The sequence below is a fragment of the Acidobacteriota bacterium genome (genome assembly GCA_035529075.1).
Taxonomy (GTDB): Bacteria; Zixibacteria; MSB-5A5; order GN15; family FEB-12; genus DATKXK01.
Genome location: DATKXK010000021.1, coordinates 1 through 52,388 on the forward strand (window position 1 = coordinate 1; position 52,388 = coordinate 52,388).

General features: G+C 59.8%; 45 protein-coding genes, 2 tRNA genes and 1 other RNA gene. 37 read left to right on the plus strand and 11 right to left on the minus strand.

Annotated elements, in window-relative coordinates:
• Positions 1-347, minus strand: a 347-nt coding sequence (locus VMY05_12440; GenBank protein HUV31880.1) for a hypothetical protein, incomplete at its 3' end; no start/stop codon positions are given.
• 196 nt (positions 348-543) lie between these two features.
• Entirely contained in the window at positions 544-1,230 is a 687-nt protein-coding gene (locus VMY05_12445) for a GNAT family protein (GenBank protein ID HUV31881.1), read from the minus strand.
• 108 nt (positions 1,231-1,338) lie between these two features.
• On the opposite strand from VMY05_12445, the gene hutU reads away from it, so the two are divergent.
• The 27 genes from hutU (at position 1,339) to mce (ending at position 30,293) form a co-directional block, all read left to right on the plus strand.
• Positions 1,339-2,997 carry a urocanate hydratase gene (gene hutU / locus VMY05_12450; GenBank protein HUV31882.1) on the plus strand — a complete coding sequence of 553 codons (1,659 nt, stop codon included), beginning with the start codon at positions 1,339-1,341 and terminating at the stop codon, positions 2,995-2,997.
• Between the two features lie 24 nt (positions 2,998-3,021).
• A complete protein-coding gene (gene hutI, locus VMY05_12455) occupies positions 3,022-4,290 on the plus strand; it encodes an imidazolonepropionase (GenBank protein ID HUV31883.1) in 1,269 nt (422 codons plus the stop codon).
• Positions 4,291-4,295: 5 nt separating this feature from the next.
• Positions 4,296-4,835: an LptE family protein gene (locus VMY05_12460; GenBank protein ID HUV31884.1), complete on the plus strand. Its 540-nt coding sequence runs from the start codon at positions 4,296-4,298 to the stop codon at positions 4,833-4,835.
• Positions 4,836-4,897: 62 nt separating this feature from the next.
• The gene (locus VMY05_12465; protein ID HUV31885.1) at positions 4,898-5,854 is read left to right on the plus strand and encodes a PorV/PorQ family protein; all 957 of its coding nucleotides are present in this window, start codon (positions 4,898-4,900) and stop codon (positions 5,852-5,854) included.
• A gap of 2 nt (positions 5,855-5,856) precedes the next feature.
• Positions 5,857-6,315 carry a hypothetical protein gene (locus VMY05_12470; GenBank protein ID HUV31886.1) on the plus strand — a complete coding sequence of 153 codons (459 nt, stop codon included), beginning with the start codon at positions 5,857-5,859 and terminating at the stop codon, positions 6,313-6,315.
• Between the two features lie 667 nt (positions 6,316-6,982).
• The gene (locus tag VMY05_12475) at positions 6,983-7,456 is read left to right on the plus strand and encodes a hypothetical protein (protein ID HUV31887.1); all 474 of its coding nucleotides are present in this window, start codon (positions 6,983-6,985) and stop codon (positions 7,454-7,456) included.
• A 288-nt stretch (positions 7,457-7,744) separates the two neighbouring features.
• A complete protein-coding gene (locus VMY05_12480) occupies positions 7,745-9,283 on the plus strand; it encodes a YifB family Mg chelatase-like AAA ATPase (protein ID HUV31888.1) in 1,539 nt (512 codons plus the stop codon).
• A gap of 124 nt (positions 9,284-9,407) precedes the next feature.
• Positions 9,408-11,159 carry a SpoIIE family protein phosphatase gene (locus VMY05_12485; protein HUV31889.1) on the plus strand — a complete coding sequence of 584 codons (1,752 nt, stop codon included), beginning with the start codon at positions 9,408-9,410 and terminating at the stop codon, positions 11,157-11,159.
• A 72-nt stretch (positions 11,160-11,231) separates the two neighbouring features.
• Complete coding sequence (locus tag VMY05_12490) at positions 11,232-12,245, plus strand: hypothetical protein (protein ID HUV31890.1); 1,014 nt, start codon at positions 11,232-11,234, stop codon at positions 12,243-12,245.
• Between the two features lie 154 nt (positions 12,246-12,399).
• The gene (locus tag VMY05_12495; protein HUV31891.1) at positions 12,400-13,863 is read left to right on the plus strand and encodes a 4-hydroxyphenylacetate 3-hydroxylase N-terminal domain-containing protein; all 1,464 of its coding nucleotides are present in this window, start codon (positions 12,400-12,402) and stop codon (positions 13,861-13,863) included.
• A gap of 121 nt (positions 13,864-13,984) precedes the next feature.
• Positions 13,985-14,058 (plus strand) — tRNA-Ile (locus VMY05_12500).
• 33 nt (positions 14,059-14,091) lie between these two features.
• Positions 14,092-14,165: transfer RNA gene (locus VMY05_12505), tRNA-Val, on the plus strand.
• Positions 14,166-14,345: 180 nt separating this feature from the next.
• Complete coding sequence (locus VMY05_12510; protein HUV31892.1) at positions 14,346-15,062, plus strand: C4-type zinc ribbon domain-containing protein; 717 nt, start codon at positions 14,346-14,348, stop codon at positions 15,060-15,062.
• Between the two features lie 58 nt (positions 15,063-15,120).
• Positions 15,121-16,587: an IMP dehydrogenase gene (gene guaB, locus VMY05_12515; protein HUV31893.1), complete on the plus strand. Its 1,467-nt coding sequence runs from the start codon at positions 15,121-15,123 to the stop codon at positions 16,585-16,587.
• Positions 16,588-16,652: 65 nt separating this feature from the next.
• Positions 16,653-17,011, plus strand: an RNA gene (gene rnpB, locus VMY05_12520) — RNase P RNA component class A.
• A 23-nt stretch (positions 17,012-17,034) separates the two neighbouring features.
• Positions 17,035-18,783 (plus strand): single-stranded-DNA-specific exonuclease RecJ, encoded by a 1,749-nt coding sequence (gene recJ / locus VMY05_12525; protein ID HUV31894.1) that lies wholly within the window; start codon positions 17,035-17,037, stop codon positions 18,781-18,783.
• Positions 18,784-18,792: 9 nt separating this feature from the next.
• Entirely contained in the window at positions 18,793-19,731 is a 939-nt protein-coding gene (meaB, locus tag VMY05_12530; GenBank protein HUV31895.1) for a methylmalonyl Co-A mutase-associated GTPase MeaB, read from the plus strand.
• Between the two features lie 143 nt (positions 19,732-19,874).
• Positions 19,875-21,572: a methylmalonyl-CoA mutase family protein gene (locus VMY05_12535; GenBank protein ID HUV31896.1), complete on the plus strand. Its 1,698-nt coding sequence runs from the start codon at positions 19,875-19,877 to the stop codon at positions 21,570-21,572.
• Positions 21,573-21,650: 78 nt separating this feature from the next.
• Positions 21,651-22,070 (plus strand): cobalamin B12-binding domain-containing protein, encoded by a 420-nt coding sequence (locus VMY05_12540; GenBank protein HUV31897.1) that lies wholly within the window; start codon positions 21,651-21,653, stop codon positions 22,068-22,070.
• A 44-nt stretch (positions 22,071-22,114) separates the two neighbouring features.
• The gene (locus VMY05_12545) at positions 22,115-23,257 is read left to right on the plus strand and encodes an acyl-CoA dehydrogenase family protein (protein ID HUV31898.1); all 1,143 of its coding nucleotides are present in this window, start codon (positions 22,115-22,117) and stop codon (positions 23,255-23,257) included.
• Positions 23,257-24,093: an MBL fold metallo-hydrolase gene (locus VMY05_12550; protein ID HUV31899.1), complete on the plus strand. Its 837-nt coding sequence runs from the start codon at positions 23,257-23,259 to the stop codon at positions 24,091-24,093. The genes VMY05_12545 and VMY05_12550 overlap by 1 nt, the downstream gene beginning before the upstream one ends.
• A gap of 59 nt (positions 24,094-24,152) precedes the next feature.
• The gene (locus VMY05_12555; protein HUV31900.1) at positions 24,153-25,667 is read left to right on the plus strand and encodes an acyl-CoA carboxylase subunit beta; all 1,515 of its coding nucleotides are present in this window, start codon (positions 24,153-24,155) and stop codon (positions 25,665-25,667) included.
• 29 nt (positions 25,668-25,696) lie between these two features.
• A complete protein-coding gene (gene accC / locus VMY05_12560; protein HUV31901.1) occupies positions 25,697-27,229 on the plus strand; it encodes an acetyl-CoA carboxylase biotin carboxylase subunit in 1,533 nt (510 codons plus the stop codon).
• Complete coding sequence (locus VMY05_12565) at positions 27,229-27,741, plus strand: biotin/lipoyl-containing protein (GenBank protein ID HUV31902.1); 513 nt, start codon at positions 27,229-27,231, stop codon at positions 27,739-27,741. The genes accC and VMY05_12565 overlap by 1 nt, the downstream gene beginning before the upstream one ends.
• Positions 27,742-29,319 (plus strand): methylmalonyl-CoA mutase family protein, encoded by a 1,578-nt coding sequence (locus VMY05_12570; protein ID HUV31903.1) that lies wholly within the window; start codon positions 27,742-27,744, stop codon positions 29,317-29,319.
• A complete protein-coding gene (locus VMY05_12575) occupies positions 29,306-29,863 on the plus strand; it encodes a hypothetical protein (protein ID HUV31904.1) in 558 nt (185 codons plus the stop codon). The genes VMY05_12570 and VMY05_12575 overlap by 14 nt, the downstream gene beginning before the upstream one ends.
• 4 nt (positions 29,864-29,867) lie before the next feature.
• A complete protein-coding gene (gene mce, locus VMY05_12580) occupies positions 29,868-30,293 on the plus strand; it encodes a methylmalonyl-CoA epimerase (GenBank protein HUV31905.1) in 426 nt (141 codons plus the stop codon).
• A 9-nt stretch (positions 30,294-30,302) separates the two neighbouring features.
• Here mce and VMY05_12585 read toward each other — a convergent pair whose 3' ends face one another.
• From VMY05_12585 to VMY05_12605, 5 genes are all read right to left on the minus strand, one after another.
• The gene (locus VMY05_12585) at positions 30,303-31,082 is read right to left on the minus strand and encodes a hypothetical protein (protein ID HUV31906.1); all 780 of its coding nucleotides are present in this window, start codon (positions 31,080-31,082) and stop codon (positions 30,303-30,305) included.
• Between the two features lie 71 nt (positions 31,083-31,153).
• Complete coding sequence (locus VMY05_12590; GenBank protein HUV31907.1) at positions 31,154-31,489, minus strand: BlaI/MecI/CopY family transcriptional regulator; 336 nt, start codon at positions 31,487-31,489, stop codon at positions 31,154-31,156.
• A gap of 2 nt (positions 31,490-31,491) precedes the next feature.
• Positions 31,492-31,647 (minus strand): DUF5668 domain-containing protein, encoded by a 156-nt coding sequence (locus VMY05_12595; protein HUV31908.1) that lies wholly within the window; start codon positions 31,645-31,647, stop codon positions 31,492-31,494.
• A 119-nt stretch (positions 31,648-31,766) separates the two neighbouring features.
• Entirely contained in the window at positions 31,767-32,234 is a 468-nt protein-coding gene (locus tag VMY05_12600; protein HUV31909.1) for a GAF domain-containing protein, read from the minus strand.
• Positions 32,231-33,223 carry a uroporphyrinogen decarboxylase family protein gene (locus tag VMY05_12605; protein HUV31910.1) on the minus strand — a complete coding sequence of 331 codons (993 nt, stop codon included), beginning with the start codon at positions 33,221-33,223 and terminating at the stop codon, positions 32,231-32,233. The genes VMY05_12600 and VMY05_12605 overlap by 4 nt, the downstream gene beginning before the upstream one ends.
• Before the next feature lie 318 nt (positions 33,224-33,541).
• Here VMY05_12605 and VMY05_12610 point away from each other — a divergent pair, with 318 nt between their 5' ends.
• From VMY05_12610 to VMY05_12640, 7 genes are all read left to right on the plus strand, one after another.
• The gene (locus VMY05_12610) at positions 33,542-34,942 is read left to right on the plus strand and encodes a sigma-54 dependent transcriptional regulator (protein HUV31911.1); all 1,401 of its coding nucleotides are present in this window, start codon (positions 33,542-33,544) and stop codon (positions 34,940-34,942) included.
• A gap of 75 nt (positions 34,943-35,017) precedes the next feature.
• Complete coding sequence (locus VMY05_12615) at positions 35,018-35,452, plus strand: prepilin-type N-terminal cleavage/methylation domain-containing protein (GenBank protein HUV31912.1); 435 nt, start codon at positions 35,018-35,020, stop codon at positions 35,450-35,452.
• Between the two features lie 307 nt (positions 35,453-35,759).
• Positions 35,760-36,191: a prepilin-type N-terminal cleavage/methylation domain-containing protein gene (locus tag VMY05_12620; GenBank protein ID HUV31913.1), complete on the plus strand. Its 432-nt coding sequence runs from the start codon at positions 35,760-35,762 to the stop codon at positions 36,189-36,191.
• Between the two features lie 154 nt (positions 36,192-36,345).
• On the plus strand, positions 36,346-38,280 hold the full coding sequence (locus tag VMY05_12625; protein HUV31914.1) for a hypothetical protein: 1,935 nt from the start codon (positions 36,346-36,348) through the stop codon (positions 38,278-38,280).
• 7 nt (positions 38,281-38,287) lie between these two features.
• Positions 38,288-39,226, plus strand: coding sequence for a HEAT repeat domain-containing protein (locus VMY05_12630; GenBank protein HUV31915.1), 939 nt, complete (start codon positions 38,288-38,290; stop codon positions 39,224-39,226).
• On the plus strand, positions 39,216-40,439 hold the full coding sequence (locus tag VMY05_12635; GenBank protein ID HUV31916.1) for a ribonuclease H-like domain-containing protein: 1,224 nt from the start codon (positions 39,216-39,218) through the stop codon (positions 40,437-40,439). Before VMY05_12630 ends, VMY05_12635 begins: the two co-directional genes overlap by 11 nt.
• 64 nt (positions 40,440-40,503) lie before the next feature.
• Positions 40,504-41,811 carry an HDOD domain-containing protein gene (locus VMY05_12640; GenBank protein ID HUV31917.1) on the plus strand — a complete coding sequence of 436 codons (1,308 nt, stop codon included), beginning with the start codon at positions 40,504-40,506 and terminating at the stop codon, positions 41,809-41,811.
• Between the two features lie 89 nt (positions 41,812-41,900).
• On the opposite strand, the gene VMY05_12645 is transcribed toward VMY05_12640, so the two are convergent.
• Positions 41,901-43,802, minus strand: a complete 1,902-nt coding sequence (locus VMY05_12645) for a hypothetical protein (protein HUV31918.1) — start codon at positions 43,800-43,802, stop codon at positions 41,901-41,903.
• Between the two features lie 487 nt (positions 43,803-44,289).
• Here VMY05_12645 and VMY05_12650 point away from each other — a divergent pair, with 487 nt between their 5' ends.
• Positions 44,290-47,028: a FlgD immunoglobulin-like domain containing protein gene (locus VMY05_12650; GenBank protein ID HUV31919.1), complete on the plus strand. Its 2,739-nt coding sequence runs from the start codon at positions 44,290-44,292 to the stop codon at positions 47,026-47,028.
• 253 nt (positions 47,029-47,281) lie between these two features.
• Here VMY05_12650 and VMY05_12655 read toward each other — a convergent pair whose 3' ends face one another.
• Complete coding sequence (locus VMY05_12655; GenBank protein HUV31920.1) at positions 47,282-48,013, minus strand: type II CAAX endopeptidase family protein; 732 nt, start codon at positions 48,011-48,013, stop codon at positions 47,282-47,284.
• A gap of 591 nt (positions 48,014-48,604) precedes the next feature.
• Between VMY05_12655 and VMY05_12660 the strand changes: the two genes are divergently transcribed.
• Positions 48,605-49,141, plus strand: coding sequence for a hypothetical protein (locus tag VMY05_12660; protein ID HUV31921.1), 537 nt, complete (start codon positions 48,605-48,607; stop codon positions 49,139-49,141).
• Between the two features lie 70 nt (positions 49,142-49,211).
• The gene (locus VMY05_12665) at positions 49,212-49,475 is read left to right on the plus strand and encodes a hypothetical protein (protein HUV31922.1); all 264 of its coding nucleotides are present in this window, start codon (positions 49,212-49,214) and stop codon (positions 49,473-49,475) included.
• Positions 49,476-49,491: 16 nt separating this feature from the next.
• Here the strand turns inward: VMY05_12665 and VMY05_12670 are convergent, their stop codons facing one another.
• Both VMY05_12670 and VMY05_12675 read right to left on the minus strand, forming a co-directional pair.
• Positions 49,492-50,505: a hypothetical protein gene (locus tag VMY05_12670; GenBank protein HUV31923.1), complete on the minus strand. Its 1,014-nt coding sequence runs from the start codon at positions 50,503-50,505 to the stop codon at positions 49,492-49,494.
• 345 nt (positions 50,506-50,850) lie between these two features.
• A partial coding sequence (locus tag VMY05_12675) for a LamG-like jellyroll fold domain-containing protein (GenBank protein HUV31924.1) occupies positions 50,851-52,388 on the minus strand: 1,538 nt, incomplete at its 5' end.

Below are 52,388 nucleotides of genomic sequence, written 5' to 3' on the forward strand. Positions count from 1 at the left end.
GCAAACAGAACTGCCCCGCTGTCGTATCTCAAATCCCGGCCCATGTGTTGAAGGCTGTCCCTGTGCATGTAGAATATTTCTATAGTGAACAGCGTATCAGGAGCAACCGCATCGTCAGGGAAAGGGTCGCAGTATGGTGTCCAACACCTGTCATCCAGTGTCGACGGCTTGACTCTATCTAAGACAAGTACGAATTCCCAACCGGCCCGACTGGCCTCGCAGCCAGCATAATAGTATTTGGTATAGGTGCAACCACTCAGAAACAGAAAACAGGTAGTCACGGTTGCCAGTTTCAACAGCTGCCAAGCTATCAAGCCAGTGTGATCTCCTTTTAAGACACTACCCATAATTCCTTCCTGAACAGACGTTGTTTTCGCATTTCATGACCGGCGTTGACTTTACATATGTCGTAAGCGGCAGAACCACAGGGGTTCTGCCCTACGGGGCTGCAAAGGTGTACGTGTAATTGTGTATGCCCCGCTGTGGAACCCCGGTGTAGTTAAGCCCGAATATAGATAGCCCGGTCGGAATTGGCAAGCAGAATCATGCCCGGCGGCGGGCGGGGACAGAGCGGCGGGCGGTTACGGTACGCCGGGCCGGTGCAGTGCGGCGCGTGGTTACAATGCGGCGCGGGGTTTTGGTGCGAGAGGCCGTGGAACGCCTGGCTTTGGGACGCGTCGGTTTCCCAGTCGGGGGACGCCAGTCCTGCTTGAGAATGGCGTACAGGTGGCTGTCCTGCCACCGGCGGCGGTGGAAGTACGACCTGCGGAGGTATCCCTCGCGTTTGAAGCCGACCCTCCTTAGCACCCGCACCGAGGCATCGTTGCTGACAAAGACGTGCCCGTAGACGCGCTCGAATTTCAATTCCCGGAACGCAAACGCGAGGATGAGGTGCACGGCCTCGGTCATGACGCCGCGTCCCCGGTATCGCTTGTTGAGCCAGTAGCCGAGTTCAGCGTTTTTGTGCAGGAAGTTGATCCTGTGCAGGCCGATGCCGCCGACGACGCGGCCGGTGCGGCGGTCCTCGATGGAGAAAGGGAACGCGGTTTTCTTGCGCCACTGTTCCTGCGACCACGCGATGAACCGTCGGGCATCCTTGCGCCCGTATGGATAGGGTATAAAGGTCTGGCGGCTGATGTCGCGGTCCCCGATATGGCGCACGAGATCATCAGCGTCCGCCGGTGTGATCCGGCGCAGGTTGACCTGGGTGCCTTCGAATCGGGATTTCATAGCGCCCATTATACGTGCAGGCGCCGGCCAACACAAGGGTTTGAGAGATCGTTTGACTGCCGGGTCCTGCGTGCCTATATTCGGGCTGACATTACCAGAGGTGAGGACATGAAACCGAAATCCGTCAAAGCTGCGCGCGGCCTGAAACTGTCATGCCAGGGATGGCACCAGGAAGCCGCCCTGAGAATGCTCAATAACAACCTTGACGCCGAAGTCGCGGAGAAGCCCCAGGAACTGATCGTCTACGGCGGTTCCGGCAAGGCGGCCCGCTCCTGGGAGGCCTACGACGGTATCGTCAAAGCGCTCAAGGTCCTCAAGAACGACGAAACGCTGCTTATCCAGTCGGGCAAGCCGGTGGGCGTTTTTCAAACCCACGAGTACTCGCCGAGGGTGCTGATCGCCAATTCGCACCTGGTGCCGCGCTGGGCGACTTGGGAGAAGTTCCGCGAACTGGAAAAGCTGGGGCTGATCATGTTCGGGCAGATGACGGCGGGAAGCTGGATATATATCGGGACGCAGGGGATAATCCAGGGGACCTACGAGACATTCGCGGCGGCCGGTGACAAGCATTACAACGGCGACCTGGGCGGCAAGTGGATTCTGACCGGCGGCATGGGCGGCATGGGCGGCGCGCAGCCGCTGGCCGGCAAGATGGCCGATGCCTCGGTGCTCTGCGTGGAGGTGGACGAAGCGCGGATCAACCGACGCGTCCAACTCGGTTTCTGCGACGTCAAGGTCAAAACGCTCGACAAGGCCATGAAGCTCATGAAGGAGCACACCAAGGCCTGCAATCCCATCTCGATCGGTCTCGTCGGCAACTGCGCCGAGGTGTTTCCGGAAATCTACCGGCGCGGCCTGGTGCCTGATATCGTCACGGACCAGACCTCGGCCCATGATGAGCTGAACGGATACATTCCGGAGGGGCTGACGGTGACCGAAGCGGCGCGGCTTCGCCGTCGCGATCCCAAGGATTATATCGGGCGGTCGTACGAGTCGATGGTCACGCACTGCGAAGCCATGGTGAGGTTTCAAAAAGCCGGATCGGTGGTGTTTGACTACGGCAACAACCTTCGCGGGCAGGCGGAGACCGGCGGCCTGAAAAGCGCTTTTGAGTATCCCGGCTTCGTGACCGCATACGTGCGTCCGCTGTTCTTCCAGGGCCGGGGGCCGTTCAGGTGGGTGGCGCTGTCCGGCAATCCGCAGGACATCGCGGTCACCGATGAGATCGTCCTGCAGCAGTTCAGCCACAACAAATCACTGGTGCGCTGGATTACCAAGGCGCGTGAGAAAATTCCGTGGCAGGGGCTTCCGGCCCGCGTCTGCTGGCTCGGTTACGGCGAACGGGCGGAGTTCGGCGACATAATCAACACGTACGTCAAGAACGGCAAGATATCGGCGCCGATTGTCATCGGCCGCGACCACCTCGACTGCGGCTCCGTGGCCTCACCATACCGCGAGACAGAGGGGATGATCGACGGTTCGGACGCCATCGCTGACTGGCCCCTGCTCAACGGCCTGCTCAACTGCGCCTCCGGGGCCAGCTGGGTCTCGGTGCACCACGGCGGCGGGGTGGGTATCGGCAACTCCATCCATGCCGGGATGGTGATTGTCGCCGACGGTAGCAAAGAGATGGCCGTCCGTCTGAACCGCGTGTTGACCAATGATCCCGGCACGGGCGTGGCACGGCACGTCGACGCCGGCTACAAGGACGCTGTCGCTTTTGCCCGGAAGCACAAGGTCAATATCCCGGGCATGAAAAACAGGTAGCCGGAAAGCGCGCACATTTTCGCCATGGCTCCAAAGAAGAAAGCGACGCTTCTCATAAAGAACATTGGCCAGCTCATTACCATGAGCGGTCCGGTGCCCCGTCTCGGCGGGCAGATGAGCGATATCGGCCTGATCGAGAACGGCGGGGTCGCGGTGGCGGCCGATGAGATTCTGCTTGTGGGGAAATCCGATGAAGTTGAGGGTCGCGCTACGCTGGCCGAGAGCTGCACGGTGATAGACGCCGGTGGTGCGGTCGTGACTCCGGGACTGATCGATCCTCATACCCATCCCGTGTTCGCCCGGACCCGCGAGAAAGAGTTCGAGATGCGGATTGCCGGCAAATCCTACATGGAAATCGCGCAGGCGGGGGGCGGCATCCGATCATCCGTCCGCGACCTGCGCACGGCTCCCGCCGAGCTTTTGCTCCAGAGCAGCAAACGGCGGCTCGACCGGCTCCTGGCGCACGGCGTCACCACGATCGAGGCCAAGTCCGGTTACGGGCTGTCGACCGAATCGGAGATCAAGTCGCTGGAGGTGATACGGGATCTCGATCAGATGCACGCGGTTGACCTGGTGCCGACCTTTCTCGGCGCTCACGAGATTCCCGACGAATACCGCGACCGGCGCGAGGAGTACATTGGCGTGATCATCAACGAGATGATTCCGGCCGTGGTTGAAAGCAACCTGGCCGAGTACTCCGACGTTTTCTGCGAGAAAGGTGTTTTCGATATCGAGGAATCGCGGCGGATTCAGCAGGCGGCCGTCGATGCGGGATTGAAACTGCGGTTTCATGCCGATGAACTGGAGTCGACCGGCGGGGCCGAACTGGCCGCCTCGATGGGTGCGGTCACGGCTGACCACCTTGTCTATATATCCGACGCCGGTATCAAAGCGTTGGCGGCTTCCGGCACCGTGGCGGTGCTGCTGCCGGGGACGACTTTTTCGCTGGGCGGTGATCGCTACGCGCCCGCCCGGAAGATGATCGAAGAAGGCGTAGCGGTGGCTCTTTCCACTGACTGTAATCCCGGGTCCAGCTATACCGAATCGCTCCCGATGATAATCTCGCTGGCGGCGGTGCAAATGAAACTTACGGCCGCCGAATCTCTGAGCGCCGTGACCGTAAACGCCGCCAAGGCCGTAAACCGGGAGAGCAGGATCGGGCGCCTCGAGCCGGGCATGCAGGGCGATATCGTGATCTGGGAGATGGGCGACTACCGGGAGTTGCCGTATCATTACGGCGTCAACCTGGCCGGCAAAGTCGTCAAGCGCGGCAAGGTGGTCGTTGACAGGTAGACCGGATGGAACGTACGCTGTTGCGGGCTGTTAAAGTGATGATGACGGCGAGACGGACGGGACGGTTCTTGTGCGCGCCGGCGCTGGCGGCGGTTCTGCTGTGTTCGGCGTGCGCTATCTACACGCTTAACCCGAGAGGGGAATCGGAGATAAGCACGATAGCGGTGGAGCCGCTCGAGAATGAAACGGCCGAGTTCGGGCTGGCTGACCGCCTGACGGAAATTATCATCGACGCCCTGATTGCTGACGGCAACCTGAAGGTGGTGTCGCCGGCCGAGGCGGATGCGATTCTGGTCGGAAGTCTGACCTACTATGACCGGGTGGCCGAGGCTTTTGACCAAAACGACCAGGTTCAATCGTATAAAGTGAGAATGGATTTCAATCTTACATTGCGCAATTCCAGGAGTGGAGAGGATTTTTGGACTCTCAAGACACGCCAGGAAGGCATTTACACGGCAGACGAAGGCACCGAAGAGGACGGCCAGCGGGATGCAGGCACCAGGCTGGTCGAGGTTATCATAGACAAGACCACTAAATCGTGGTAGGTCACGGCGGCAGCCGTGACGATAGACAGCATAGAGACGGACTATTATATAAGGCTGGTTCAGTGAAAGACATTGTCAAATACGTGAGTTGTAGCCTCGTCCTGGCGGGCGCGGTCATGCCGACCGGCCTGCTGACGGCCGGAGGAATCAACGGCGGCGCCGGGACCTCGGCCTTTTCTTTTCTGAAGATCAATGTCGGGGCAAGGCCGGTGGCCCTGGGCGGAGCCTTTACCGGCGTGGCCGATGATGAGAACTCTCTGTATTACAACCCGGCCGGGATCGCGTCTCTGGAGCGCCACGGAATTATTGCGGGTTATCACAACTACTTCGTTGACCTTCAATCCGGGCTGGTCGGATACGTCCACCAGTCCCGTGAGAAACATTTCCTGGCCGGCTATATCAGCTACCTTAACTACGGTGAATTCACCCAGACCGACAACCTCGGCACCATCACCGGCGAGTTCGGAGGCGGAGACGTGCTGTTCGGGGTCACCTTTGCCACGCGCTACCGGGAGAACATTTACGCCGGAGCGACGGGTAAGCTGATTTACGAGAAGATTCAGGGTTTTTCGGCCTCCGGAATGGCGCTGGATGTAGGGCTCAAGTATCGAAGCAACCGGGGCCGGTACACGGCCGGCCTGATGCTGCAGAACCTGGGCATACAGCTTTCAAACTTCACGGACGCCGACCATGAGCCCCTTCCGCTGATGCTGAGGGTTGGCGGCGGGATTCGTCCGCGCGGTCTGCCCATGCTGTTCTCGGCCGATGTCATGGTGCCGCGTGACAATGATGTCGATGTCGCCGTGGGTGGGGAATACTATGAGTTGAAGCCGCTGTATCTTCGTATCGGCTGGAACAGCTTTGGCTCGAACTACCGGGCCACAAGCTCGGACGACAGCATGGCCGGGGTGTCGCTCGGCTTCGGTCTGGACTGGAAGGAACTTCATATCGCCTATGCTTTTTCGCCCGGGGCCGAACTGGGTGAAAGTCATCGCATAACCATAACCGGGGGAGTATGAGTATGGCCCGTCGATACTTTAAAGGAGCCGCACTGCTTCTTGCGCTGCTGATCTTCGTGCTGGCCAGTGCCTGTTCCACGTCCGATACGGACGACCCCAGGCAGGTAGTGATAGCGTTGTTCGGCGCCATGGAGAAAAACGATCAGGCCGCGCTGGCGCATTTGCTGGATCTCGCAGAACTCATGAAGAGCACCGGTGGCGACTATGCCCTGCAGGGAGGCGAACCGCGCGTCTTTACCAATCCCCAGCAGATCCTTGACGACCTGACGAACGATGGCGAGACGAAACGCCGCTGGTTCTCGCTCCAGCGAATCGTCAACACGGCTGAGGTCATAGGTGAGTCCGCCACTGTCGAGGTGACTTTTGTGGACAAGGATTCATCCCGCGGGTACCGTACCAAGTTCGGGCTTACGAGAACAAACGGTAAGTGGCGGATTTACAGTTTCAACACAATGCGGTAGGCGACCTGCCGGCCCGGAGGCTCGGTGTTCCACACGCCGGCCGTCGGCGAAATTACGAGGCTGGGCGAGCCGACGGCGGTTTTGGGACGCCCCGTTGCCCGTAAAAAAGAAGTTTACCACCGGCATCGGAAGGGGTAGAGGGGGAACCCCCAGGTCGACGCAAATGATAAACTTCTTTCTGCTTCCATTTTAATTTACCTAATCCGAGTCGATTTGTCAATTATCTTCGGCGGCTTATTCCGGGAGGCTGCCGGCGACCTGGCCTCGGTCGATCCGGCCAACCCAGCAGGTTGTCCTGAATCGCCCGCTCGGCGCCCTTAAGTTGTTGTCTTTCATGGCGAAGCGCGCGCGCCGCCGGCCGGGACTCTCGATAACGCAGTCCTCCCGGGACCTCACGCGAAAATTCACTTGCCGGGGGTGCGGGCACGCCGTATATATGAGTAGCGACGATGCCTGATTCACCAGGTGTCTGTTAAGGGATTTTGGGACCGTGTCCGGATTCTAACCCTCGCGCAACGGCGAGGGTTACTTTTTGGCTCTTGCACGGGACCGGCAAGTTACTCGTCTGGTAGTGGAAGCGGCGGCGATTTTTCTGTTGTGCCGGGGCTTCAGGAGCGATATATTGCGAGCCGATTTGTTTGTGAGAGTCACTAGGGAGATTGGCGAGATGAAGAAGGGTGCAGGCTTTTTTTTCATACTGGTGCTTCTGGCGGCTGTTCTCGTGTGGTTGCCAGCGTGTCGAAACGACATCAACGTGCCGTATCCAGACACGTTGGCCAATGACTACGAGGGCATCTATGCGTACATGGAGATCGACGGCATTGACACCGTGGTAGATACCGCCAACTACGTGATTTTCAGGTTTACGAAGGTGGCCTACTTCCTGACCGTCAATCCCAAGCTTGAAAGCGAGGAGTCCAGCTACTTCTGTGACTGTGAGGGACTATACGAGCTGGAAAACGGAGTTCAGTTTCTTGAGGAAGACGGCAACCGAACCAACAAGGTTTGTACGCCGGATAACAATCCCCAGGGCTCCTTCGGCCTTAATCAGAATACGGGGACCGATACCATGCTCATCAAGCAGGACAACACGGAAGGCGGGATTCGCAAGATCAAGGTATTGAAGCTGGTAGTCAAGTAGGTCCCGGATATCCCAGGAAAACGTCACCGGCCGCAAGGCCGGTTTTTTTTTGGGGTGACATCGGGCGGATGAAGCCTCGCGAGTCTGCGCGGCCCGCCTGAATCGAGATTTTGCCTGACGTCGGCTGTCAGTCACCGGGTTAATACTGTGTTTGGGAGCAGCGGCAGCATTGTTGCTCCGGGGGCTGCAGGCGAACCACCTGCTTGCGGTGCAAGAGGGGTCCGTGCGCAGGGCCCCTTTTCGCCTCGGCGAGAAGGCCGGGCAGGGTTGAACGGGAGGATCCGGCGCATGCTTTCAAAAATCGTATCGTCCGCCACCCTTGGGGTTGAGGCCTATGTGGTTGAAGTGGAGGCTGATATTCAGCAGCAACTGCCGGCATTTATCACAGTCGGCCTGCCCGACGGCGCGGTCAGAGAATCCAAGGAACGCGTGACATCGGCGATCAGGAACTCTGATTTCGTGTTCCCGACCAAGAAAGTGACCATCAATCTCGCACCGGCTGACATCCGCAAGGAGGGATCGGCCTTTGACCTGCCGATCGCTATCGGCATTCTGGCGGCCACCGGACAGATCATGCGCGATGGGTTTGGCGATCATGTCATGCTCGGTGAACTTTCGCTCGACGGGGCGGTGCGGCCGGTGCCCGGAGTGCTTCCGATGGTCATGCACTTCAAAGGCAACGACGGGATAAAGGGCATCCTGGTGCCGAAGGAGAACGCCCGCGAGGCGGCCATGGCCGGGACAGTCCCGGTCTATCCGGTGAGATCGCTAAAAGAGGCCGTGCACTTCCTCGAGGATGAGTCTACCATCCACCGTTACAATATCAGCATCGAGACTGTTTTTAGCGAGGCTCGCAAGTACAGTGTTGACTTTTCCGACGTGAAGGGTCAGGAGTCGGCGAAGCGGGCGTTGGAGATCGCGGCGGCCGGCGGGCATAACATCATCATGATCGGTCCGCCGGGGTCCGGCAAGACGATGCTCGCCCGTCGTATGTCGACTATCCTGCCCGACATAAGCCTTGACGAGGCGCTGGAGACAACCAAGATCCACTCGGTCGCGGGTCGGCTGCCGTCGGGGTCGGCCCTGGTGGCCACCCGTCCGTATCGTTCACCCCACCACACTATCTCTTACGCCGGGTTGATCGGCGGCGGGACGATTCCCAAACCGGGTGAAGTGTCGTTAGCCCATCACGGCGTCCTGTTTCTGGACGAGTTGCCCGAGTTCAAGAAAGACATCCTGGAGATGCTCCGGCAGCCGATGGAAGACAACCAGGTGACAATCTCTCGGGCCTCGACAACGCTGACCTACCCGGCCGGATTTATGCTCGTGGCTGCTATGAATCCGTGTCCCTGCGGCTACCACGGTGACCTCAATCACGAGTGCAAGTGCACCTCCGGTGAGATCCAGCGGTACATGTCAAGAATCTCCGGGCCGCTCTTGGATCGAATCGACATCCACATAACGGTGCCGTCGGTGAAGTTCAAGGAGCTGTCGTCGGATATGCGCGGCGAGGATTCGGCGGCCATTCGCGTGCGCGTGAACCTTGCCCGGGAGCGACAGCTGGCCAGGTTCAAGGGTGAAAAGAAAATCTACTGCAACGCCCATATGGAATCGCGCGACACCCGCAGGTACTGCCATATCGATGACAAGACGCAGTCGCTTCTGGGGGTGGCGATCAAGACGCAGGGTCTGTCGGCCCGTGCTTACGATCGGATTCTCAAGGTGGCTCGCACTATTGCCGACCTGACGGCCAGCGACAATATCGAAATGTCGCACGTCGCCGAAGCAATCCATTACCGCAGCCTTGACCGGCAACTCTGGATGTAGGCGGTTTGCGCCCGGGGCCGCCGGTCGCGGTTGGCGAGGGTCCGCTTTTCAAGGCATGGTCAAGAGCATCTCGGCCATTAAACCGATTGACAATAGTCCAGTTTCATATAGTTTGCATAGGCCTATGCCTGAAAATAACCAGCCAACGCGGATAGAGAAGCTGCTTCTCGAAGCAGCGCATGTCTTTAATTCCACCCTCGAATACGACGAGTTGATTCGGCTTGTTCTCGGCCTGGTCATGAAGGCGGTCAATGCCGAGGCTGCGCTGGTCTTCCGGATCGACCACAACCGGACCGAGATGAGAATTCGTCTCATGAAGGCCGGTGATTCGGAGATGACGGTCTTTAGTCGCGAGCTTGGAGAGAGTGTTGTCGGATGGGTGGCAAAGTACAGGGAGCCCGCTATCGTTGCCGATCCGGCCGGCGATCCACGGGTGGAACCTGAACTAGTCCGCCAGGCGGGAATCGAGATTCGCTCGCTGGTATCGGTGCCCCTGATCGGGAAGGGCCAGATGATAGGCGTTGTCGAAGCGATCAACAAGTCGGACGGCGACTTCACGGAGACGGACCTTGACATTCTGACCGGGTTGAACAACCAGATCGCGGTGGCTATCGATAACGCACACCTTTACCGCGAGGTAAAGAGAGAGGCCTTTGAACGGCACGCGCTTTACGAGATCGGCAAGAAACTGTCCAGTTCGCTGGAGCTTGACGAACTCTTGCGAGAGATACTCGACTCGCTTCGCCAGGTGGTCAGTTTTGACTCCGGTGGTGTGTTCCTCATCGATCCCGAAACGGGCGACATGAAATCCATTTACGCGGTGGGGTATGATCCGACCCGGCAGGACAGCCTGCAACTGAAAATCGGGCAGGGGCTGATCGGTAACGTTGCCACCACCGGTCAACCCGTTATCGTGCCAGACGTTTCCTCCAATGACCAGTATGTCGAGGCCGAGGCCGCCACCCGGAGTGAAATTGTCGTGCCCATCAAGGTGGATGACCGGATGATAGGTGTGCTCAACCTCGAGTCCCGTCAGCTCAACGCCTACGATCATCGATCACTGGTGCTCATGGAAGCGTTTGCCTCGCAGGCGGCGATATCGCTGGAGCGGGCCCGCCTGCACGAGTCGATTCTCCAGGCCAGGAAGCTCGAAGAGCAACTCAATATTGCCCGTGAGATACAGCGCAGTTTCCTGCCGAAGTCCGATCCGGTGTTTCCCGGGTACGACATCTGCGGGACCAACATCTCTTCCGGCCAGGTTGGCGGCGACTATTATGATTTCGTTCGCATTGTCGACGGCCATCTGGGCCTGGTTATCGGTGACGTCTCCGGCAAGGGGATGGCGGCCGCGCTTATCATGGCAGCCTACCGTGCCTCGCTTATCGCGGAGATTCGCAACAACTACTCCATCCGGACTATTTGTACGAAGGTTAACTCGCTCATGTGCGAGTCACTGGAACCCGGCAATTTCGTCACCTCTGTCTACGGTGTCCTTGACTTCAGGAACCACATACTTACGTTTGCCAACTGTGGCCATAATCCGCCGGTGCTGCTGCGGCAGACGGGTGCTATTGAGTACCTCCGCGAGGGCGGCCCGGTGATGGGCGTAGCCCAGTTAAGCACTTACGAGGAACGGGCCTTCCTGGTCAACCCCGGTGATACCTGCGTTCTGTACACTGACGGCGTTACGGAGGTATTCGACGGCGATGGCAACGAATTCGGTCTGGAGCGACTCGTTGACGTAATTCGGTCCAACAGCGCCGGATCCGCCGCTGATATCAAGGCGGCCATCCTCGAGGCGGTGAGACGCTTTGCGTCGCCGGAGCACGTCTTTGATGACCTGACGCTGCTGATATTCAAACGGTTGGTCGTATAAAAGGGCTTTGGAATAATCAGCGGGTGAATTATATTTATAGGATCACGTAATTGTAAATCCAGGAGAGCAAGTATGAGGAAAATTGCGTTTTCGGCATTGCTCTTGTTGCTGACCTTGGCGCTGGCCTGCTCTGACGACGAAGGGGATGACAGTAACGGCCCGGGTCCCACGGGTCCCCCCAGAGTAATCGCCTTCCAGGCTGCGTCATCTCCCACCCTCGACAGTGTCGCCGACCCTCTGTGGGATAGCGCGACCGCGAAAACGATCGAGGTCACCACAAGTGCGCTGGGCCCGCAGCTTCCGCGAGAGGAACGCCAGGCGGCGCTGGCTGTTTCGGACCAGGTGCTGGTCGAGGCCATACGGTATGAAAACGATCTGTACCTCCGGCTGACGTGGGACGATGAATCCCATGATGTCTGGCCCAAGCGCTGGGTAGTGGACAGTCTGGTCAGCGGCTTTCCGGATTTTTCGCAGGGCACTACTGCCTCGGAAGATCAACTTCTGTTCATGTTTGCCGGGCTCGCCGAGGACGGGTGGGATACCTGGCACTGGCGCGCCCTGACGACAGCTATCGAAGAATTCGCCCCGAATGAGGTCAGAGGCTTCGCCGAGGGAGCGACGCTTCGGGGCATCGCTCTGCAGGCGGATTCCGGTAACCTGGAGATCGCCTTACCCAACCTAAATGACGGTTTCAATCAGCCGACATATTTCCATCCCGACTCGTCTGAATTCACGGGCTATATTCTGTACCAGCACATAGCCGTCGATCCCCCGACTCCGACTGCCGGCTGGTCAGCAGGCCAGTATGTGCCGGGTTACCGAATCGACAGCTCGATGGCCACGCCGGCGAAGGCGGAGGCGCGGGCCAGCCGCTGGGATATTCGTGCGGTCTCGCGATGGAGCGGCGGAGCGCAGTACCAGGTGGTCCTCAGCCGTCCCATGACCAGCGGTTTTTCCGACGATCTGGAAATGGTCGGTCAGGACTCCGTCAAGGTACGAGTGGGCATTGCCAACGACTTTGACTTCAGGTTCGACATCGGAAGCACCAGGCAAGGTTTCACGTCTGAATTCTGGCTGATCCTGTAAAGTCACGCGGACATCGAATGAGCGCAAAAGCCGGCCCGGAGCCGGCTTTTGTCGTAATGTCCGCTTCTGCCGGGCCGTTTCGGCTTGTTATTCTTTTCACGTTCCGTATATTCCGTGTAATGAGGAAAAGATAATCTTTTTTGGAGAGGTTTCTATGGCCCTGAGGACCTGCGAGGAATACCTGGGTTCACTTAAGAAGATGCGCCCCAACATTTTCAAGTTCGACCAGCCCATTGCCGATGTCACGACCCATCCCGCCACTCGCAGGACGGTGAGCGGCCACGGCTGGACCTTTCGGGCGGCGGCCGATGAGCGCTATCGGGATATGGTAACCACGACCTCTCATCTGACGGGCGAGCCGATCAGCCGGTACCTGTCGATCATTCGTGAGCCGGAAGACATGTACGCCAACTCGCAGATGAAGCGGCTGATGTTTCACCTTACCGGCACCTGTACCGGCGGGCGCTGTGCCGGCTGGACCGCTCTCAACGCCATGTTTGTCACTACATGGGAGATGGATAAGGAGATCGGCACTGATTACCACGAACGCTTCCTTGCCTGGTTGAAGCAGGCACAGACCAATGACATCACCATTTCCGGAGCGCTGACCGACGCCAAGGGTGATCGGAGCAAACCGCCGTCGCAGCAGGATGACGAGGATGTGCATCTGCACGTGGTTGAGAGGCGCGATGACGGCATTGTTGTCCGTGGCGCCAAGGTCATGATTTGCGGGGTCGCCGCGGCCAACGAGATCTTTGTCCTGCCCGGCAGCGCTTATCGTGAGGCCGACGCCGATTACTGCATTGCCTTTGTCATCCCCCGCGACACCGAGGGTCTGACCATCGTGGAGACCCGTCACCCGAACGACACGCGTGACGAAGAAGAGGGGTTTGATAATCCGGTGGTGGAAGGTGGGATTACGCAGGCATTTCTCTTTTTCGAGGACGTTTTTGTGCCCAGCGAGCGCGTGTTCATGTGCGGCGAACACCAGTATACCGGCAAGGCGGTCGGCTACTTTATCATGCCGTACCGGTCGGCCATCGGCGGGTGCGTGGCGGGGCAAGGGGATGTCAAGATCGGTGCCGCCGTGCTGACGGCGCGGGCGAACGGCCTGTCGTCGAGGGTGTTCAACGACAAGCTCGTCCAGATGCACATAAACAACGAGACGACTTACGGTCTCGGGATCGCGGCGGCCGCGCTGGGCACCAAGCACCCCTCCGGGGCGTGGTTGTGCGACCCGCTGTTGTCAAACGTCACCAAGGTGCACGTTGCCTCCCTGCCGTACGACACGTCCAGACTGGCCCAGGACATTGGCGGCGGGATAGCCGAGACCGGCTGCATGCCTTCCAGCAAGGACTTTGACTCGAAGAAGTACGGGCACCTGATAAAGAAGTACCTGACGGCGGGCCGCTCCAGTGAGTCCCGAGCCCGTGCCGCCCGCCTCGTTGAGTGGAGCACCATCGGCTCGGGCGTCCCCGGCTGCATGCATGGCGGGGGCTCCCCGGATGGAGCGAAGCTTATGATAAGAGCGCACGGTCGAATCGAGGAAAAGGTTGAGATAGCGCGCCGTCTGGCGCAGATATCTGAGGAAATCCCTGATCCGCCGAGGCAAAAATAGGCCGCGAGGGTTCAGGCGGAAAGACCGGATCGGCCATTCTTTCGGGGCCGTGGCGCAGAAAGTGGAGATTGGGCTTGACGATTATGCTCATAGTGTTTAAGTTGAAAAGTTAAACTGGACCGGGCCCTTAGCTCAGTTGGTTAGAGCAGCTGACTCATAATCAGCGGGTCGCAGGTTCGAGTCCTGCAGGGCCCATAGGCTGAGGGGAGCCTGAGGCATGTAAGTTGCGGGCAATTAGCTCAGTTGGTTAGAGCGTTCGGTTCACATCCGAGAGGTCACTGGTTCGAGCCCAGTATTGCCCATTTGAAATATGAGTTGTTTGAAACGAAAAATAATCTATTACGCTGCCGTTTTTGGTCTTGGACCGGACCGAAAACGGCCGGGTAGTGACACGGTCAAGAGGCGCATTTCCTACGAAATGGTTGGGAATGCGCTTTTTTTCATGCCAGCCGACCAATGCCGGCCCCGCGGAGGTAGTTGATATGCATCCCCATCTCGAAAAGCTGTTGAAACTTCAGGTTATTGACTACGACCTTGGTGAACTCGAGCGATCCAAGGACTACTTGCCCGACATGATGGAAAACCTCCAGCGCGAGATGAAGGAAGTAAAGCAGAAACTTGACGATGCCACCAAGCAGTTGGAAGAGGCGAAAACCAGGCAAAAGAGGCTGGAACTGGAGATCAAGGGCAAAGAGACGGCCTTGCAGAAATACCAGCAGCAGATGATGTCAATCAAGACCAACAAGGAATACGACGCGCTGGTGGCCGAGATTGACGCCATCAAGGAAGCCATCTCCTCGAGGGAGACGGAACTGCTGGAGACGATAGAGCTGGTCTCGACGCTGGAAAAGGACATCGTCCAGTTGACCGAAAAGGATGACCAGACCAATGAGAACAATACGAGGCAACTGGAGATCCTTCAGGAGAAAGTTGACTCGATCGGGTCCAAGGTCTCCGACAAGCAGGACTCGCGTCGTGAGATAGTTGATTCCATACCGAGGGCTGTCCTGTCCACGTACGAGCGGGTTCGGCGGGGCAAGGGAGGCCGAGCGGTAGTCGTGGTCAAGAAAAGGGCCTGCAGTGCCTGTTTCAAGGCACTCACTCCAAAGAAGACACAGGAGATCAAGCGAGCCGACAGGCTGTATAGCTGCGACAGCTGCGGTTCGCTCCTGTACTGGAACAATGAGGAATCCAACTGAGGCACCCGCAGCCGGCTGGTCGGCCGGGCGGCTGGGGTAACGGGAGTACCGGTTCAGAATGGCAGAGATTTATCAGGAGACGGCGCTGACGTTTGACGACGTATTGCTGGTTCCGGGCTACTCCCGGATTCTGCCGCGTGACGTCGACATCAGCACCGAAATCGCGCCCGGAATCGCGCTCAACATACCGCTGGTGTCGGCTGCGATGGACACGGTCACGGAAGCTCGGCTGGCCATCGCGCTGGCCCGCCAGGGGGGGGTCGGCTTCATCCACAAGAATCTGACTCCGCAAGCCCAGGCCGCCGAGGTGGACAAGGTCAAGCGGTCCGAGTCCGGAATGATCGTTGATCCGATCACGCTCAATCCCCAAAAGACCATCGGCGACGCTCTGGAGGTTATGCACAAATTCTCCATCTCCGGGATTCCGATTACTGAAAAGGGGAAGCTGGTAGGAATTCTCACCAACCGGGACCTGCGTTTTCAAAAGGAGACTTCGCTTCCGATCAGCGACGTGATGACCAAGGAGAACCTGGTCACGTTAAAAGAGGGTGCCGAACTGGACACGGCGAAGGAAATTCTGCACAAGCATCGGATCGAGAAAGTCCTGATCGTGGATGACAACTACATGCTCAAGGGAATGATCACGGTCAAGGACATCATGAAGAAGATACAGTATCCGTTGGCCGCCAAGGATGAGCGGGGGCGGTTGCGCGTCGCGGCGGCGGTCGGTGTCGGGCCCGATCTTGAGGAACGGGCCGCCGCCCTGATCGGCGCGGGCGTGGACCTTCTGGCCGTGGATAGTTCGCACGGGCACAGCGAGGGCGTGCTCAAAGCGGTTGCATTACTCAAAAAGAAGTACGGCGGCATACCCGTGATAGCCGGCAACGTGGCCACGGCCGACGGAGCCAAGGCCCTGGTTGATGCCGGCGCCGATTCGGTGAAGGTGGGTATCGGGCCGGGGTCGATCTGTACCACCCGGGTGGTAACCGGCGCCGGCATGCCTCAGGTGACGGCCATTCTAAACGTCGTTGAAGCGCTTGCCGGCACAGGGGTTCGCGTCATCGGCGACGGTGGCATCCGTTTTTCCGGCGACATCACCAAGTCGCTCGCCTGCGGCGCGGACGCGGTGATGATCGGCTCGCTTTTGGCCGGTACCGAGGAATCTCCCGGGGAATCGATTCTCTTTGAAGGTCGTTCGTATAAGGCATACAGGGGGATGGGTTCGGTGGAGGCGATGCAGGCCGGCAGTTCCGACCGATATTTCCAGGAGCACACGGACCGGGCCAGCAAATTTGTCGCCGAGGGGGTCGAAGGCCGGGTTCCGTTCAAAGGCAAGCTGACCGACCTGGTCTACCAGTTGCTCGGGGGAGTGCGGTCAGGAATGGGACTGTGCGGAGCGACATCTCTTGCCGATCTTAAGAGTAAGGCCCGGATGGTTCGGATAACCAGTGCCGGGCTGATTGAGTCGCATCCGCATTCGGTGCCGATTAGCAAGGATGCGCCCAACTACCGGCGAAATATGTGAGGACGTGCCGGAGTGAACCTGGTGTTGAAGATTGTTGTTGTCGTGATATATTAACTTGGCATGTATAAGCAGGAGGAACAGTCGCGCTCTAAGATTCAGTTAGAGTGAGGAAAGTCCGAGCTCCACAGAATCAGGGTGCCCGGTAACGCCGGGGCGGAGCGATCCGACGGAAAGTGCCGCAGAAACGATACCGCCTCAACAGAGGTAAGGGTGAAATCGTGGTGTAAGAGACCACGGCTTTCGGCAGTAATGTCGGAGGCGGGTAAACCCCACCTGGAGCAAGGCCAAATACAGGAAGAGGGTTGATTCGGCCCGTTACTATTCCGGGGTAGGCCGCATGAGCAGCCGGGTAACCGGCGGCCAAGATAAATGACTGTTGGCTCCTCGTGAGCACACAGAACTCGGCTTATCTCCTGCTTTGCATGCCTCCAACAAATGGAGTCTGCTATGAACTGGGCTCAACGGCCAACGTCGGTCCAGTGGGTTCTGGCCCCCGAGCCTGACCGGTCGGTGGTTTCCGGGCTGGCGGAGGAGACGGGTTTAAAGGGGGATATCCTCAGGATACTCATAAATCGTCAGCTTGACACTCCGGACCTTATCCAGAAGTTCCTGCATCCTGAGCTTTCGGACCTGCATGATCCGTTCACGATGTCCGGCATGGCGGAAGGCGTGGAGCGGGCCGTTCGGGCATTGATGGAAAACGAGCGGATCATGATCTACGGCGACTACGACGTGGACGGCATTACGGCCACGGCGCTGCTGTACATGGTCTTCAACAAACTGGGAGCGCAGGTCAGTTTTTACCTGCCGAACCGTCTGACCCACGGCTACGGCCTGTCTGTCGACGGAATCAACGAGGCGAAGTCACAGGGAGTATCACTCGTTATCACTGTTGATACCGGGATCACGGCCGTCGAGGAGGTGGGCTTTGCCGCCTCCCAGGGTATCGACGTCGTTGTCACGGATCACCACGAACCCGGCGAGACCATTCCCAAGGCCTACGCGGTTATCAACCCCAAGCAGCCGGACTGTGAGTACGGCGGTGAACTCTCAGGCGTGGGGGTGGCGTTTAAATTCACTCAGGCGCTGTACCATCGGCTGGCCCAGGATGAGAGCGAACTGTATGAGCACCTCGATCTGGTCGCGCTGGGGACCTCGGCGGATATCGTGCCGCTGGTCGGGGAGAACCGCATTCTGACAAAGTACGGCATCAAGCAAATCCCGCGCACCACCAAGCCGGGCTTGAAATCGCTCGCCTTCGTGTCGGGTCTGATGGGCAAGGAGATCAGTACCGGGCAGATAGTGTTCGTCCTGGCTCCCCGGATCAATGCGCTGGGGCGGCTGGGGGACGCACGGGAGGCGATCCGTTTACTGTCGACGCGCGACGAGCGAGTCGCGTCGGACATCGCCCGTAAGCTCGACAGCGAGAACAAGCGGCGCAAGGAAATCGACGAGCAGACGCTGGAGGAGGCTCTCGAGCAAATGCACGAGTTGGTCGACACGGAGAACGACAAGGCCATCGTGCTGGCCGCCGAAGGCTGGCACCAGGGGGTGATCGGTATCGTGGCCAGCCGCCTCGTCGAGAAGTATCACCTGCCGACGGTCATGATCGCCATATCCGACGGCGAAGGCAAGGGGTCGGCCCGCTCCATCCCCGGGTTTCACCTGTGCGAGGCGCTCAAGGAGTGCGAGGACCTCCTGATTCGCTATGGCGGCCACAAGTATGCCGCCGGCCTGTCTATCAAGCAGGAGCACATACCCGAATTCCGCGAACGGTTCAAGGCCGTTTCACGGCGTGAACTCACTACCGAGGATACCATTCCCAAGCTCAATATCGACCTGGAAATAGAACTGTCTGACATCGATGATGAGTTTGTCAGGTCAATCGAGGCCTTCTCGCCGTTCGGCCCTCAGAACATGCGGCCGATCCTCCTGACGCGTAACTGCGAGTTGGTCCGGCAGCCTTACGTGGTGGGGAAAAACCATCTCAAGATGCGCGTGCGCAAAGGCGAGACGTTATTTGACGTTATCGGGTTCGGGTTCGGCCATATGGCCAAGGTGATTTCCGACAAGGGCTGTCTGGTTGACATTGTATACGCCGTCGAATACAACACCTTCCATGACCGTACCTACATTCAACTTCGCCTGCGCGACATCAAGCTCACCGCCGGCGATATGTCCCCGGGTTACAGGTAGCTCATGACGATGCTCGAGAGGTTTTATGCCGGTGACGTCCGGTCGCTGTCCAGGCTCATCAGCATCGTCGAAAACCGCAGCGACGGTTACCGGGAACTTCTCGCCCGGCTGTACGAGCGGGTCGGCGGCTCGGTTCGCATCGGCCTGACCGGTCCGCCGGGGGCCGGCAAGTCAACGCTGCTCAACAGCCTGGCCCGGCAGTATCTGTCCGATGGCAGGAAGGTCGGTGTCATCGCGGTGGACCCCACGTCGCCATTCAGCGGGGGGGCCCTCCTCGGCGACCGGGTGCGGATGCAGGAGTTTCCGTCCGACGGCAGTTTCTACTTCCGGTCCATGGCGACGCGCGGAGCCACCGGGGGGCTGGCTTCGGCCACCGACAACGTGGGCATTGTGTACGATGCCTTCGGATTCGACATCACCCTCATAGAGACGGTCGGCGTGGGTCAGGTGGAGCTTGACATCATTGACTCCTGCGATACCGTGGTGGTGGTGCTCGTGCCCGAGTCGGGCGACGCCGTGCAGACCATGAAGGCCGGCTTGATGGAGATCGCCGACCTGTTCTGTGTCAACAAGGCAGACCGCCCGGGAGCCGACCGCATCGTCTCGGAGCTGCGGCAGACTCTCGATACGCGGAAAAGACTCGCGGCGGAGTGGGAGGTGCCGATCATCCCGACCCAGGCCGTTACCGGCAAGAACGTCGATGCTCTGTATGCCGCTATTCTCAAGCACGTTGAGGTGATGCAGGCCGCTGGCCAGTTCGAGGCGCACCGCCGGGAACAGGTCAGGAGGAAGATCCTGAATATCCTGAAGAACCGGTTCCAGCGCGAGTTCATCGAGCGGGTTGTCGGTCGCACGGAATTCGACCGCATTATTGACGACGTCCGCAACGGCCGGACCAACCCGTTCCTGATCGGTGACAGGCTGTACGAAGAGTTTTGCCGGGATTGACGCGCTCTTGCCGTTGCGGCTGACGGGTCCGGGGCCAAAGCGTTGCGGCGTGGCCCGGGGATCGGGGCCGGTTGCGCGCTGCTTGATTTTCTTACCCCCCTGTATTATCTTGGAACTCAATTCAGACTCGGAGACAATCGCAAATGTTCAGTAAAGGCTTTCTTAAGTCGTTGAATGACAGGCTGGCCCGGTGGAACAAGGAGGCGGCCAAATCCCGGGCCAGGAGGTCGCTGCCGCGGTTCTTCACCGTCTCGGGCAGCGAGATCGACGAGCTTTATACTCCCGGGTCTGTTCACGGAGCGGACCAGGAGAATTACCACTGGGAGAAGATCGGACTGCCCGGCGAGTACCCGTATACCAGGGGTGTGCATCACACGATGTACCGCACGCGGCTCTGGACGATGCGGCAATTCGCCGGGATGGGCACACCAAAGCAGACTCACGACCGGTTCAAGTACATTCTGGAGCAGGGCGGGACCGGCCTGTCGACGGCGTTCGATCTGCCTACCCTGATGGGCTATGATTCGGATCATCCCCGGTCGTTGGGCGAGGTCGGCAAATGCGGCGTGGCGGTCGATACCCTGGCCGACATGGAGATTATTTTCGGGGATATTGACCTGTCCAAGGTCTCGGTGTCGATGACGATCAACTCGACGGCCTCGATGGCCCTGGCCATGTTGCTGGCGGTGGCCGAGAAGCAGGGCGTGCCGTTTGAGAAGGTTCGCGGGACGCTGCAAAACGACATCCTCAAGGAGTACATTGCGCAGAAGGAATTCATTTTCCCGCCGAAGCCCTCGATCCGACTGATCACCGACATGATGGCGTACTGCACGAAGCACGTGCCCCAGTGGAACACCATATCGATATCCGGCTACCACATACGCGAGGCGGGCGCGACGGCCGCGCAGGAACTGGCCTACACGCTGGCTGACGGTTTCTGTTATATCGAGGCGGCGATACAGGCCGGGCTGAGCATCGATGACTTCGCCCCCCGGCTGTCGTTCTTCTTCAACGCCCACTCGGATTTCTTTGAGGAGATCGCCAAGTACCGGGCCGCCCGGCGCATTTACGCCAGGCGGATGAAGAACAAGTACGGGGCCAAGGACCCGCGAAGCTGGCTGCTGCGGTTTCACACGCAGACGGCCGGGTGTTCGCTGACGGCCCAGCAACCGGAGAACAACATCGTTCGAACGGCCATCCAGGCGCTTTCCGGCGTGCTCGGCGGAACGCAATCCCTGCACACCAACTCCATGGACGAGACGCTCGCCTTGCCGTCGGAAAAGGCAGCCCTGATCGCCCTGCGTACCCAGCAGGTTATTGCCTATGAAACGGGCGTGGCCAATACGATTGATCCGCTGGCCGGGTCGTACTTTGTCGAGTCGCTGACTGACCGAATGGAGGCCGAGGCGGAGGAGATCTTCGAGGAGATCGAGCGCCAGGGCGGGGTCGTGGCCAGCATCGAAGAAGGGTATTTCCAGCGTGAGATAGCCCGCTCCGCCTACAGGTACCAGCGGGAGATCGAGAAGAACGAACGCAAGGTTGTGGGTGTCAACGACTTCGTCCTCGAGGATGAAAAGATCGACATCCCCGTGCTCAGGATCGACCGCCAGGTGGAGCTTGACCAGGTGGCGAACCTGAAGAAGGTCAAGGCGGAGCGCGATCAGGCCGCCGTCCGGGCATCGCTGGAGAAGCTCCGTCAGGCCGCTGAAGGGGACGGCAACACGTTCGAGGCGATTCTGGAATGCAGCCGCGCGTATGTCGCCATGGGTGAGATGTGCGACGTTCTTCGCGGCGTGTGGGGTGAATGGGTGGAGAGCCAGGCGGCGATGCAGGCGTCGTGACCGGCGATGCATCCCGCGAGGAAGCGCCCGAACGATAAAACTGTGCGCTAACACGTATCTATTAGCAGTAAAGCAGCTATGACAAAAAAAATCAGAGTACTCTTAGCCAAGCCGGGGCTTGACGGCCACGATCGCGGCATCAAGGTGATCGCCTCGGCCTTTCGTGACGCCGGGATGGAGGTAATCTATTCCGGGCTTCGGCAGACCCCGCCCATGATCGTCGATGCCGCCATCCAGGAGGACGTCGACGCTATCGGCATCTCTATCCTCTCCGGCGCCCACATGACGCTGTTTCCGGCCATTCTCGAGGAGATGAAGAGACGCGGCGCCGATGACATCATTCTTTTCGGCGGCGGGATCATCCCGGACGACGACAAGGACGAGCTGGAAAAGATGGGTGTGGCCAAGATTTTTACCCCGGGAGCCCCGACCGAGGAGGCGGTGGAGTTCCTTCGCCGGGCGATTGCCGAGAAACCGTCCGACGAGAAAATCATGTAGCTAAATCAAGTCCGTTCACACTATAGGCGCTTCCGGGAGGATTTATGTCGAAGAATATTGATGAAAAACAGCAGGCTGTCAGGGATGAGGTAGCGGCGTTTGCGAAGAAAGAAATTTATCCGGTGTCCGAGAAGTGGGACCGGATGGGAGAGCCGAGGGAGTTCCCCCGCGAGCTGTATCGCAAGATCGGCCAGGCGGGATTCATCGGCTACTGCATGCCGAAAGAGTACGGCGGCCAGGGCAAGAGCCACATTGAGTACATTACCCTGGTCGAGGAGTTGTGCTACCACGACGCCGCGGTGGGGTTGCTGTGCGCCGTCGGTGAGCTGGCCACGTACCCCATCCTGTACTTCGGCAACGAGGCGCAGAAGAAGAAGTACGTGCCGGACTGTGCCAGCGGCAAGCGTATCCCGGCCTTTGTGCTGACCGAACCGAACGCCGGTTCCGATGCGGCCAACCAGTCGACGATAGCGGTCGAGAGCGGCTCGGATTACGTGATAAACGGTGAGAAGATTTTCATCATGCACGGCGACGTGGCCGACGTGGGGGTTGTCTTCTGCAAGATCGAAGGCCAGCCGAAGCTGTCGGCGATTATCGTGGAAACGGATCAGCCCGGCTGGCAGGGCCGGACGCTCAAGCACAAGCTGGGCATGCGGGCGGCGACCACCGGCGGCATCATCCTTAAAGACGTCAAGGCGCCGAAGGAGAACCTGCTGGGCGAGATCGGCAAGAGTTTCCGGTACGCCATGACGACGCTGGACAGCGCCCGGATCGGGGTTGCGGCTCAGGGCGTGGGCATTTCCCAGCGGGCTCTGGACGAGTCGGTGGCGTACGCCAAGAAGCGCCAGGCGTTCGGTCAGCCCATCGCCAAGCTGCAGGCGATTCAGTGGATGATTGCGGACATGGCCACCCGCCTGGAAGCGGCGCGCGGCCTGGCCTACAAGGCGGCCCAGATGCAGGATCGAGGCGAGAAGTTCTCGCTGGAGGCCTCTATGGCCAAGCTGTTCTGTTCGGAGACGGCCAGGTTCTGCGTCGATCGCGCCATGCAGATCCACGCCGGGTACGGCTACATCGGCGAGTTCTCCCCGATAGAAAAGCTGTACCGCGACCAGCGGGTGCTGGAAATCTACGAGGGCACCTCCGAGGTCCAGCGCCTGGTCATTGCCGGCAACATCATTGGTCGTTGATGGTATTCGGGCAGTTTGAGATAGATTCCTTCGTCGAGCAGGAGTTCCGGCTCGACGGAGGAACCATGTTCGGTATTGTGCCGAAATTCCTGTGGCAGCGGTCGGTCGCGGCCGACGAGAATAATCTTATCGCGATGGTCACCAACGTTTTCGTGCTGAGAGCGCATGGCCGTGTCATAATGTTCGACGCCGGGCTCGGTGACACGCTCTCGGATAAGGAAAAGACTGTCTACGGCACGGACGGTGTCTCGGCCCTCGAGAGCGGCCTTTCGGGTCTGGGCCTGGCGTCGGATAAGGTAGACCGGGTCGTGCTGACGCACCTGCACACCGACCATGCCGGTGGGGCGGTGAAGCGGGAAAACGGCCGGTATGTCCCTCGGTTCAAAAATGCCCGGTACGTTGTCAGCCGGGACGAGTGGGCCGTGGCGCTCAGGCCTGACGAGCGAACCGCCGCCGTGTACATCCCGGAGCGGTTGCGGCCGCTCGAGGAGGCCGGCCAGGTGGAATTTATCGAGGGCGACACGGAGTTGTTTCCCGGGGTCAGGACGGTGCGAACGGGGGGGCATACGGACGCGCATTTTGCCCTGGAGCTGGAGTCGGAAGGCCGGCAGGTGTTGTACTATGCCGACATATTCTGCACCTCGGCGCACCTTCGCGTCCCGTTTGTGCCGGCCAGCGACCTGTATCCGGTGCAGACAATGGAAGTTAAGCGTCGGGTCCTGGCACGGGTTGTCGACACCGACGTTGTTCTTGCGTTTGATCATGATCCCCGGATGCCGTTTGCCACTGTCAGGCAGACCGGGATGGCGCTGGTGGCCGAGCCGGTCACAGCATAATACGAGCTTACACGGGTGAACACGTGTCACTTGAAGAAAAACTGAACCGTCTCGAGGAGATGCGCGCGGAAGCGAGACTTGGCGGCGGCCAGGCGCGCATTGACGCCCAGCACAAGAAGGGCAAGCTGACCGCGCGCGAGCGCATCGACCTGCTGGTCGATGCCAACTCGTTCGAGGAATTCGATGCCTTTGTCACGCACCGTTCCACCGATTTCGGCCTTGACAGGTTGAAGTTCCTCGGCGACGGTGTTATCACCGGGTGTGGCAAGATCAGGGGGCGTCCCGTCTACATTTTCTCCCAGGATTTCACCGTTCTCGGCGGGTCGCTCTCGGAGGCCCACGCGGAGAAGATCTGCAAGATCATGGATATGGCCATGAAAGTCGGTGCGCCGGTCATCGGGCTGAACGACTCGGGCGGCGCCCGTATCCAGGAAGGGGTGGTTTCGCTCGGCGGCTACGCGGACATTTTTCTTCGGAACACCCTGGCCTCGGGGGTGGTGCCGCAGATTTCGGTTGTCCTTGGCCCCTGCGCCGGGGGCGCCGTCTACAGCCCGGCCATAACGGATTTCGTTCTGATGACCAAGGGCACCTCCTACATGTTCGTCACCGGGCCGAACGTGGTGAAGACGGTCACGCATGAGGCGGTCTCGTCCGAGGAGCTTGGAGGGGCGCAGGTGCACGCGGCCAAATCCGGCGTGGCCCACTTTGCCTGTGACAACGAAGCCGACGCCGTGGCGAAACTCAAACGGCTGCTGGACTTCATTCCCCAGAACAACTGTGAAGACCCGCCCAGTGCCGACTGCACCGACCCACTTGACCGGGAGGATGAGGCGCTCGATCACATCGTGCCCGAGAACCCCAATCAGCCGTACGACATGAAGGACGTGATAAACCGGGTGGTCGACGCCGGTTCGTTTTTTGAAGTGCACGAGGAATTTGCGCCCAACCTGGTGGTCGGGTTCGCGCATCTTGGCGGCCGCTCGGTCGGTATCATCGCCAACCAGCCTGCCGTGCTGGCCGGGGTGCTGGATATCAACTCGTCGATCAAGGGCGCGAGGTTTATACGGTTCTGCGACGCCTTCAACATCCCCATCGTGACCTTCGAGGACGTTCCGGGTTTCATGCCGGGTGTGGAACAGGAGCACGGCGGCATAATCCGCAACGGCGCCAAGCTCCTGTACGCCTACTGTGAGGCCACCGTGCCGAAGATTACCGTCATCACGCGCAAGGCGTACGGCGGTGCCTACGACGTCATGAATTCCAAGCACGTTCGCGGCGACATGAACTACGCGTGGCCGACGGCCGAGATCGCCGTGATGGGGCCCAAGGGCGCGGTGGAGATCATCTTCAAGAAGGAAATCGCGGCGGCGGTCGACCCGGAGGCCGAGGTCCGAAAGAAGACCGAAGAGTTCCGTGAGAAATTCGCCAACCCGTTCATTGCCGCGGGACGCGGCTACGTCGATGACATTATCGAGCCGAAGACCACCCGCCCCCGCCTGATCCGCGCCTTCGAAATGCTCGAAACGAAGAAGGATACTAACCCGTTGAAGAAACACGGCAACATACCGCTGTAGCGTCGCCGTGAGGTCCGTCGCAGGCTGAGATGAAAGCGAGTATCAAAAAGATTCTTATCGCCAATCGAGGGGAGATCGCCGTGCGCGTGGTGCGGGCCTGCCGTGATCTCGGAATTACCTCGGTGGCCGTATACTCGGAGTGCGACAAAACCGCCTTTCACGTTCGCATGGCGGACGAGGCGGTCTTTATCGGCGACTCACCGTCGTCCGAGAGCTACCTGGCGCAGGATAAGATCATCGCCGCCGCGCAGCAGACCGGGGCGGACGCCATTCATCCCGGCTACGGTTTCCTTGCCGAGAACCCGGATTTTGCCGCGCGTTGTGCCGACGAGGGCATTATTTTCATCGGTCCGAAGGCTCAGACGGTTCGTCTGCTGGGCGACAAACTCCAGGCGCGCCGGATGGCGCTCAAAGCCGGGCTTTCGGTAATCCCCGGGGCTGACATTGAGGGCCGGGATTATGAGACGGCGTTGCGGGAGGCAAAAGCCCTCGGTTTTCCGGTTCTGGTCAAGGCGGCGGCCGGGGGCGGGGGCAAGGGGATGCGGGTCGTAAACTCCGAAGAGTCGTTGAGCGAGGCGCTGCAGTCGGCCGGCAGTGAGGCGCTCTCGGCGTTTGGCGACGGGCGCGTGTTCGTTGAAAAGTACCTCAGCCATCCCCGTCACGTGGAGATTCAGATTCTGAGCGACGAGCACGGCAACTGCGTTCATCTCGGCGAGCGGGAGTGTTCCATCCAGCGGCGCCATCAGAAGGTGATCGAAGAATCACCATCGCCGATCATGACCGAAGATCTGCGCTCCCGCATGGGCGAGGCGGCGGTCAAGGTAGCCCGGCAGTGCGCCTACGTGGGGGCCGGGACGGTTGAGTTCCTTGTCGACGAGGACCGTTCGTTTTACTTCCTCGAGGTCAACACGCGGCTCCAGGTCGAGCATCCGGTCACCGAAATGGTGACGGGTGTGGACATCGTCAAGAAACAAATTGCTATAGCGGAAGGCAAGCCCGTGGGTATCCGTCAGGACGAGGTCAGGCTCAACGGCCACGCCATCGAATGCCGCCTTTACGCCGAAGACCCGCTGCAGGGGTTTGTACCTTCCACCGGGACGCTGAAGAACTACCGTATACCGTCCGGTCCGGGCGTGCGGGTCGACTCGGGGGTCGTCATTTTCATGGAGATACCGATTTACTACGACCCGATAATCGCCAAGCTCATCGTGTGGGGCGCCGACCGCAAGGAGTCAATCGCCCGAATGAAACGTGCGCTCGAGGAGTTCAGGATTTCGGGCATCGAGACGACCCTCGGGTTTCATCGCGTCGTTCTGGACCACCCGCGATTTCTGGCCGGTGATTTCTCGACCAGGTTTCTTGAGGAGGAGTACCCCGAGCACGGCTACCGGTTTTTCAGCGACCAGTTGGCCCTGGAAGCGGCGCTTGCGGCCGCCCTGCACACCTTTGTCAGCGAGCGCCGAATAGCAATGCGCGGCGGGCCGGTGCCCGGGCGGGCAGCGTCGGACTGGAAATCGACTTATCGGAGAAAGAACCTCAGCAGGTTCGGGGGAAGCCGCTGATGCCGCGCTACCAGGTGGTCGTTGAGGGCGAGGAGTTCGACATCGAGATAGAGTACCGCTCGGAGCAATACCTGGTGACAGTCAACGGTCGTTCGCTGCGGATCACGAGCCATAGTCTGGGCGAGAGTCGGGCGCTGCTGTTGATCGGCAACGAGACCCTGGAGGTCGACGTGCGCGCCAACGGCGCCTCGGCCGAGAAGATGGTTTTCATACGCGGGCACGATATCCCCGTGACGGTCGAGGATTACCAGTTGGCGCGAATGCGAAAGACGGCCGGTATCAGCGCGGGACCGGCGCAGGAGACGTCGCTCAGGGCGCCGATGCCCGGCCTGGTGATCGACGTCAGGGTGAAACCGGGCCAGCGCGTGACGAGAGGAGAGCCCCTGATCGTCATCGAGGCAATGAAAATGGAAAACATCATCAAAGCCCGGGCCGAGGCCGTCATAAAAGCCACGCACGTGGCGGCCGGACAGTCGGTTGAGAAGGGCAACGTGCTGCTGGAGTTCGAGTAGATGGCCGACGACAAACGGAGAACATCGTCGGGGATTGACATCCCGGTCAGCCTTGGGCCCGAAGACGTCACTGTCGACCGTCAACGACTGGGGCAGGCCGGCCGGTATCCCTTCACTCGCGGCGTGTACGCCGACATGTATCGGGGTCGGCCGTGGACCATGCGGCAGTATGCCGGGTTCGGGACGGCCGAAGAAACCAACAAGCGATTCAAGTACCTGCTGGAACGCGGGCAGACCGGGCTGTCCGTAGCCTTCGACCTGGCCACCCAGATAGGTTACGATTCGGATCACCCGATGGCCAGGGGCGAAGTCGGCCGCACGGGGGTCGCGGTCTCCTCACTGCGTGACATGGAGACGCTGTTTGCGGGCATACCGCTTGACGAAGTGTCCACCTCGATGACGATCAACTCCACGGCCGTTGTTCTTCTGGCCATGTATGTGATTGTCGGAAAGAAGCAGGGTGTGGCGCCGGCGAAACTTGCCGGCACGTTGCAGAATGACGTTCTGAAGGAGTTCGTCGCGCGGGGGACCTACATTTTCCCGCCGCGGCCTTCGATGAAGATCGTCACGGACATCCTGGCCTATGGATCGACGCATCTGCCGCGTTACAACACCATCTCGATCTCCGGCTATCACATTCGCGAGGCCGGGGCTACGGCCGCCCAGGAGGTGGCTTTCACTCTGGCCAACGCCATCGCGTACGTCACGGCGGCGCTTTCGGCGGGACTGCTGATTGACGATATTGCACCGCGCCTGTCGTTCTTCTTCGCCTGCCACAATGAAATTCTCGAGGAGGTGGCCAGGTTTCGGGCGGCCCGGCGAATCTGGGCCGCCATAGTCAAGGAGCGGTTCAAGGCCGAAGACGAGTGCTCGATGCGGCTTCGGTTTCACACCCAGACCGGCGGGTCAACCCTGACGGCACAGCAACCGGAGAACAACATCGTCCGGACGACGCTGCAGGCGCTGGCCGCCGTGCTGGGAGGAACGCAATCGCTGCACACCAACGCCTACGATGAAGCGCTGGGGCTGCCCACCGAGAAGTCGGCCGAGATCGCCTTGCGAACGCAGCAGATCCTGGCCTGCGAGACCGGCGTGACCAGTACGGTCGATCCTCTGGCCGGGTCGTATTACGTGGAGTACCTCACAGACCGGATGGAGGAGAAAATCCGGGAGATGATGGACAGGATCGAGGAACTGGGCGGCGCGGTCAGGTGCGTGGAAACGGGTTATTTCCGCGACGAAATCGCCCGGTCTGCGTATGCGTTTCAGAGGCGCGTGGAAGACGGGCAACAGACGGTGGTCGGCATCAACAAGTACCGTTCGGACGTGGCCGGGATACCGTCGGTTTTGAAAGTTGACCCGCAATTGGAAAAGAAGCAGGTTGCGGCGCTGCAGGCGCTGAAGGCCGAGCGGGACAACGGCAAAGTGACAGCGTCGCTGGCGGCGCTGGAGGATGCAGCGCGGCGAGACGAGAACGTCGTCTATCCGGTGCTGGATGCAGTGGAGAATTACGCTACAACGGGAGAAATCTCAGATGTTTTCCGTCAAATCTGGGGTGAATACAGTGAAAGAACCTAAGCTACTCTTGACCGGTCTGCGCCTCGGGGTTGTTTTGCTGCTGGCGCTGGCCCTGGCGGCGGGCTGCTCCGGGGACAAGGACGGATCCGGCACGCCGGGGACGGGGGACTCGGCGGGCGGGCCGGACTCGACCGACATAAGGGAAATCGCCGCCATGTTTCGGGAGGCGGCCGTCCGCTGGCACCACGGAGACAAGGCGGTGCTTTACGATCTCGAATTCGAGTACGTGCGGAACAAGTACACTTTCGATGAGTATCTCGAGTTCAAGCAGATAAAGTATCTCGAGGCCGACAGCCTGGAGATGCTGGTGCTCAAGGACATAGAATTCTTCGACTACGACTCGGCCATCGCCGTAGCCGAGGCGGTCTTTGTCGGCCCGTCGGGTGATACATCGTATTACCCGGACCGCTACCGTCTGTACTATCAGAACGACCGGTGGATACATCCGACGTTCGGCACCATCGACTACCAGCTCGAGTACGAGGACCTGCGCCGGGTGGCCGATTCAGCCGCGGCGGCGGAGGCGGAACTGGAGGATTTCTAACCTCGTGGGCGGCCCGTTCATCTCGCACATAGGGATAGCCGTGGCCGATCTGGACGCTGCCGTCAGCCGCTGGGAGAAGTTGCTTGGCTGCCCGCCGTCCCTGGTCACCGAGGTGGCTGACCAGAGCGTGAGGGTGGCGATGTTTGCGCCTCCCGGGGCACGCGACGGTGCCTGCCGCCGCATCGAACTGATCGCGGCCACGGCTCCGGACAGTCCGGTCGGCCGCTTCGTGGAGAAAAGGGGGGAGGGCCTTCACCACCTGTGCCTGTACGTCGACGACATCGAGTCGAAGCTGAGCGAACTGAAGGCGGCGGGTGTGCCGCTCATCGATGAAACGCCGCGTGTCGGCGCGGAAGGTCGCCGGGTGGCGTTTGTGCATCCCCGGGGAACTCACGGAGTTTTGATAGAGTATGAGGAACGGCCCGCCTGACTCCGGCTGTCAGGAGCCGTCCAAGCGGGCAGCATCGCTGCCGGCGCGCGGTCGGCCGCACCGACGGCAGGTCGGCCGGCTGGTCGGGTTGGCCCGTCCGCACGGGCAGTTCCAGTAGCGGCTGCTCCGGGACGCCCCGACGGCAAGGCCCGCCCGGGGACGTCGGCGAAACACCCACAACAATCCGGCCAGCATGAGCACTAGGGGGAAAACATACCAGTAAGAGTAGCTGACACCGGCGAATACCTCGGCATCCCTGGGACCGGTGTACGCGAAACCCTGCTGGATAAGCTCCAGGCTCCCGCCCATCTCCGGGTAGTCGTCGGCAGCGGTTCTTCCCCACAAGGTGAAGAGAACCTGCCGGCCGTCGGGAAGCCGGTAGATGATGCCGGTGAATCGGTGGCGAAGCTGGACGGCGTTGACCGTGTCGGTGGACGTGAACTCAATCGTGAAACTGGACTGGGACGCCTCCGCGTACCCGGTCGAGGTGAGCAACTTCGACTCCGGCAACTGGAGTATCACATCCTGCACAACGCGCTCAACGGACCGTCGAAGATCGTCCCGGTTACGGACGGCTTCCTGAGCGGAGATGACCGACTTGAAGACCAGAAATTGGGCGAGCGGCTCGACGTGGGCTATTTGAAATGGGTAGTCGGCTGCATCAGGGTCGAGCTGCCAGCCGTCCGGTACCGGCACCTGAATCTCCCCGGCCAGGCGGACGAAATCGTCGGCCGCCGCCGGGACGGTGATTATCGAGAACAGCAGAAGCCCAAGGAGTATTCGCTTCATGGTATTTCAGGTATCGACTGGAACCCCGCGATAGCTAATGGAGAATATGCGGAGTCCGCTCGTCTTTTGCCTCAGTCGCCCGACGACGAGCCGAAGCTCCTGTCCAGGCATGCCTGGATCATGCCTATGCGCTCCCTGAGGAATCCCCGTCGGTCGACAGTCGGTCCATACTCGTACGTTCGTCCCGATCTTTTCCTGGAAAGGAGTCCCTTGTCGGTGAGGCGGTTCAGAATGGTCGATACGGTGGTGTAGGCAAGTCTGCTGTCCGGGCCGAGGTGAACGAGGGCGTTCTTTACTGTCAGCCGCCGGTGGGTCCAGGCCAGTTCCATCAGGCGGGCCTCGGTCGGGCCGAGGAATACGGCCGAACCGGCAGCCGACGGGTCGAAGTAGAATCCCGATCCCGGCATTGCTACATTTTCTTGCGGCGATGCTGCAGGATGAGGTGGACGCCGAGCGCGACCATGGCTACGGGAAGAAAGTAATCCCAGATATCACCGTAGATGATCCCCATCCGCTCCAGGAGCAGGAGCACGCCGAGTATTAGCAGCAGTATCCCGATAAACATGTGTCCGCCCTTGCATTGTGACTTACCGGACAAGTATACGTCGCAGCGCGGGAGGAGAAAAGCAGAAAAGCAGGCTTTAGCTCCGGCGGACGCCGGTGACGTCCTGGATGTCTGCGCGGTTACCGAATCTCCTTGAGCCGCTTGACAAGGACCGCCGTAATGGCTTCCAGCATCTGCCTGTCCTGGGTCGTGAAATTCGCCGGATGGTCCGAATCGATGTCGATTTCACCGAGCACCGTATCACCATCCAGCAGGGGAACGACGATTTCAGATCGGGTCGTGGGCGAGCAGGCCAGAAACCTCGGGTCGGCGGCCACGTCGTCGACGATAACGGTTTTCTTTCTTGAGGCCGCGGCGCCGCAGATGCCCTGGTTCAGCTCTATGCGAACGTGCTCGGTCGAGGGGCCGACGAACGGGCCGACCTCGAGAACCCCGCCGCGCATGATGTAGAAGCCGGTCCAGTTGAAGTTCTCGGAGAAGCCGTCAATCAACTCGGCGGCGGTTTGCAGAACGTCCGCCTCGCTGTTTTGCCGGGCTATGCCGATTCGAATGTTGTCGACCAATTGTTGGCGGTGGTTGTCCATCATAGTGTATCTTTCACTGCCTTCAGGTTCTCCATCGGTGTTTCCGGCGGTATCGAGCAGCCGGGGCCGATAATCAGCCGCGATGGGTCGTTGTCAGCTTTGAGTTTTTCAATCATACGGGACACCTCGTCGGGCGTGCCCTGCAACAGCCAGCCGCGTTGATCCGCGCCGCCTACGACGGCGCCCCGTCTGAGTTGGGCCTTATCCAGGGGGAGGTTGGTGGGTTCACTGGCGTCCCAGTTGTACAGGGACGCGTTGTACTCCAAGTCCGATAGTTCCTTGAGATAGTTGCTGCCGGAGCAGACGTGCAGCAGGTTGAGCGCGTCGGCCTCCGCGGCCCTGATAACCTCGAGGTCGTAAGGAACGCCAAACCGCTCGTATTCCTGCCAGGTGAGCAGATCCCGCGACGCCCACTGGGTGGTAGCGTAGAAAAGACCGTCGGCTCCGGCGTTGCGCAGTTCGGACACGTATCGCACAAACGTGTCGGTGATGGCCCTCAGGGCGACCTCCACCTTCTCCGGAGCGGTCCTGAGATGATCCGCGAGCAGCCCGTTTTCTTCGACCAGCCGCCCGGCAACGGCCAGGGGCGTGAATACCGTCATGAGAATCGGAAGCTCTCGATCCGAGCGCCTGCGGATTTTCGAGACCACGGTCAGGTGTTCGGCGAGCACGGGAGCCGTCGGAGCGAGCGGCTCTATCCTGAGCCAGTCGTCCGGTGTTCTGACCGGGAAATCGGTCTTGGTGTGTTTTCTGAATTCGTCGTGGGACCAATGCTGTCTCAGCCCCCAGTCTTCCACGTGGTAGTCAGCCCGGGGGTTGATCTTCATGAAATCCCAGTCGAACCGCTTTTGAAATTCCAGCATGGCCTCGACGGTTCCCTCGGCGTGGTGCTCCAGATGGTAGAAGTGTCGCCAGAACGACGCGGCGTACCGGTCCGGGCGCTCGCCGGCTATAATCATCTGCAATCGTTCCCGGTGCGAGTATCTGGGCATGGACTTAGTGATCCTTCCGGTCATATGGTTTAAACGCGAGACAGCTCAGCCGTCCATTGTCTTTGTAACAATCGTTGCTCGCCGGCGTTCTCAGAATCCCGGCGCCGGGCTGCAACGGTCTGCCTGCAGGACCTCTTGTCGGCGTCGTCGCGCCGGCGACCACGACCTCAAATATATCCCGGCGTCACGCCGTGGTCAATGCTCTGTTAAAAGAATGAGCAATATACCCGGCAAGAGTTTAGCCGTCCGCAGGTATGCCGAAAGAGGAAATGATCACGTGTATAGACAGGTGCACCTGTATAGCTCGGAGAAGGCATAGTGGCAAAGATCCTCGTCATCGACGACGAAGACTCAATGTGCAGTTTCATGGAGATAATGCTGGCCAAGGAGGGCTACGAGGTGGACACCACCTGTTCCGGTCGGGATGGAGTCGACCGTCTCCGCGAGCGGAATTACGATCTTGTCATTGCGGACCTCAACATGCCTGAGATGACCGGTCTTGACATTCTCAGGGAGGTCAAGTCGTTCAAGAGCGAGCAGGAGATCATCGTGATGACGGCCTTTGCCTCGGTCGACACGGCCATCGAGGCAATGAAGCGGGGCGCCGCGGACTATATCACGAAGCCGTTCAAGGTCGACGAGATCAAGCTGGCCATAGACAGGTCCATCAACCGCAGGAGACTCATCCTGGAGAACTCGGAACTGAAAAAGCAGCTCCAGGGGGACAATTCCTTCGACAAGTTCCTGGGCAAGTCGGAATCGGTGGTCAGGCTCAAAAAGCTCGTGCGGCGGATCGCCTCGTCGGACTCAACCGTGCTCATCCGGGGGGAGTCGGGAACGGGGAAGGACCTGATCGCGCGCGCCCTGCATCATCACTCGCCGCGCTGCGGAGGGCCTTTCGTAACCATCAACTGCGCCGCTCTGCCGGAGACGCTTCTGGAATCGGAACTGTTCGGTCACAAGAAGGGAGCCTTCACGGGCGCCTTCCGGGACAAGGATGGGCTCTTCAAAGTGGCCAGCAGCGGAACGTTCTTTCTCGACGAAGTCGGCAATACTACCCCGGCCATCCAGGTCAAGCTGCTGCGGGTCCTTGAGGACAAGAAGATCACCCCGCTGGGCGGCACCAAGCCGATGGACGTGGACGTGCGCCTGCTCGCAGCAACCAATTCGGACCTGGAGGAGGACGTTCGGACCGGTCGTTTCCGCGCCGATCTGTTCTATCGGCTCAACGTCATTCCCATAGTGATCCCTCCGTTGCGGGAACGGAAAGAGGATATTGCCCTTCTGGCCGATCATTTCGCCGCCAGGTTCTCCGAGAAGCTCAACGTTCCCGCAAAGAAGCTGACGCCCGAGGCCATGCAGGTGCTCATCAACTACCCGTGGCCGGGCAACGTTCGGGAACTCGAGAATACCATCGAGCGAGCCGTTCAGCTTGACCGTACAGGGACGCTGGAACCTTCCGACTTCCCGGAGAGGCTGACCAAACCGAAAGTGGTGTCAGTGGTTTCCGAGAGCGATCCCGTGACGCCGACGCTGGAGTCCATCGAAAAGGCGTACATCCAGTACGTCATGACCCAGACGGACGGCAGGAAAACGGAGGCAGCAAAGCTTCTTGGCATCGATACGTCAACCTTGTACCGAAAGCTTGATAGATACCGTATGAACGAGCTGACGGGGGAAAAGCCCGTTCGGCGAGGGAAGAAGGCTGCGGGGAAGTAACGGGCGTCTGAGCAGGCCTCCGTTACGACTTCCCCGGTCATTCACGGAGAACTCTGAGCAGCAGGGAGATTTGATATGAACAGGGCCAGTCAAGCGCGACGGATGCGGGGGTTCACCCTTATCGAAATAATGATCGTGGTGGTCATCATAGGGATTCTCGCGGCCATCGCCATTCCGCGATTCATGCGTTCGACGACCAAGACAAAGCAGTCGGAGGCCAAGTTGATCCTCAAGCAGATATACACCAACGAGCGGGCCTACCGACAGCAGTCATTGTCGAACAGCTACTACATTCCAGGCGCGGCCGCGGACGCCGCGAACCCGCACGTGCTCAACGACATCTGGATCGACATCATGCCGAAGGCGAAGTACTCGTACCTGGTGACGGGGGGAGCCGATGTCTTCACCGGCACGGCGACGGCCAATATCGATGATGACCCGGCGATTGATACCTGGGTGATTGATCAGGACGGTGATTTACGAAATACGGTCGATGATGTCTTACTGTGACCATACGACGGCTCGCGGCTCCGGGGTGCAGTCTCGTGATCTGCCCGGAGCGATAAGCGGGTTCTTTGCGTTTTGCGAAGATATCGGGCAATATGCGTCAGTTGCGACCGGGCGGCAGGCCCTGAGACCAGTGGGGGGATGCCGACACCCCTGGTCGGCGGGCCGAATTCGCCTGCAGGACAAGCAGTTACCGGCGGCGGGGGTTGTTCAAAAAAAGCCGCCGGGAGAGGCACGGGCTTTGCGATTTCCTGAGTCGTGAATGACGAAAGACCTAACTCTTAACCTAGTTTTGTTGGAGGAGGCTGACATGTTTTCCAAGTTCCACAATCGCCAGAGGGGTTTCACCCTGATCGAGCTGATGATCGTGGTCGTCATCATCGGTATTCTTGCCGCGCTGGCCATTCCGCGGTTCATGCAGGCAACCACCAAGTCGAAGCAGTCCGAGGCCAAGCAGATCCTCAAGCAGATATACACCATGGAGCGCACGTACCGCCAGGCCAACGGCACGTACGGTGACAACGGCGCCGCCGCCGCGGCCAACGGTGGTGCTATCCAGACCTTCCCGCAACTTGGCGTGGAGATCATGGAAGGTAACATCTATGCTTATGGCATCGTGGCTGCGCAGAACACCTTCACCGCCACGGCGACCGCCGACCTCGACGACGACCCGGCCATCGACACCTGGTCGATCGATGAGGATGGCAACCTGCAGTGCGTAATTGACGACGCGACTGTGTAAGAACCGAAACTGACTGTTACGCTATGGGCGCCCCGTTTCGACGGGGCGCTTTTTTTTTGAGGCGCACCGCCGTACCTGTGGCCGGGAACGGCGGAAGCCTGTTTAAAGTTGACCGGCAGGGCTGTACGACAGTATCATTGCGGTGTTTATGAGAATGTCGCTACTTACTGCTGTGGCCCTGTTCGCGTTGCCGGTGCTCGGCTCCGCCCAGGACGGGGTCCCGGAATCGCCGGAGCGCTTTGGCCTGGAGCATCTGTCGGCCTATCTCGGCCTTAAGCCCGACGACATCTCCTTCCGGGCTGATTACACCGAGCCGGATTCATTCCGGCTGGCTGCCGTCGCCGACCTGATGGTTCAGCCGCTGGGGATGCTTGACTATGCCGACGGGCTGAGAAAGAGCCGCCAAAAAGGACAGCCGGAGATTCTGGCCCGTATTCTCTTTACCGACCTGAGAACTGAGTACCGTGGGCGGCGACGCGGGCCGTACCAGCCGGATATCGCCGAGGTCCGGGGATCATACAACCTGTACTATACCGACGTGGCGCTGAATCAGCTCCTCACCCGTGCCGCGACCTACCTTGACGTCGTATTCCCCCGTTCCTCCGAAATGATGCTCTCGCGGCTCGAGCCCGGGCAGAGGGACTTTCTGACGGATGAGTTCAAGGAACTGCTGGTGGCGAGTGTCGAAGAGGAGTTTATGTCGATGGAGCAGCTCGACTCGCTCGAGAAGCTCGAAGAGGAGTATACCGACAGGTTTGCGAAGTTCGGCACGAAGATTGACTCGGATCCGATCGTGGCGGCCGGGATCGATTGTCTGCGCGACATGCTGCTGGAGGTCAAGGCAATAAGGGGCCTCCTGAAATCGACGGAAAGAACCCCGGAGATGATGCTCAAGGTGGTGGGGTATTTGCCGGATAACGTGAGCACGGACAGCTACCTGGGCAAGCAGCCGGGCTGGCGTATCGGTGGTCCGGGGAACGACTACTACGCCGGTGACTACGCCTTCATCCTCGATTTCGGCGGGGATGACATATACGATCTCACCTTTGATCCGGACCGGCCGCACGGGGTGATCATCATTGACCTCGAAGGCGACGATCACTATCGCGCGAAAAGCGACTTTGCGCTCGGTTCCGGCTGCCTGTCGGTCGGCCTGCTGCTGGACTTCGCGGGCAACGACCGGTATGACGGCCGCTCCTTCGGTCTCGGCTCCGGGTTTTTCGGGTTCGGTCTGCTTTACGACGCGGGGGGAGAGGATCGTTACGACGGAGACACGCACGTTCAGGGCGCCGGCAGTTTCGGCCTGGGATTGCTGGTCGATGAAGGTGGACGGGACGTTTACAACGCGGCGTTGTACTCACAGGGATTCGGTTTTGTCGAAGGGATCGGCGTCATTTTTGAAACGTCCGGGGCCGACTCCTATTACGCGGGCGGCAAGTACAAGGATCACCTCCGCTACGAGGATCACTACCTCTCCCTGTCACAGGGATTCGGCTACGGTCTGCGGCCGTCGATGTCCGGCGGCATCGGCGCCATAGTCGACCTGGAAGGAAACGACTTTTTCTACGCCGATATTTTCGCCCAGGGGTGCAGTTACTGGTGGTCGCTGGGTGTCATCTACGACTCTTGCGGCAACGACAACTACCAGTGTTTTCAGTACGGGCAGGGGGCGGCCACGCACATGTCGCTCGGTATCTTGATTAACGACCTCGGCAACGACGTCTATTTCGGCAAGGGGCTGATGCAGGGATGCGGGCATGACTACTCGTGCGGGATCATACTCGACCGGGCCGGTGACGATACCTACACCGCCTATGACCTTTCGCAGGCGGCCGGCTCGGCCAACGGAGCGGGTGTGCTGATCGACAACGGCGGCGATGACAGGTATTTCAGCAAGAATCCCAGGAACACGCAGGGCTACGGCAACCCGCGGCGGGATTTCGGTTCAATCGGATTGTTTATCGATCTGGGCGGAAGCGACCAGTACGCCGGTAACGGCCGCGACAACTACTATTGGAAGACGGACTCCAAGTGGGGCGGCGGCATGGACATCGAGTTGCACCCTCCCGACAGCGCCCAGACGCAGTAGTGAAATGATGCAGAAAGTGATTTGGCAACGGCTGCTTGCCCTTATACTGCTTACGGGTCTTTTATGCCCTGAGGCCCCGGCTGCCGGTGAGCTGGAGCGCAGGATTGACTCACTGTTCATCATAGCGTCCTCCGGCGAGGTACGCTTCCGTGACCAGAACGAACCGGCGATGGACTCCGTTGCCGCTCTGGGCGCAGCCGCGGTGCCTCACCTGATTGAAAAGTTCACGACCAAGTCAGCGCGCGAGCGCTGGACGGTCATCTGGATACTTCAGCGGATAGGCTCGGCGGCCGTCCCGGACCTCGTGCGAGCCCTGGACCGCGAGGACGGCCTGGTCGTCCAGCGGATCTGCTGGGCGCTGGGGGATATCAAGGATACGGCCGCGGTACGACCGATTATGAGAGTATGTACGCATGAGCGCTGGCAGGTGCGCGACCAGGCGGTGGGTGCGCTCGGGAAAATCGGTGATGCCGAAGGCGGGCCGGCGGTGCTTCAGGCCCTGGCCGACTCCATCGGGCAGGTGCGCAAATCGGCGGCCGTGGCGTGCGGGCAGCTTGGCCTGGGCGCGTCGGTCATGCAACTGGCTCACGTTCTGGGAGACGATTTCTATGGAGCGCGGATGTCGGCGGCGCATTCCCTGCTCACCATGGATACCGCCGTCACGGTGCGAGCACTGAGTGATTCGATGAGTTCGGAAAATCATCTCCTTGGAAACCTTGCCTGCCGTGTGCTGGGGCAGTTGGGGACGGATGAAGCGCTGGAGATTCTGCTGGAGCAGGCGGTATCCGGTGACTCCGAAAGGCGAGCTCATGCCGCCACGGCGCTCATCGCTGCCGACCCGTTGGACAATTGCGGGTTCCGCCGGTACCTGCTCGAGAACGAAACCGATCGGCTGGTCGTGCTGAAGATTCAGTCCGCCATTCAGGCTGTCGGCGATGGCCAGTGACAATCTCTCGGAGCGGCTTAACCGAATCAATGGCCATATTGCCGACGGATACAGGCCCGTACCGGCATCGAGCCTGCCGTCGCGATACGGGAAGCTCGCCGGCGCAGTCGGCGGAGAACTGCTCGCAGGTGAGGCCGGAGCGTTCTGCCTGGTGAGGACCGCGTATGAGGACGGTTCACGCTTCGGCAGTTGCACTCTTGAACCCCGGTCATACGACGCTCACGTTCCATATGCCTGTTTCACGGCCGGTTTGTCCGACGGCGTCGCGTGCCTGTCGGACCTCCTCTTTTTCGATATCGAAACCACCGGTCTGGGCGGAGCCGGAACAGTGCCCTTCCTGGTCGGGTTCGGCTCCCTGTCGCCCGGCGGTTTCGAACTCCGGCAATATCTGCTTCCGGATTATTCCGACGAGCGAGGCATGCTTGAGCACCTGGCAGGGGAACTGACACCGGACAAGACGCTTGTCACGTACAACGGAGCCGCCTTCGATCTGAACCTGCTCCAGGATCGGCTCATCATCAACCGGGTAAGTCGCGAAATCGAAGTACAGGGGCACATAGATCTCCTGCACGCGACCAGGCGACTGTTCAGGCGGCGGCTCGGCGACTGCACCCTGGCCAATGTCGAGCGCGAACTGTTCGGTTTCTTCCGGCAGGGCGATATCCCCGGCTACCTGATTCCGTCCGTCTATTTCTCGTGGCTCTCCGAGGAGCGGGCGGATGACATACTGAACGTTCTCGAGCACAATCGCCTGGACATATTCTCACTGTACTTCCTGTTGAGGCACATCGTTTCCGTGTTCGCGTCTGAAGGTCGTGAGCTTTATGACGTGGACGACGTCTATTCGCTTTCTCGGGTGTACGGTCGACGCAGGCAAAACGACCGGGTGGTCAATCTGCTCGACGGCATACAGGGGACGGGGGGAGGGGCAATCGAGGCGGACATCCTTCTGTACCAGGCGCAGGCCCTCAAGCGGGCGGGCAAGCCGGAGGCTGCCGCCCGGCTGTGGGAGCAGCTCTGCGGGGAGAAATCCAGGGAAGGTTACCGGGCGTGTATAGAGCTGGCCAAGTACTTCGAACACCAGGTGCGGGACGTATCGCGGGCGTACCGGCACGCCCAGCGGGCGGTGCAGGTTTGCCCGTACGGTGAGACGCACAAGAAAGACCTGAGACGGCGCCTGAAGCGTCTCGATTCGAAGCTGTCCCGTCGGTAGCATTGCCTCGACCGCACTCAAAAACCCGCCGTATCAGCCGATACCAAATGTGAAAGGCGGGTTTATGGATATAGACATACTCCGAACGATTGTCGCGGACCGAGGGGAACTGCTGGCGCTTCCTCAGACACTCGCAGAAGTATTGCGCCTGGTGAGAGACGAGGGTTCGACGGCCGATGATCTGGCCGCGGCGATTACCAGAGATCCGGCCTTGACGGCGAAGGTTCTCCGAATAGTCAATTCCGCGTTTTACGACACGGGCCGCAGGATCGGGTCGATGACTCAGGCGGTCATGACGCTGGGGATGCGTCAGATCACGGCGCTGGCTCTCTCGACCTCGGTGTACAGACTTTTTGAAGGCTGGGGATCATCATTCGACAAGCTCCGCTTCTGGCGCCATTCGCTTGAGGTAGCCATCGCCTCACGGACTATCGCCGAGCGGGTGGGTCTGCGCGAAGTGGAAGAAGCGTTTGTGGCCGGCCTGCTGCATGACATCGGCCTGCTTGTTCTCGAACACTCCTTCCCGGAAAAATTCGCCCGCGTATGGGCCGAAGCCGCCCGCGATAACAACCTTGTTGACCTCGAGGAAGACGTCTGGGGGACAGATCACGCCCGCGTCGGGCAGTTCCTGCTCGGGCAGTGGCATCTGCCCGAGTCCATATGCCGATCGGTCGGTTCGCATCACACCGTGTTCGTCCCGGGCACCCGCGACCCCGAACTGAAGCCGTGCCAGGTGGTCTGTCTGGCGAACCACGTCTCTCGTTTCTCGATCGCGGGCTCACCGAGGCCGGGCAGCGGCACCGACCGTGAGAATCGAGACATCCTCCAGGAGAACCTTCAGCTGACCCGGGAGGAGATCCACAAGATCGAAAAGGACCTCTTCAGCCAAACCATAGCCGAGGCCCGGTACCTCGAGATGGACATCGGTTCGGTGGATAGTATCCTTCTGGAGGCCAACCGCCTGCTTTTCGACCAGTACCTTACGGTCGAGAGTCTTCTCAAAGAGAACCGCCAGATGCAGCAGCGGATCGTACGGGACCAGTTTCAACGCGTGTCCGTGGAGTCGTTGAAGTCCACGAGGGCGACGTTTGCACGGAACCTCGACGCTGAAGTGCTGACCATGCGCAACAAGGCGGAGGAAGTAAGGAAGGGGATCGAGGCCGGCATGGTGACTGCCCCGGCGCCATCGATTCTGCACACGCTTGACGACATCCTGAGCAGCATCGAGACGGTGCGCAGCATGACCAACGAATTGAAAAATCTTTCCCAACTCGACGCAGGGGTCCTGAGCGAGGACCGGAAGCCGGATATGCCGGACGGCAGGGCGGAGTCAGAGGTCGGTTCGGTTGAGGAGCGGGTTCACGTCGGATGATTGAGGACGGCACGCGGACAAACGGCCGGTCCTGGGAATCAGGATCGGCCGTTTTGTCAGGTTAACAGTCGACAGGGGTGACCGGGATGTCAATCGGAGCTGCTGATCACGATTGCCGCACCGTTTGCGGAGACTGTCAGCGAATCGCGACCCTTGCCGAATCTGTGTTCCACTGATTGTTTCGCCCCTTCGCCCGTGATTCTCAGGGGCAGCAAAGTCTGGATATCTCCGTCAACGCTCGTAGCCCGTAGGTACACGTCGGAGCGATCGGCCACCGCCAGGTTGATCTTTCCGTACGAGGCGTCGATAGTTGACGCCCCCCGCAACGGCCCATCCAGTATAATCGTGGCCAGGCTGTTCACGGCGACAAGGTACAGGGGGCCGGTCAGACCTGCCCCTCGAAACTGTCCGAAACTGCACGTGGTCGTCAGGCTGCCGCCGACGTCGAGGACGTCGATGGTGGAGTGAGTGTTGGTCAGCACGGCTGACTCACTGACCCGGCGGACTATAATCGGCATATAGGCGTTCGTGACCGACACCTCGCCGTCGACGTCCGTGACCTCTACCGGCCCCAGGGTGTTTTCAATGGACACCCTGCCGGTGTGATCGCTCACGCGCACGTTCCCCGAATTCTTAAGCTGTACCTGACCGCGGCAGTTGCGCAAGGTCACTGCCTCGTAGGCATTCTGAATCTGCATGTCGCCGTCGCAATCGGAGATCTCGACGGGTCCGTATGCATTTTGGGCGACGATCGGGCCTGTCACGTCCTGAAGCAGGATTGAGCCCATGGAGTTCTCAGCCGTGACGCCTCCCCTGACAAGCTCCACTTGCAACTCTGAGGAGGAGCCGGTAACGCTGAGTCCGCCCTGGAGGTCACTTATCTGCACCTGGCCGTACGCGTTCGTGCAAACGACCGGGTTGGTGCCGGGGACATCTACCGAGAGCACGGAAGTGAGAATCCTCGTGGTGGGGTCGCTGATACCGGGCAAAGTGGCAGTGACCATGTAATCACCTCCGGTCGAACTCACGTCGAGTCGTGCGCGAGAGACGAAATCCTTTTCGTCGCTGCGGGATCTTGCCTGCACCTCTATTTCCAGCCGGGCGATCACAAGGTTGCCATCGTAACCCAGGATACGAACGTCGCCATGGGGGTTGGCGACGATTATGCGTCGGTCAGAGTCGGTGACCCTGATGCTGTCCGAGTATTCGCGTATCAGGCCGGCTTTGCCTCCAGGTTTAATCGTCCACCTGCCGCGGTCAGCAGTAATATTCGGAATGACGATTACCGGCGGCTCCGGCGGGGGCGATGGCCAGTCTTCGAGGTCGGTGTCCGGCCAGTCTTCCAGGTCGGCGTCTGTTTCCTCCACACGCCGTGCCTTCTCCATAGCTTTCAGTGTGCTCTTGAGCACTTCTTCAGCGAGTTTTTCGACATCGACAAAGCGCTTGATATTGGCTTTGAGGTACGCCTGCAGCTTGCGGTCCCCGTCCTTTTGCATGCGTGAGTGTTCGACGTACTCTTCAGTGAGGTCGACCAGGATGTTCATCTCGCGGTGAAGGTTTCGCACGATTCGGCAGCATTGCGACTCGGCCATGGCCGGGTCTGCCAGATGGGCGTTCTCCAGAGCTTTCAGATCGGCGACGAACCGGCCGATATCCTCCAGGAGCGGCTCGTAACTTTCCGCGTATTTGCCGCTCTCGAGGCCGGACGCGAATGGTTCGAAACTGATCGGGTGGGCGCGGCGTGTTTCCGGATCGAGGTCCGACAGGTAGTCGCTGTAATCCTCGACGATCTCCTGGAGCTGTTCCAGGATGTCAAGGTATTCGTCGGCCAAATCCTGAGAGAGAGCATCCAGTTCGTCCCGCAGGTCCTCCAAGGACTCGTAGATGCGCTCGTCATCCGGGGGCACCACCTGAGCCGGGGAAGCGACCCAGGACACGAGAACAGTCAGACAGGCGGCTGCAACGGCTCTGCCAATCGCTCTTTTCCTCATATGGAAGTCACCGCCTTTCCGACTCCCGGAACTCCCGTTCGTCCCCCCAGGGGTGTTCGCCGACAACACAGGCTCGGGTCATCGGGCCGTACATCGAAGTCTCCTTCTCGATCCAGTCAGTCCAATAAGTAGCGGCGGTTGCAATCCCGCTGTCAACTGTTAACCTACTTATGGTTACGCAGGGCGGGGCGGAAGGTTTCGGGCGGAACGCCTGCCGGGTAAGAGATTGCTGAGCGTGGTCTGTTTTCAGAAGATTGTGAACTTACTTGCACCAGGTTTGTTCCAGAAATAGGCGAGTTCGGGCGGAGGCTGCTCGTGTTGTTCGGGCGCGTTTTATAACCGGTTGTTTGTCAGCGTCTTAACATCGTGCCTATGGGGTCGCCCTAGTATCTCCGGCCCGGGACAGATTGCCGACGGTGGGGCATCTGTTTTGCGCTGTCTAAGGCAAACCACGATGAGGCAATCCAATGACGGGAAAACACCGGCAATGAAGGTTCCGGCAGTACTGCTCTTTGCTTTACTGGCTCTTGGTTCGGTTGGTCAGGCCCACGGTTTCGACCGAGTTGCGGTGCATTCGGCCCGAATGCAGGGACTCGACCTTGGTGAAAGGGCGGGTTCCAACGTACGCACCAGCGGGACGAGCCCCGTTGCGGCTGCGTTTTCGGATATCCTGTTGTCCCAGTATCAAGGCCCGGCCAGATTCGATCAGGAGAACCCCTGCCTTAGAGAACTGATCGACGGGGGCCGGCTGATCGCCTGGGAGGACACTCGCTGGGGAGCCCGCAAAATCTTTTACCAGCTTTTCGATGCCGACGCCAACCGGTCGGGCGGTAACCAGTTCACCGCAGGATCCGCCATGGGCACTGATTACGTTGAACCCAGCCTGGCCGTGGATACCTCAGGTCGCATCTACCTGTTCTACCGTGACAAAACGCGCGGGCTGGTTTTTGGCTCGCGGTATTTGCCGGATCTGACGGTTGATCTGCCCGAGTTCCTCGTCAACGACACCAGTTCGGGCTCGTTCGCCGGTCCCTTTGCCCTGGCCGTTTTTCCGGACGGCCGGACGGTTGTCGTCTGGGAGAACTACGACGCCACCGGCTCGAACATAGGCGTGAGAATTTACAATACCGGCGGCGTCAGTGTCTTCGGTCCGGGCAGGGTCAACTCCGACGTCAGCATTGCGCAACTCTGGGTACCTTCAGTAGCCGCCGAACCCAGCACCGGGTTTCTTGTTGCGTGGGAGGATTACCGGTCAGGAAACGCAGACATTTATGCCCGCTTGTTCGACGGTGACGGCGATGCGGTGGGGGATGACTTCGCGGTCATCGAACCCATTGCCGGCGCTACCGACCAGTTCGCGCCTCAGATGGTCTATTCCGCCGTCGACGGTTACGTGATCGGCTGGATTGACAGACGTGAGGGCCAGGAGGTCTTCATTCAGCAGTGGGATTCCAACAGCGGGCGGGTCGGAGAGAATCGTCGAATCTCTCTCGGAGATACTCTCGTCAGCAACTGGGATCTGGACCTGGCGGCATCTGACGAGGGTAAGATCCTGGCGTCGTGGGCGGCCTTCGGAGCGGCGAACTCGATACTGGCTGTCCGCTTTGATTCGGGGATGGTACCGGGCGGACCGGCGCAGGTGCACAATCTCTCGGAGTACGGCGGCCGCTGGGGTCCGTCAGGAGATTACGGCCAGGGCGGCCGGTACTCGCTGACCTGGACCGAATTCGAAGATGACGATCCCGATATTGATTTCATGGTATTTAACGATTCGGCTGAGCAGACGTTTGATCCCGAAATACGCGTTAACCTGGACAGCAGTGGGGCGCCTTCGTTGGCGCCTTCGGTTGCCGCCTCGACGGACTGGTATGATCTGTTTGTCTGGGTTGACGAGCGGTACGACGCCGGCGACGTTTACCTTCAGACACTTTCGGCGGCGGGAGTACGGCTGTATGGCAACCTCCGTGTCAATCAGGACACGGGCATGAGCCTGCAGGCCGAGCCGGCGATAGCTGTTTCGGAGACGCAGTCGCTGGTTGTCTGGACGGACAGCCGCCCGTTGGCCGGGATTGCGGGACAAAGAATCTTCGGGCGGTACGCCACCCCGCTGGGCGAGTTTGAAGGCGACGAGTTTCTGGTCTCGGATACAGGTCAGGCCGCCGTAAAAGGCGTGGTCAAGGCGGTGATGGCGTCCTCGGGGCAGGCCCTGGCGGTTTGGACGGACAGGCGCGATACGGTCCCACAGGTCTGGGGACGATGGCTGACTCCTTCAGGTACGCTTGATGGCGACGAATTCCAAATATCTGATCCGGTTACCGATCGCAAGAACGCCGATCTGCACACCGGCGTCGACGCGCTCGGGCAGTTCTACGTCGTCTGGCTCGACCGTGGCGGCACCGATCCCGCGGTCAAGGGTAAGTGGTACGAGACGGGCAAGGCCGAGGGCGGCGCCTTCACGTGGATGTCGTCAGTTCCCGGGGTGACTATCGACGATATCGCCGTTGACGTCAATCAGGCCGGGGAGATCATTCTGTTCTGGAGCGGCGCCGCGGGTGGAGTGAGGGAAATATACTCGACCCGGCTTTCTTCCAGCGGTGCCGTCCTGACGCCGCCGCTCGAAGTGACGGACCATCCCGATGCCGACGCCACGCAACCGGCCGTCTCAGTCGATGAGAACGGCTACGTCGGTGCCGCCTGGGTGGATCGCCGCAACGGCGCCCGGCAAGTCTACTACCAGATACTTGACAATTCGTTCCTGCCGGTCGGCGTCAACGAACCCGTCTCTTCGGTTATTCCCGAGTTTATGGAATCGCCGGCCACCGATGCCCATCGGGGAAGGGCCTGGTTTGCCTGGGCGGACCCGCGCGCGAACGGTTTGAACGTCTATGCGTCCAGTGTCGTGTACCTGCCCACCGACGTTGAAGACGAGACCGAGGACGTGTTGCCGGCCGCGTTTGGTCTGCACCAAAACTACCCGAACCCGTTCAACCCGGCCACGACGATTGAGTTCTCCGTCCCCGTCAGTTCCGAATTGACCCTTACCGTCTACAATCTGCTTGGTCGCCGGGTAAAGATTCTTGCGCAAGGCAGATACTCGACCGGTACGCACAGGATTCTCTGGGACGGCACCGACGATTCAGGAGATCCCGTGGCCAGCGGAGTCTATCTGTATCGTCTCGGTAGCGACGAGTTTTCAGAGCAGCGCAAGATGCTGCTGCTGAAATAAGCCCGACCGGGCACCTCTCAAACGACCTGCTCCACCCGCCGATTTTTCCGCCTGCAACATCAGAATAGATCGCGACGACTCGCTCTGTTTTCCCGGGTTGCGGACGGCTCAGACGGATTTTACCCGGACCCTGCATTGTGATACGGACGGCCTCCCTCTGCTGACTGGCTATGGCCTTGCTGGCGGAACTCTGCCGGAAGAACGGTCCGGAAGTCTCCGGGCCCGGGCGTATGGCTTACGATCCGCGCGACTGTCAGTGAGGGAAGAAGAGGGCGCCGAAATCCTGAAGGAAATGGGCGATGATGCACGGCCAGATGCTGCCGGTACGAATGTACAGAAGCGAAAACAAGACACTATAGGTGGCGATAACGATAAACCCGGGCAGACCCTGGTAGGCGTGACACAGGCCGAATACGGCGGCCGAAACGATCGTGGGAATGATCCAGCTGCGAAACCGTCCGACGAGACGAAGGCGCGTCATCAGGTATCCCCGGAAGGCCGTCTCTTCGCAGATTCCCGCCGTCAGCGAAACCACTACCCAGACGACCTTGCCGAACGGATCGGAAGGAATCAGCAGGCCGATTTCACCCGGCATGGGCAGCCCGACCTGAGCCAGCAGCCAGGAGAGGCCCGATAGAATCAGATTTGAGACGAGCAGAAAGGCACCTGCCCAGAGAAAATCAAGACCCCGGATTCTCTTGAATCCGAGTCCCCTCAGGCCGGTGGCTTCCGTATAAGCGCCTCCATAATTCAGCAGAAACACCGCCCACTGGAAGAGCACGGTAGTGATCAAGAGGAAGATCAGCATGCCCTGGTTCAGGCTTTTGAGCAGAGAGGAAGAATCCTCACCGACGCCCAAAACGGAAATGACGGGGTAGATGAGCAGCAGGAATATGAGATTGAGCCAGGTGAGGGTAGTTCGACGGAAGTCCTGGTTGCCCGAGGCAGTGAGAAACTGGCTGGATTTGTCGCCGGGCCAGCCCAACTCTCCCGATTCGCTATATGCGGCAATCCGTTCGTAGGGTTGATCGTCCAGACCGGCCTCGCTTTCAGCTTACCGGGGGGTTCAACTGATCGTTGGTTGACCTGTTCTTCCTCGCTATAGACCCTGCGACCAGAGCCAATCCGAGTACGATGATCAGGAGAGGCCAGCTGTACTTGATCGGAGGCAGCAGGTTGGATGTATGGCCCCAGAGGTATAGGCCGATGCCCAGCAGTATCACGCCGCTGACAAGTGGCCGCCTCTTCTTCGGTCGTTTCTGCTGCGTTTTGCCCGTCATGTCTTCCCTATCGGTTTGCATTCCATTAACTCCGTCTACAGAATATATGGCAAAAACTGTGCAATTGTTTAGGTAAACTTGATCTCACGGCAATTTTCGTGGCTCGTGCCGGTCGGGTGAATCACGTGATACCGGTGTAACCCGTTGGCGCAAAACGGACGTGACGGGCTTGTGGTAGCGCAGGGCGTCACCGCCGGGTAGGTTCTGGGGCAACCGCAAGGTCCCGCAGGGCGCGGGGCTGGTCGGCAGCATACTGCAAACTCGAAACGGCCCACAGATAAAGGGGGATTCAGGAGATGGCGGGAAACAGGGTGATCTACCAGAACTGGATTGCAGATACCGGCCGTGGTCGGCGGCGGGACCGCAGCGGCAGCCGGTCCGGGCTTGATGACCGCACCTTGACGCCCGCTCAAGCGGCCGCTGATCGGGAGCGCCGGGACCTGATCGGACGGGAAGTGGCAAGGGCGCTGCTTGCGCTGACGGACGACGAGCGTGAGTTCATTGAGCGATTCTACTTCGCCGGGCAGAGTTACGCCTCTGTCCGTGAGAGTTCCGGGCGAGACGTCCACAAGCTGGAGGCGTTGCACAAGCGGGCACTCAGGAAACTCAGGAAGGAGCTTGCTCCACTGGTGGCCCGGCTTTACCACCTTCACCGGGCCCCGGAGGCTGACTGCGTAATCTGCAATTCCCCGTTTCGCCCGCAGATCGACTTGTTGATACGGTATCGCGACAAGTCCGGCACTTGGAAAGACATCATCGGGACCCTCAGGAGCCGTTACGGGATCAGGATCGGCACGCCGCAGATTCTGATCGGCCACGAGAAATACCACTGAACCGTCCGGGGCTGCAGGTTATCGGGAAACGACGTTTCTGCAGCACGGCACACGTCCTGGAGGAAAGAATATGGCGGCGAAAACTGAATCGAACGTAACCCGGAAACTTCGCGGCGAGCACTGCCTGAACATCTTCGTCTCGTACGAACTGAAGAACAAGCTGAGGCAACTGGCGCAAAAGTATGACCGGACAACGGCCGACATAGTTCGGGCCGTTCTGAGGATCGGCATCCCCATGATGGAGGGCCTGTCTGCGGCTGAAGAGGTCATGGTGAAAGAATACGTGCAACTGTTTCGGAAGCTGCGGCAGGTCAAGGCGCTAAAGGAGATCTGAGCCGAGCGGGCCGGGGCTACGGGCAGGGGGCCGGAAGAGGATTCGGTTCAATGAACAGGTACGAGATCAAGGCCGTAAGGTCACCGACGTCAACGATGCCGTCCGGGCCTCCGTCAACATTTGCCTCCGGCAGGCAGTCAAGCCCGGGGTAGGATCTGACAAATAGATAACCGATCAGCGCGGTCAGATCACCAATATCGATAACCTCCTCGAGGTCACCGTCGATATTGCCGGTCAGCCCGAGGCAGCACGGTGTCTCGCTGCTCCAGCCGGTCAGTCTGGCCATCATCCACCACCAGGCTTTTCCCTTCAGGTAGCAGTTGAAACAGTGCGAATGGGCGCAGATGTCGCAGCCCGGGCAGGTGTGGGTGGCGCACCAGTCGTAACACCAGGCGCAGTAATCGGATTCGACCGGATAGAAGTTGCCGTCGGGATCGTAGCTTTCGATATCGGCAAAGTCGTAAAGCACTTTGTCGTTAGTCGTGCAAAAATTGCGAATCTGGTTGTTCCGTGCGTAGAGGTTGCCCTCGAGGCCGGTGCTGTCCAGGTGCCCCGTCATGTAAACAAACCTGACAGCCGGGTAGTCCGCCTCCAGTTCCGCCATCTTGTTCAGGTAAATGTCGATGCCTTCTTCGGTGTTGTCCGAAACGCCCGCGCACCAGGAGAACATGGCGACGTCGCAGTCCGGGTTGGCGTCGAGGTACGTTCGCGTGTACGGCGCCCAGGAGGTGTCGCCGGTGAGGCCGAGATCGTCGGCACGCTCATAGAAATCCGGCTTGTCATAGGAGCCGTTTTCATCGTGCAGCATGACCAGACCGGTCATGATCTGGCTGCCGTGGGAGGTGTGCAGGTAGTAGACGTGGTAGTTGCTTCCGATAGTTGCGATAACCGAGCCGGGGATGATGCCAAACTCACCGACCGCGGAGTGATCGGCGATAATGGCTTCGCTCCAGGCAGTCGCGGGTACGGAGACCGCCGCCAGCGCAATCAACACCACGGCGACGACCGGTACTGAGAATGATCTGAGCATCAGTGCTCCTCTAGTCCAGACATCGATAAGAATACCGAAGACTTCAGACAAACGATCCGGTGTAACCCTCTGCGACAACGCATGCCCCCCGGCGGCTCTTTAGCGCCGCAGGGGCCGGAAAGTACAACTCGCCCGAACCACCGGCTTCCCCGGTGGCCCGGTAATGGCGTTCGATAGAAAGTATACTGCTTTTTCCCCTCGCGTCAAGGAAATCCGGGTTTGACAGCCCTGATTACCGGCTTACAACTCCGGATCGGCCTGAGCCGCAAGATCACAGAGCCGGTCGGCCGGCGAGCCGGACGCGCGGGCGCACGTCCGGCTAAAGACAGGACAGCATACTCAAAGCTACTGGCAGTCCGCTGGCGGCGGATTCGGCGGGATGAACAGGTACGCGATCAACACCGTCAGGTCGCCGATGTCGATGACACCACCGGCATCACCGTCGATATTGGCCTCCTCCGGACAGGGCAGCGGCTCGGTAGGCGGTATGAACAGGTAGCGGATCAAGGCTGTCAAATCCCCTATGTCGACTTCATCGTCCGGCTTCCCGTCCACGTTGCCGGTGGTCCCCATGCAGCAGCCTTCCATCGACTCCTGCAGTATCTCCTGAGCCGTCAAAGCACGGTCGAAGATCTTGACTTCGTCGACGACGCCCTCGAACCGATCTCCTAATCCTTTGCCTACGATCAGCGGGCTTGTATAGCTGGTGTTCAGGTCGGCGTTCATCATGTATGGAAAGCTGGGATCCAGCTCACCGTCAACGTATATCTTCACTTCTCTATCCAGAAACGTAATAGCGAGGTGGTTCCAGTCGTCGACCCGGATCGCCTTTGTGGTCAATGGCGCGTCGCGCCAGCCTCCGTTGTAATAGGCGAAGTTGACCCGCCCGGAGCCGACAACCTGCATCTGCCAGTTGGCGTCATTCTGCCATTCCGGCGTCCTCTTGACCACCGGGCCGTACGTGCCTTCGTCGGGGAGGCGATACGGTTTTATCCAGGCCATAAGCGTGATGGCGGCAGGTCTAAGGTATGGGTCGTCCGGTACCTGCAGGTAATCGTCGATCCCGTCAAACTCGAGGCCATGGCCGAACCGGCCGTCCACCCAGCTTGGCCCGTTCACCAGCAGACCGTCGTTTCTGATAAAGCTTGAATCATGCGCAATAGTGCCGGTACCTTCCTCAAACCTCCAGTAGCCGACAAGGGAAGACTCGCAGGCGTCTCCAACATTGTTGCTGTTGGCATCAATCTGGTCCGGATTGTAAACGGTCGGGCAGTTGTCACACGTGTCACCCACCTGATCTAGGTCCTGGTCCGACTGGCCGGGGTTATAGGTCAACGGACAGTTATCGTCCCACTCCATGACGCCGTCACAATCCTCGTCATACCACGGGCAGCCGAACAGATAATCGCATCCCGGCCGCAGGTTGTCCGCGTACCACACCCGCGCTGCCGCCATCCGGGCGTCCATGTCTGCCGACGTGCCGTTCTGCACCGACGATACCACCGAGTAGAACGTCATCGTGTCAGCGGCTCCGAGCGTAACGTTGTGCTTGAACGTCACGACACCGTGAAGGTCCGCATTCTCGCTCTCCAGACCGTTGTCGTACCCGGTCAGGCTGCCCATGAGTTGCCAGAACCGAGGCGGCTGCAGGGTGTCGTCGATAAACAGGTTGCTGTCGTTACGACCCGCAAACGCTCCCACGAAAGCCAGGTCGTTCACGCAGTTGTCCAGGTTGTACTCCGCGTTGGTGTACATGCCCAGGAAGGCATGAGTGCCCCACCGGTCGGCATGGTTCTGGCACCGCAGCGTGTCATCAACGTCGTCAGTACCCTGGTAGTAAATCGTCCGGTACTTGGCGTTCGGAATCCCGTTGTTGTTCGAAC

Bases quoted from the DNA above. Each gene is read 5' to 3' on its own strand.
- VMY05_12445 (HUV31881.1), bottom strand. From the start codon at position 1,230: ATGAAATCCCGATTCGAAGGCACCCAGGTCAACCTGCGCCGGATCACA.
- hutU (HUV31882.1), top strand. From the start codon at position 1,339: ATGAAACCGAAATCCGTCAAAGCTGCGCGCGGCCTGAAACTGTCATGC.
- hutI (HUV31883.1), top strand. From the start codon at position 3,022: ATGGCTCCAAAGAAGAAAGCGACGCTTCTCATAAAGAACATTGGCCAG.
- VMY05_12460 (HUV31884.1), top strand. From the start codon at position 4,296: ATGGAACGTACGCTGTTGCGGGCTGTTAAAGTGATGATGACGGCGAGA.
- VMY05_12470 (HUV31886.1), top strand. From the start codon at position 5,857: ATGGCCCGTCGATACTTTAAAGGAGCCGCACTGCTTCTTGCGCTGCTG.
- VMY05_12475 (HUV31887.1), top strand. From the start codon at position 6,983: ATGAAGAAGGGTGCAGGCTTTTTTTTCATACTGGTGCTTCTGGCGGCT.
- VMY05_12480 (HUV31888.1), top strand. From the start codon at position 7,745: ATGCTTTCAAAAATCGTATCGTCCGCCACCCTTGGGGTTGAGGCCTAT.
- VMY05_12485 (HUV31889.1), top strand. From the start codon at position 9,408: ATGCCTGAAAATAACCAGCCAACGCGGATAGAGAAGCTGCTTCTCGAA.
- VMY05_12490 (HUV31890.1), top strand. From the start codon at position 11,232: ATGAGGAAAATTGCGTTTTCGGCATTGCTCTTGTTGCTGACCTTGGCG.
- VMY05_12495 (HUV31891.1), top strand. From the start codon at position 12,400: ATGGCCCTGAGGACCTGCGAGGAATACCTGGGTTCACTTAAGAAGATG.
- VMY05_12510 (HUV31892.1), top strand. From the start codon at position 14,346: ATGCATCCCCATCTCGAAAAGCTGTTGAAACTTCAGGTTATTGACTAC.
- guaB (HUV31893.1), top strand. From the start codon at position 15,121: ATGGCAGAGATTTATCAGGAGACGGCGCTGACGTTTGACGACGTATTG.
- recJ (HUV31894.1), top strand. From the start codon at position 17,035: ATGAACTGGGCTCAACGGCCAACGTCGGTCCAGTGGGTTCTGGCCCCC.
- meaB (HUV31895.1), top strand. From the start codon at position 18,793: ATGCTCGAGAGGTTTTATGCCGGTGACGTCCGGTCGCTGTCCAGGCTC.
- VMY05_12535 (HUV31896.1), top strand. From the start codon at position 19,875: ATGTTCAGTAAAGGCTTTCTTAAGTCGTTGAATGACAGGCTGGCCCGG.
- VMY05_12540 (HUV31897.1), top strand. From the start codon at position 21,651: ATGACAAAAAAAATCAGAGTACTCTTAGCCAAGCCGGGGCTTGACGGC.
- VMY05_12545 (HUV31898.1), top strand. From the start codon at position 22,115: ATGTCGAAGAATATTGATGAAAAACAGCAGGCTGTCAGGGATGAGGTA.
- VMY05_12550 (HUV31899.1), top strand. From the start codon at position 23,257: ATGGTATTCGGGCAGTTTGAGATAGATTCCTTCGTCGAGCAGGAGTTC.
- VMY05_12555 (HUV31900.1), top strand. From the start codon at position 24,153: ATGCGCGCGGAAGCGAGACTTGGCGGCGGCCAGGCGCGCATTGACGCC.
- accC (HUV31901.1), top strand. From the start codon at position 25,697: ATGAAAGCGAGTATCAAAAAGATTCTTATCGCCAATCGAGGGGAGATC.
- VMY05_12565 (HUV31902.1), top strand. From the start codon at position 27,229: ATGCCGCGCTACCAGGTGGTCGTTGAGGGCGAGGAGTTCGACATCGAG.
- VMY05_12570 (HUV31903.1), top strand. From the start codon at position 27,742: ATGGCCGACGACAAACGGAGAACATCGTCGGGGATTGACATCCCGGTC.
- VMY05_12585 (HUV31906.1), bottom strand. From the start codon at position 31,082: ATGAAGCGAATACTCCTTGGGCTTCTGCTGTTCTCGATAATCACCGTC.
- VMY05_12590 (HUV31907.1), bottom strand. From the start codon at position 31,489: ATGCCGGGATCGGGATTCTACTTCGACCCGTCGGCTGCCGGTTCGGCC.
- VMY05_12595 (HUV31908.1), bottom strand. From the start codon at position 31,647: ATGTTTATCGGGATACTGCTGCTAATACTCGGCGTGCTCCTGCTCCTG.
- VMY05_12600 (HUV31909.1), bottom strand. From the start codon at position 32,234: ATGATGGACAACCACCGCCAACAATTGGTCGACAACATTCGAATCGGC.
- VMY05_12605 (HUV31910.1), bottom strand. From the start codon at position 33,223: ATGCCCAGATACTCGCACCGGGAACGATTGCAGATGATTATAGCCGGC.
- VMY05_12615 (HUV31912.1), top strand. From the start codon at position 35,018: ATGAACAGGGCCAGTCAAGCGCGACGGATGCGGGGGTTCACCCTTATC.
- VMY05_12620 (HUV31913.1), top strand. From the start codon at position 35,760: ATGTTTTCCAAGTTCCACAATCGCCAGAGGGGTTTCACCCTGATCGAG.
- VMY05_12625 (HUV31914.1), top strand. From the start codon at position 36,346: ATGTCGCTACTTACTGCTGTGGCCCTGTTCGCGTTGCCGGTGCTCGGC.
- VMY05_12630 (HUV31915.1), top strand. From the start codon at position 38,288: ATGCAGAAAGTGATTTGGCAACGGCTGCTTGCCCTTATACTGCTTACG.
- VMY05_12635 (HUV31916.1), top strand. From the start codon at position 39,216: ATGGCCAGTGACAATCTCTCGGAGCGGCTTAACCGAATCAATGGCCAT.
- VMY05_12640 (HUV31917.1), top strand. From the start codon at position 40,504: ATGGATATAGACATACTCCGAACGATTGTCGCGGACCGAGGGGAACTG.
- VMY05_12645 (HUV31918.1), bottom strand. From the start codon at position 43,802: ATGAGGAAAAGAGCGATTGGCAGAGCCGTTGCAGCCGCCTGTCTGACT.
- VMY05_12650 (HUV31919.1), top strand. From the start codon at position 44,290: ATGAAGGTTCCGGCAGTACTGCTCTTTGCTTTACTGGCTCTTGGTTCG.
- VMY05_12660 (HUV31921.1), top strand. From the start codon at position 48,605: ATGGCGGGAAACAGGGTGATCTACCAGAACTGGATTGCAGATACCGGC.
- VMY05_12665 (HUV31922.1), top strand. From the start codon at position 49,212: ATGGCGGCGAAAACTGAATCGAACGTAACCCGGAAACTTCGCGGCGAG.
- VMY05_12670 (HUV31923.1), bottom strand. From the start codon at position 50,505: ATGCTCAGATCATTCTCAGTACCGGTCGTCGCCGTGGTGTTGATTGCG.